Origin of the sequence: Francisella sp. SYW-9 (genome assembly GCF_008711465.1) — a bacterium.
Lineage (GTDB): Bacteria > Pseudomonadota > Gammaproteobacteria > Francisellales > Francisellaceae > Francisella.
Map to the genome: position 1 here is coordinate 115,343 of NZ_VXKQ01000007.1, position 57,671 is coordinate 173,013.

Here is a 57,671-nt window from a genome sequence, read left to right on the forward strand (position 1 = left end):
TTTGAAGGAACTGACGAGATGCACCAGAAAATGAATATGAAAAACCTGCGGGTAAACTGTTATTAGCTAACTTTTCAATATAGGCAATCCCTTGACCCACTGATACTCCAGAACTTAACATTACGTTTACTGTAGCAGAGTTTAGTTGGTTAAAAGTATTTAAATTTAACGGTTGACCAACTGTTTTAAAATTAACTAATGCTGATAAAGGAACCTCCGAATTAAACATATTATCTATTTTGTCTGATTCAATATATATACTTCCTAACTGTTCCTTTGTTAACATTTGATTTCTTGGAAGTTGAGGTATCAACTCAAAGCTATAACCTTGTAAGAAAAAGTGATTTATATATCCTCCTGCATATGAATTTTGTAATGTCTTAGAAATATCAGACATAGTGATACCCAAAGCGCCTGCTTTTGTTCTATCTATAGATAAATTAATGACAGGATTATCAAAAATAAGATCAGTATTCACAAATGAAAATAAGCCACTTTTATTCATTTTTTTGATAAGTTTATCTGTAACTTGTTTAATTGATATATAATCACTAGTACTCTGTATTATTAATGAAATATCTGCACCATGATCCACTCCAGGAAGTGATGGATTTTGATAACTAAATGCAACTATTCCCGGAATTTTATTCAGTTTATTCTGAAGTATTTTTGCTGCGGTTTGTTGAGAAACTTTTCTATCACTGGAAGGTTTCATAACAATCCCTCCAATAATCGAGTTTGTCCCCATTACCCCATCTAAAACAAACGAATACTGTTTACCAGGAATCTTATCTTCAGCTTTGGCCATAGCTTTGCTAAAAACTTTTAGATAATTAAGGTTTGCTGCTGAAGGTGCTGCTGACATCACACCAACATAGTTTTGATCCTCTATTGGTGCTAGTTCAGACTTTATTCCTCGCCCCATTATAAAGCAACTTATTAAAACGACTATTGCAACCATAATAAAAGTAGGCTTAACATCTAACACCATTATCAGTAGTTTCTTATATGTATTAGCCACATTATCAAGAGTATGGTTTATAAATTGTGCAAATTTGGACTCTGATGTATTTCCCTGAAGGATTTTTGAACATAACATTGGAGATAAAGTATATGCCACAAGCCCTGATATTAGAACTGTTCCAGCTAATGAATATGCAAACTCAGTAAATAACTGACCAGTCAGACCATTCATCATACCTATTGGAGCATAAACAATAATTAATGTAAAACACATTAATATAAGAGGAGTTGCAACCTCTCTTGCTCCTTTAATTGTTGCAGTAAAAGGATCTAGACCATCTTCAATATGTCGATGTATATTCTCTAATACAACAATAGCATCATCAACTACTAGACCGATTGACAATATCATTGCCAATAGCGTCAAAAGATTAATAGAAAATCCCATCATTTTCATTAAAAAGAAACTTCCTATTAAGCATAATGGTATTGATATAACAGGGATAAGTACCGCCCTAAATGAACCTAAAAATAAGAAAATAACAAAAGCAACAATAATAACTGATTCAAACAATGTATGAACTACATCTTTAATAGAATCTTTAATATATACCGTACTATTGTATGCTATCGTAAGTTTTAATCCATTTGGTAAGGTTTTCCTAAGTCCTGGAACACTTTTAACTAACCTATCTACCACAGTAAGAATATTAGCATCCGGCGATACAACAGGACCAACTAATACAGTGGGTTTACCCTGGAATTGAACATAAGTCTTATAATCTTCAGGTCCTAGCTGAACTTTAGCAACATCTCTTAATCTTATAACTTGGTCACCAGATTTTTTGATAATTAAATCTTTATATTCTTGAGCATCAGATATACTCGTTTCAGGGTTTAATGTATAATTCAAATATGGCCCTTGAATTTGACCCCCTGCGGAAACTAAACTATTTGCTCCTATAGCGTTGTTTAAGTCACTTGGGGAAATTCCATATTCAGCCATTTTATTTTTATTTGGGAAAACTCGCATTGCATATGGCTCATTACCCCATACTAAAACATTAGATAATCCTCCTTCAGAATGTAGCTTTGGAACTATTGCTGAATTTATATAAGCAGATATTTGAGGTATAGTCATGGAATTACTAGTAAATGCTAATAGCAAAGGAGGAAATGTTGCTGCTGGGTTTAGCTTTATTGTAGGAGAATATGCATCTTTCGGAAGCTTGTTCAAAACAGCATTTACATTTTGTACAACTTCTGATAACACTGTATTTGGATCATTTCCCAACTTAACATATAACGTTATTGTACTTGTTCCTAATGCCGACTGAGAGGTCATATAATCAATCCCTCTAGTAGCTCCTACAGACTCTTCTATAGGTCTTGTAACAAAAGCTTGTATATTCGATGGGCTTGCACCTGGATAAGTAGTGGTTACAGTTATATTTGCACTATTCAAATATGGATACTGTCTTACTTGCAAAGTAAAATATGATCCAACACCGACAACGATTATCATCAAGCTTATAGCTATTGATAGTATCGGTCTATTTATAAAAATATCAATAAATCTCATTATATATCATCGCCTTGAGTATAAATATTATTATCCAACTTAATGGTATTATTTAGCATAACAACCATTCCTTTATGAACCTTATTTTGACCTGAGGTAACAATAAGTATCTTTGGTTTTAGACCTGAAACTAATGCCAAATTATTATAAGTTTCCAAAACCTTAATATTAATTTCTCCTACTTTGTATAAATCTTTATTTGTTTTAACTAGCTTCATTCCATCTGCCCCAGTAGATGTATAAATAGCTTTTTTAGGGTTTCCTGAAGAATCTAATTCTTTAGTAAGAGTTAATACAGATTGGCCATATAAAGAGTAATTTATTGCATTCCTAGGTATTACCACAGCCCCTTTTTCATTTTGTAAGTCAATATGTATATTCAGAAACATCCCAGGTAATATTTTATGCTTAGGATTTTTATAAGTTGCCTGAACAATAATTGATCTATTTGAATTATTGATAAACGAATTAACAGCTGTTATTTTTGCAGCAAATTTTTGTCCTTTATACGAATCAGAATAAAAGCTTATACTCTGACCAACATGAATTAAGCTTAATTTATTTTGCGGTACTGCAAAGTTAATAAATACTGGATTAATTTTTGCTAAAGTTGCCGCATTATCGCCATTATTAAAATATTGCCCTAAACTAATATTTCTAATTCCTATTTTGCCATCAAAAGGAGCTCGCACTTCTTTAAAATCAATCTGTGACTCTATATTCTTTACCTTAGCTAATGCTGAAAGATAATCTGCAGCTGCCTTATCAGCACTTTCCTTAGATGTCGCTCGCTCTTTAGCTAAACTTTTATAGCGTTCATATGTTATCTTTGCAAGTTTCAAGTCTGATAGCTCTTCTTCAAGGTTTGCTTTTAGCTGACTAGTATCAAGCTCAAATAACAGATCACCTTTTTTTACTTCTTGGCCACTTACAAAGTTAATTTTACTAACAATACCTCCAGATTGAGTAGAGATCTGAGTCGTTTGAACAGCTTGAACTTCACCGATTGTATTTATACTTCGCTTCCAATCTGTTTCTCTTACTTTAGTAGAAGTAACACTAGCTGGCTCAGGCCTAAATCTTGCCATTTTATAATTAGTCAATGTCTGCATTAATTCAGCAGATCCAAAAATCAAACCAAATATAAGGAAAGTTATGATGATAATAAATATAGAAAACACTTTTCTATTTCTTAACTTAGGGACCTGCTTTTTAACAATTGGTAATCTTAAGATTAAATATATAATCCCTATAGTTAATCCAATATTACCCAGTATTAACCATACTAGTATTAATATAATAATCACAAAGATACTATATATTTTTCTATTAGTCTGGATTTTCTCATTAAAAATTTTGAGATATTTTTTATAGTCAATCATCTTATTTTTTGCTCTTTTTTAAAATTTAAAATAATAAAAGTTTAATTAAAGTATATATTAAGAAATAAAATAATACATAAGCCTACATCTTAAGGTCTATATGTACTTTTTTGTGTTATTTGATAAGTCATTTAAATATCAATGGCTTATATAATATATTTTTTTCATATAATATCCTTGATAGAAGGTTTAAATAATTAGATTATGGTATTCTAAAAGAAATATTTAACACTTAATATAATTATTTAGACTTTTTATAACGAATTATGGACATCAAGACAGATTGTAATGGAAAGTAACCCTATTATGTTACTTGGGTATAAAATGAGTCTTTTAGCTAAAGAAAATTTATAGATCAGAGAAAATTAAAAGCGACTATACGTTAAATTTCCATAATTCAAACATCCTATTAGCCACAACTTTATTTGCCTTTGCTGTAGGATGACAATAATCCCAACACAAATATTTCTCAGGGTCTCCTAAGATCTCTATATCATACTGAATATTACCTAGTGAGTCAGCACCACCATAACTATCTATACAAGCATCTGTAACATTCTCAAAACCATATTTCATAGGACTATCCATACAGTCATTTAATAATGTAAAGAAGTCAAAAAGCTTAAGATTCACTTCAGGAAAAAGCATTTGTAAATCAGTGACTCTATTTCTTAACAAACCATTTTGTAAATTAATATTTAATTGCAAATATGATTTAAAGAATTTACCTACCCAGTTAGATAAATATTCTTTATATCCAGGAGCTCGTGTCACATCAGGAATATTCCAAACTATTATATTTTTTGCTCCCATTAGAATAGCTTTTCTAAGAATCTTTTTAAGGTCTCTAGCAACCCTAAGCTTAGCCGTTAAATTTATATAAGGTATTTCATTATAAACAGTAAACATAAAGTTATTAGCACCGCCATTTATAATAACCATATCATCACTAGCAAATCTACCCTCTTCATTTTCAAACCTTGCTAATTGTTGAGATACAGGAAATGCGTGGTGTTTAAGCAACGAGGATGGATTGGGACCATGTGTTAATGCTCCGCCTATTGCATAATTCTTATGTTTAACCTCTTTTGATTGTTGCTCTTTAGCTATCAACTCAGCTAAATACTCAGTAGAAACAAAACCATTAGAAAACCTTCCATCAAAATAAGGTTTACCAGGTATATCAAGAGTTTTCATAATATTACCATTATCTAAAAGACTATCACCAAAAACTACAAGTCTATTTATATTCATATTTTTCTATTAATCCTTGTACTCAAAAAAATTGACCATCCAATGAGCTATTATCAAACTATTATCCCTTATTCTCAAACTCTCTAAAGCGTGCTGAAATTCATTTTTAATGTCATCTTGATACTCTTTTATTAAAGCATGGTTATGAACCTTCAGCATCTCCGGATGTGCCTGAATTCCTAAGATATGATTGTTTATACAAAACATTTGTACTTTACAATAATCACTTGTACTTATAAGCTCCGAACCTTTAGGTAACTCTACAACCATATCCTGATGGTAAAATAACAAACTTAGATAGTTATGAAATGGTTCCATCCAACTTTTCTTATTTAGAACCTTAACATTTCTTACACCTACGGCAAAACCTTCCGGCCCACGCTCAACCCTACCACCTAAAGCTTGAGCAAGTATCTGATGACCAAAACAAATTCCTATTATTTTTTTATTTGCATTATATAACTTAACTATTTCAGATTTGAGTCTAGTTATCCATGCTAACTTATCAAACGCTGTAGCCTTACTACCAGTTATTATAAAACCATCATAAGCATCATAGTTTTTAGGATATTCTTGCTCAGTCACATCAAAAATATCCAAATCAACAACCACCGATAATTTAAAAAATAAATTAGCAAACATATCCGGATAATTTCCTCCTGAAACTACCCTTCGATGCTCAGGTATATGATCTGTTTGTAAAATTGCTATTTTCATTTTGTTATTTTTATAACTCTATTTTATTAGTGCTTCGAATAATATCTTCTTAAATTCTTCTGTGATTTCAAAAGTATATGTATGTGCTTTGCCACCTAAACGAGAACCTTTTATTTTCAACAGATTTTTATCTTTAGAAACATCTTTGATATTTATTACATCAGCTGTTGAATCATCTAAGATTTCAGCTCTACGTTTCCAATTATCTCTATATCTTGTGATTGCCGCACGATAAGAGCCAGAGATTTTATTTTCTAAAGCTCTTTTGACAAACTCTTGTGCCCCTTGAGGAATTTCTTCAGCAAACTTTTTTAATTCATAAAGAGTTCTTACATCATCGATAATCCCTTTTTCAGATAACTCGCGAATATTATTATCTGAATCAGAAATTTTAAGACGCATAGAAATCCAGCTATTATCTCTTCCTAAGATTTTAGCAATCTCAGATTTCTTCATTTGCTTATTATCTATTAAATCTTTTAAAGCATCTGCTTCTTCAAATGGTGAGACACTCTCACGCTGATCATTCTCTAAAAGTTGTAAAAGTACAATACTAGCGTCAGATTCTTCTTGTCTGACTATACAAGGAATTGTTGTAAGACCAGCCTCTTTACTTGCTAGATATCTTCTTTCACCAGCTATTATATAATGTAAACCATCTTCTTTCTTAGTTGTAACAATAATTGGTTGGATCACACCACTCTCTTTAATACTTTTAGCTAGTGAATCAATATTTTTGAAAGTCTTACGCGGCTGATTTTTATCTGGCTTAACAATGTTTAAAGGTAACTCAAAAAGCTGACCTACTTTACTTGCTTGTTCATTAAGCTCTTGTAGCTGCATCGCCCTAAGTATATCTTTTTTCTCTTGTCCTACAGTATCATGAACTTTTTGATTAACTTTACGATTCATTAATGATACTTTCTTAGCCATTATTCTCTCCAAAGAATTCTGTTATTTCTCTCGCAAGTTTTTTAACCTGTACGTGAACTTTGCTCTGCTTTGCATAATCACCAATATACAAGCCTTCTGCTTCAGACTCGATAAACTTAACACTTTGAGAAACATAAGCTTCAAAAAAATTACCATCCTCTTCAAAAAAGTCCATCAAACTTTTTGACATATTTGACTGCATTTGTACTCGATTTGCAAAAAACTTGTATGGTTTATCTGCTGTTAAAGCTAGATCTTTCGCCTCAATAAGTCCAGATAGATCCATTCCACTTGGTGAGCATGGAATAACTACTAAATCAGATAATAAAGCCGATTTTAAGGCTGCTGTTTGAAAGTTCGGAGGTGTATCAATAACGATATAGTCCAAACCTGGTTTTAGCTCAGAGACTTTCTCTCTGACACTTTTTTCATCCAAATTATAAACAAACCCTTCCGACTCATCATTTTTTGTCATCCACATATAAGCGTCAGGCTTATCTTTGTCCATATCTATTATAACAACCTTATAACCTAACTCTTTTAATCCACAAGCAATATTTATAGCAGTTGTAGTTTTGCCAGAGCCACCTTTTTGCTGTAGCAACGAAATTACTTTTGCATTTTTTTGATCCATTTTTTTTAAACCTTAAAATGTATAGCTTATTTTATTTATATAAAATACTTATAGAATTATAGTCTATATTTGTCCGCTATAAAACTAACTTTTGTACATTAACTATTGATATGTGAGTTGTTTTCTTATATTTTATTAGTTCACTTATGAGTGTTTCAAATACTCTTATTACAAAAAATTCATTTCAAAGGTTTAAAATGGCAAAAAATTTAGTAATCGTAGAGTCTCCTGCTAAGACAAAGACTATAAAAAAATATTTAGGAAATGACTTTGATATTCTTGCATCTTTTGGTCATGTACGTGAGATACCATCAAAAGACACTTCTATAGATGTAAATGATAATTTCAAAATTAAATTTACAACTAGTGATAGAAGTAAAAAACATTTAGATGCTATAAAAAAAGCTGCAAAAAATGCAGACAGTATTTATCTAGCTACCGATCCAGATAGAGAAGGTGAAGCAATATCTTGGCATGTTAAAGAAGTTTTAAAAAATGCACGCCTACTTAAAGATAAAAACGTCTACAGAGTCAGCTTTAACGAAATCACCAAATCAGCTGTTACAAATGCTATTGAAAATCCCAAAGAACTTTCTATGGATTTAGTAAATGCTCAAAAAGCACGCCAAGCTTTAGATTTTTTAGTGGGCTTTAATTTATCTCCACTACTATGGCGTAAAATCACAAGCGGATTATCTGCCGGAAGAGTTCAAAGTCCTGCACTAAGAATGATTGTTGAACGTGAAATAGAGCGTGAAAGCTTTGTCAAAAAAGATTACTGGAGTCTAACTGCAGATACTTTTAAAAAGAAAAAGATTCTCGCTAATTTAATAGAGTTTGACAATACAAAAGTTGAGCAATTTACTTTTACAAAAGATAAAGATGCAGAAACTGCAAAATCTACTATCTTAAAAGATGCTAACGGCTTTTTAATTGTAGATGGAATTACTGAGAAGAAAACCAGAAGAAATCCTTACCCTCCATTTATAACTTCAACTTTGCAACAAGAAGCTTCTAAAAAACTTGGCTTTACGGCAAAAAGAACTATGTCTACAGCACAAAAGCTATATGAAGGTATAGATCTAGGAAATGGTGAATCTGTTGGTCTTATTTCATATATGAGAACGGACTCAACTAACCTTTCTAATGACGCTTTAAATGATATTAGAAGCTTTATTGAATCAAAATTTGATAAAGATATGTTACCAGCTAAGCCTAGAGTTTTTGGTAAAAAATCACAAAACGCTCAAGAAGCTCACGAAGCTATTCGTGTAACTGCTGCAAATAGAACTCCTGAGTCAATAAAGCAACGTTTAACTGCTGATGAATTTAAACTTTATAGCTTGATCTATAACAGAACTATCGCATCTCAAATGAAGCATGCTACTTTAAATAGCACATCTGTTGACTTAGTTACAGAAAACAATAAACATAAGTTTAGAGTTACAGGAACTGTTATCGTTGATGCTGGGTTCTTAAAAATCTATAACGTTGAAAAAGATGAGGACGATAAAGATTCTGATGATGAAATAACTTTACCTAAATTTGAAAAAGGCGAAAAGATAAAACTTAATGATGTAATTGTTAAAGCCCACTCAACAGAACCTCCTCCTCGTTATACAGAAGCATCTTTAGTCAAAGCTTTAGAAAAATATGGTATTGGAAGACCATCAACATATGCAACAATTATCTCTACACTACAACAAAGAGAATATGTTGAAGTTGAAAAACGTCGCTTTATCCCTACAGATAAAGGCCGTATTGTAAATAAATTCTTAACAGAATATTTTAAGAAATACGTTGAGTATTCATATACTGCTGGTCTAGAAAAAGAGCTTGATGAAATTGCTCACCATAAAAATGACTATTTAAGTGTTTTAAATAGCTTCTGGCATCCTTTTATTGAGAAGATAAACAAAATCTCCGAAGATGTTTCACGTAAAGATGTAGTCACAGAAGAGCTTGATGAAGATTGTCCTGAGTGTGGTAGTAAACTATCTTCTCGTCTAGGTAAGAATGGTAGATTTATTGGTTGTACTAACTATCCAACTTGTAAATATACTCGCCGAGTTGACAGCGATGGTAAAGAAATCGAAAAAGAAGAACCTACTGTTGTTGAAGGTAGAAAATGTCCAGAATGCGAATCAGATTTACATATTAAGCAAGGCCGCTATGGTAAGTTTATAGGCTGTTCTAACTACCCAAAATGTAAGCATATGGAGCCTTTGGAAAAACCTAAAGATACTGGTGTTGTTTGTCCTAAATGTAATAAAAACCATATTGTTGAAAAGAAATCTCGTAAAGGCAAAGTCTTTTATGCTTGTTCAGGATTCCCTAAATGTAAGAATGCTTACTGGTACCCACCAATAAAAGAGCCTTGCCCTAAGTGTAACTCTCCAATTCTTTTACATAAAACAACTAAGAAAGATGGTGAACAAAAAGCATGTCCTAACACAGAATGTGATTATGCGGTGCCTTTTGAAGATAATAAAAACACTTAAATCATAATTAAAATCTATTTTATAATCCTTTAAACACATTCCTAAAACTTTAATCTTATACTGAATACAATACTGTTTAAATGAGTTTAAGATGACTGAGTATAATAAATTTTTGATGCTATAGTATAATATTCGAATTAAATCCACATCGGTGGGAAAATGATAGGTAAAATAACTATACAGAATAAACTAGCAATTATAGCTAGACTAATTATTAAATAGCTAATCTTTGATATACTTACGTTATCTACAACTTGTATTTTATTAGCAAATACCGATAAACAAAACCCAAATACAAAGACACAGCCAAACAAGCCTAATGATGTCTTAAACATTGCATTTAACATACCATCTATCATGCCTGCTGTTAGCATCATTATAAATATAAGATGATAAGGGTTTGAGCATATTTCCACTCTATTTTTAAATAAGTTCTTAACACTTGTAATAATCACTGTAGCTGCTGCTATAAATGCTGGGATACCCCATTGTGACCATATCTCGAGTAATAAGTTGTGTGGATAAGCATCAGGTCGCTTAGTAACGGCTATATAATTCCATTGACCTATTCCTGTTAATGGATGCTCAACGCCAACCCAAAAAGCTTCTTTCCACAAAAGAATTCTACCACTCATACCACTTCTTAAAAGATCAGCTGTTGAATATATCCCAGAATGGACATTTGCCATAATAAAATTAGTATAAAATATATCAAGCAAAAAACCACAAATTAATGCAGATATCATTAGCACAGAAGTTAACCTAAAGTATTGGCGTGCAAAAATAAAAACCAATGGTAATATAACTATATATTCAGCAAATATTGTTCTAAATGCATGATTAATTAGTATAAACCAAGAAAGAGTCAGAGCTATAAATGCGCCAATCTTGTATATCGGTCTTAAATCAACAAACCAAGGTAAAAGCAAAAGTGGTAAAAACCAGCTAAAATAATTATCTAGGAAACGAGGGTTTAAACAGTTGTACATATATAACAAAACTTTCTGTATATTTCCTGCTATAGCCGGACCATATATAGAATAGTTGGCTAAGGATAACTGAAGAAATAAAGCACCTCCAAAAAATATTAATGATAACAATATGATTGTGAAAAAAATCTGTACTCCCTTATTATTACCTTTAATATATGTCGCTATAAATAAAACACAGAAAAATTGTAGAAATGTTACTGCAACTCCTTTAAATGCTATTGAAGGTGATATAGCAAAAGCAGATGAAATAATTCCTAAGCTAAAAAATATAACTATCGCATATCTAACTATCTTTGAAAAACTTTTAAATAACTCTATTACTTTTGATAACAACTGCTTATTAAGCAAGATCGCAGCACTGGCTATACATAGACTATAATAAAATATATAGTACCTATCTATAAATAGATAAATATTCATTGAACGTAGATCATTAAAATACTTACCTTTAACATCTGTTACGGGTATTATGTTTAATGTTGTAAAATGCATAAATGGCATTAAAAACACAACAAATATAGCTAATGTTAAAAAGTAAAAAACACAATTACTATATGTGATTTTTTGCAAAAATTGCTTCATTATTATTTTCCCAAATTACAAAATTAATTACTTTTATAGTTTAGCAAAAATATATATTTTATTCTTTGGAAAGATTAGAAATTTTAATTATTTGATAGAGACAGAACCTTTGGCTAATATAGAATTATCTGATTTATTAACAACTGTTGCTGTCCATTTTCCTTGACAGATCTTATCATCACTAAGAACACTTTGACTATCACTTGTAATATCTTGAGTATCTTTAAACTTAGTAATAGGGAAAGAAGTACTATAACAATTAGTATCTTTAGGTGCTGACCATGTTAAGTAAATTGTACCCTGTGGTGCTCCATTCCAATTTGTAATAATCTTAGCATCTATTTCATGAGTTTTAGCTTTATAATCTAAATTTAAAGTCGCTGTCGGCTTATCAACAGATAAATCCTCTCCTTCTTGATCTGGATTATCTAACTGATCATCTGGATTAACTTTCACAGAATCATCAGAATTATAAAGTCCACTAATAAAAGAACTATAAGACTTACTAAAAGAGTGATAAGTATCACTACAGCCTGCCAACCCTAAAACCATTATACAAAGTGCTATTTTTTTCATTAATTCTCACCTATTTACTTTCTATTTTACTGAGATTGATTTTGCTGTTAAATATCAATTTCTTTTTTACTTATTTGGTTACTGATCAAAAGCTAAAAAATGAATTTATTAATATTCCTTCATAAAAATTTAATCAGTTTCTAATACAAGCTATATTTTAACATTTGAACAAGACAAGTAAAGAAGATAATATTACCAGACTATATTTAATTATTTACTACTAGTCTTTAATTGATTAATTTGCTGGGATATTTTAGAAGCCTCGTTCGCTTGAGTCTGAGATGTTACCTTTAACTCATTTATTCTGGTTTGGTATTCATTAGCCTGGGCTCTATATTTATTTATTTTTTCATCTAATTTTACTTTATCTAAAGTTTTCTGTATAAGCTCTTTATTCACAGCAATAGCACTACTATTATTTGGATCTTTAAATTGTGAATATGCTGCTTTTAAATCGTTGATATCAGAAGTTAAAGCATCTGAATGTTTTTGTAGAGCATCAGCTTCTTTTCTATAAGCAACTATTTTAGCGCTATACTCCTCTATTCTAGCTAAATTTTGTGAAGCTTGGTACGTTAATTTCTTTTGAGTTTGTTGTAGCTGCTGCATTTGTTTATGCGCACTTGAAGCACAAGATGTTAATATAGCTGCTACGGCAAATATTATTGATATTGATACAATTTTTTTCATAATGCTATAGTCCAATAAAATAACAATGTAGTTACATCATAGCAAAATATAAAGTAAAAATATATAAGTACAAAATGTCTTGAAATTTGTAAGAAAATTAAAGAAATTTGTTGAAAAATATTAAACTGTTATTGAATCTGTAGCAATTACATTCTTATCAAACAGAACATTTGCCGTCCATGTACCATGACAGTATGTCTTACCTTGTTTGATTTCAACAGATGCCCAAGTCTTATCTTTCTTATCGCTATACTTAGTAATTGGGAAACTAGTATCATAACACTTAGTATCTTTAGGAGCTTCCCATTGTAATTTAACACTGCCTTGAGGATTATTGTTATATGTAGTATATATTGTAGCAATAATTTGATCTTGGCTATTTTTCTTAAGACTAACTGAAGCTGTCGGTGCAGTTGTACCAGACGCAGTAGTTGTTGCTTCTTGTGTTTTAGCTTGTTGACCTTGAGAGTCTTTTGCATCTTTACTATCAAAGCCTAAAGTCGAACAACTTGCTAGCCCTATAACAGCTAAAGAAATTGCACTTAATTTAACTATATTTTTCATAATCCACGCTCCTGAAAAGTAATTTTATATCATTTAACATTCACTTTGATTATATCAATAATTTTTTAAAAAACACAAATTATTTACTAAATAATTATACAGCTAACATTACGATTTTCATTTACTAACAAATTATATGTTTTACATGCTACATCACTTGCCATGAAATCAACACTCTTACCATTTTTGGCTAGCTCACTTATTATTTCAACTGGAGGGATAATTTGTGTTTTACCGGTTCCAATAATCACAATCTCTGGATCATTTTTAAGAATAAGTTGTAAGTGACTTTTTTGTATATCTTTAACATCAGTTATCTTTTCTTTATAATCAAGAACTTCTATGGCAGATAAAATAAGAGGATAATCATATTCACCAATATTTAACCTGAACTTACCATCGATATATTCTTTAAAAAATACTGGTGCAGTTATTTTTTCTTCTTGTAAACTCATCATAGCAAAAAAACCTTGATTATAATAATATAGTTATCATATATAAAATTATAACTTATCAATATTATATCTAAACAATATTTTAAGGTGATTATGAATTCAATAACTCAAAATACCAATTTACCTAATCTTTCACAATTTAAAGTAGATGAAGTAAAACCTGCGATAGACTCTTTATTAGAAATAGCAGATAAAAACTTAAAACAAGCTTTAGAGACTAAGAATCCAAGCTGGAACACATTATTAAATTTAGAAGAAAATGATGAAAAAATTACTCAAGCGTTTTCTTCTATTTCGCACATGAATGCTGTTTGTAATACTAAAGAGCTTCGTGAAGGTTATGAATATGCCATAGCTAAGCTTACAGAATTTTATACAAAAGTAGGTCAGAATAAGGAGTTATACAACTTATACAAACAAGTTCAAAAACATGACCTTAATAAAGAACAAGCTCAAGCAGTGCGTAAAGCTATAGTTAGTTTTGAGCAATCAGGTGTAAATCTTGATGAGTCTAAAAGAAAACGTCTACAAGAAATATCTCAAGAGTTAGCACAACTAAGTTCAAAGTTTGAAAATAATGTTTTAGATGCAACAATGGATTGGATATATTCTACAAGTGATGAAAAAGAGCTTAAAGGTTTATCCAACAACACTATTGAAGCTGCAAAAGCTAAAGCAAAACAAAAAGATTTATCAGATGAGTTTGCTCTTGGTATTGATATCCCAACATATCTTGCCGTTTTACAACAAGCAGATAACAGATCTCTAAGAGAAAAATTCTATAAAGCATATTGTACAAGGGCATCAAAAGAAGCAGACAATAAGGACTTTGACAATGATGAGATAATAGAGCAAATACTCAAACTACGCATTGAAAAATCTGAAATATTAGGCTTTAAAAACTATGCTGAGAACTCTCTTTTCACAAAAATGGCAGAGACTCCAGAGCAAGTATTAGAGCTTCTAAATAATCTTTTAGAAAAATCTACTCCTCAAGCAAAAAAAGATCTTAACGAACTACGTAGATTTGCTGAAGATGCTGGCTTAGTTGATGGGCTACAACCTTGGGATACAGCTTATTATTCTGAAAAACTGAAAAAAGCTAAGTTTGATTTTACAGAGGAGGAGCTAAGAGAATATTTTCCTCTAGAAAAAGTTCAACAAGGTTTATTTACTATACTTAATAAAATATATGGTTTAAAAATACGCGAAAATACAGAATATGCAAAATATATAGATGAGCAACAAACTTTTGATTTTTATAAAAATGATGAATATATTGGCAGTATAATTTGTGATCTTTTTGCTAGAGATAATAAGCGTGGCGGTGCATGGATGGATGGATCACGTACTGCATTTATCAACTCAGCCAACCAAGAGCAAAAGCCTGTTGCTTATGTTAACTGTAATTTTCTTGCTCCATCAAAAGATGGTGCTAACTTAACTCATAACGATGTTGTTACACTTTTTCACGAATTTGGTCATGCTTTACACCATATATTATCCCAAGTTAGCATACCATCTATCTCTGGTACAAATGGTGTTGAATGGGATACTATCGAACTACCAAGTCAATTTATGGAGAATTTCTGCTGGAGTGAAGAAGGTCTAGAGTTAATGTCTGGCTCTCGTGATGGTAAAGAGTTAACTAAAAAGCAAATATATAAGCTTGTTGGCACAAGAGAATTTCATGCAGCTTTAATGATGATTAGACAGCTTGAATTTGCAATCTTTGATATGAATATTCACTATAAAAAACTAACAACAGTAGCAGATATCCAAAGCGAGTTAGATAGTGTAAGAGAAAAAATAAACCTAATAAAAACTCCTAGCTATAATAAATTCCAAAATGGTTTTTCACATATTTTTGCTGGAGGCTATGCAGCAGGATACTATAGCTATAAATGGGCAGAGATATTATCTTCAGATGTTTTCTCTCGTTTTGAGCAAGAAGGAGTTCTTAGTGATAAAGTCGGCCAAGATTTACTTCAAAACATTATTTCAAAAGGATCTTCACGTGATGCTATGGATAATTTTGTAGCATTTAGGGGTCGTAAGCCTAGTGAAGAGGCACTACTTAGACATAGTGGAATTAGATAAATTATAATTTTTTGTCATCCTGAACTCGTTTTAGGATTTCAATTATTACTTTCATAATAAAACAAATATGCAAACAACAAAAATAGGCAACAAAGCAGAATTACAGGCTTGTAAATTCTTAAACTCTCAAGGGTTAAAAATTATAGATCAAAACTTCAAAGCCCTACCATATGGTGAAATAGATATTATTGCTCTAGATAAAGATATTTTGATTTTTGTTGAGGTTAAATACCGTAGTAAAACTAAATTTGCCAAAGCTGAAGAGATGCTTACCTATAGTAAACAACAAAAACTTATAAATGCAGCAAATATCTTCTTACAGCAAAATCCTAATTATGAAAACCATGAATGTCGCTTAGACTTAATTGCCATAAATGAAAATGATATTAACTGGATTAAAAATGCTTTTGGAGTAATGTAAAGCTTACAAACCACTACAAAGATCTGTAAAGCTACCTGTTACAAAAGAGGCCTTTTCACTTAACAGCCATAAAATAGCTTCAGCAACCTCTTCAGGTTTACCTCCTCGATTCATCGGTAAAGTTTTAGCAATCCTATTAACTCTATCAGGTTCACCACCATCCGCATGAATATCTGTATAGATAAATCCTGGTCTGACACAATTCACACGTATACCATCTGCAGCAACTTCTTTAGCAAGTCCAGTTGTTAGAGTATCAATAGCACCCTTAGAAGCTGCGTAATCAACATATTCAAATGGAGCGCCTTTTCTAGAGGCTCCAGATGAGATATTTACTATTGCACCACCTTTAGCCTTAGACATCCTAACTATCGCTTCCTTACAACAGTAAAAATGACTCATAATATTTGTATTAATAACTGTTTTAATACGCTCTCCACTCATCTGCATTAATGACATTTTAGTTTTTAAAATACCAACATTATTTACTAAATGAGTAATAGTTCCCATTTCACTATCAATTATTTTAAATAGTTTTGAAACTTCTTTCTCATTAGAAACATCAGCTTGTATAGCAATACATTTAGCACCGATTTTTAAAATTTCATCTCTAACTTTAAAAGCTGAAGCCTCATCATTTAAGTAATTAACACATACAGAATATCCTTCTCTTGCAGCTTGAATTGCTGTAGCAGCCCCCAATACCTCTACTTGAGCCAGTAATTAGTAAAACTTTATTGTTCATACTATTAATGAATTTTTCTATGATTAATAAAAGAATATACATTCAATTAGGTTTTTGAAATACATTAATACGAAATAGGTTTTAAATATAGCACTATAACTATATAGTTTATTAAAAGTAACTTTTGATTAAAGTTCTTCAGAAAGAGCTATTAACTTCTTAGCCTGTAAAAGCTGATACTCATCAGTTTCATCATTAAGATTAAGGTTTAAATGCCCTACTTTACGCCCTTTTCTAGGCTCTTTATTATAATTATGGATTTTAACTCTATCTAATGAAGATAAATCTTTTGTCGATGGCATACCACCTATACAATTTAGCATCACCGTTTTTCTACTTGTAGTGTCACCTAGAATTAATCCAGTTATAGCTCTAATATGGTTTTCAAATTGTGATGTAACTGCACCATCTATACTCCAGTGGCCACTATTATGCACTCTAGGAGCTATTTCATTGACAATCAACTCATCACCTTTGACAAAGAACTCTATTGCAAGCGTACCAACATAGCCAAATTCTTTAACTAATGTTTTTGCAACTTGCTGAGCTTTAGCTTGTAAAACATCATTTTCAAAAGGTGCTTCTGACTCAATTATTATTCCTTGCTTATGAATATTTTTAGCTAATGGATAAAATGCAACATTACCCTTAATATCAGCTGTACATATTTGAGAAACTTCATAATCAAAATTAACAAAGGCCTCATATATAAGACCATCTGGTGCATCTTTTAAAGCATTCCAAGCTTTGGCAATATCATCTTGTGATTTAATTACAAACTGACCTTTACCATCATAACCAAATCTACGTGTTTTGACTATTGCTGGTAACCCATGTTCTTTAACAGCACTTTCAAGCTTCTCTAAACTATCAATATTAACAAACTTTGCCGTCTCAATACCATGATCACGCATAAATGATTTTTCAAACAAACGATCTTGTGAAATTGCTATAGCTTTAGCAGATGGGTAAACATTTACCTCATGATTAACTGCTTTTATAAGCTCATGAGATATATTTTCATTTTCAAAAGTTATTACATCAAATTGTTTAGCCCAATTTACAACATCATTAACTTTATTTAAGTCTATATCTGTAACACTTTTTACAACTTCTTCGGCACAATCACCTAGCTTACCTAAACAATGAAACTCTAGTCCAAGAGGTGTACCGGCAATAATTAACATTCTAGCAAGCTGGCCTGCTCCAATAATACCTAATTTCATATTTACTGCTCTCTAGGATCTGGATTTTCTAAAACAGCTTTAGTTTGATCTGCTCTAAACTTCTCAAGTGCTTGTCCTATCTTAAGATTTGTATGTTGTAAAATACTCGCTGCAAAAAGTGCTGCATTTTTACTACCTGCCACACCTATTGCAAAAGTAGCAACTGGAATACCAGCTGGCATTTGCACTATAGATAACAAACTATCTTTACCACTTAATGTACTAGATTTAACAGGAACTCCTAATACTGGTAGATCAGTTTTTGCAGCAACCATACCTGGCAAATGAGCAGCTCCTCCAGCTCCCGCTATTATAACCTTAAGTCCTCTTTGTTTAGCAGTTTCAGCATAGCTAAACATTTTATCCGGAGTTCTATGTGCAGATACCACTTCACATTCATAGCTTATGCCCAAGCTATCTAAGATATCACAGCACTCTTTCATTGTACTCCAATCAGATTTAGAGCCCATTATCACACCAACATCTATACTCATTGATTATATCTCCACCTTATAGTCACCTACTTGATAGTGACATACTATTTTATTTTTTCCAGTTTTTAATAACCTCAACCCAAGCTTTACTCTCTAAATCCTGTACCTTAACTTTTAAACTTTCAGCAGTTTCATCATCACTAACATCACACTTAAGCTGTAAAATAGTATCTCCCGCATCAACTTCTTCTGTGACTTGATGGATTGTACAACCTGAAACATTATCGCCAGCATTAATCACAGATTGATGCACATCAAGATCCATTAATCCTGCATGTTTTGGTAAAAGTGAAGGATGAATGTTTAAAATTTTATTTTTAAAACTATTTATAAAAACAGTACTTAAAATACGCATGAAACCAATCAATAAAATCAAATCTGGATTATATTTTTCAACTTCTCTGACAAGTGTCTTATCGTACTCTTCTCGGTCTAATCCATTAGCACTTATAAATTTATTTGGAATATTATAATTTTCAGCTCTTTCTAATATGTATGCGGATTTCCTGTTTGAAATAACAGCATCTATACTAGCATCTACTTCTTTTGCTGATATGGCTTCAATTATAGCCTGCATATTAGTGCCCCGCGTCGAACCTAATATTACAAGTTTTAGTTTAGCCACAACTTATAGCTCCTGATACTTATCGCCACGTAATAAATTCATATGACTTATGCGTTTATTAATAAGCTCTTTTGTGCCGATATCTGGACGATGATACATTTTCCCATAAATATTCTTTACTGCATTTTCAGCTTTTTGCTCAGCTTCTACGATAGTATCTCCTAAACCAAGTACTGCTATTGCCCTTGACCCTGTACCAATCAACTTACCATCTTTATAATCAACCGCTCCAAGAAAAAGCTCAACATCATCTGGACACTGTGAAATATCAATCTCAAAGTTTTTAACAGATTGATTCGGATATCCCAGTGGCACTAAATACTTACACACACTCGCTTGTTTTTTAAAGCTCGAATTTACTTTATCAAGAGTTCCTTTTGTTATTGCTTCTGCAATCTCAACAAAGTCAGTCTCAAGTAAAGTTAATAAGTTCATTGCTTCAGGATCACCAAAACGAGCATTATACTCAATAACTTTAGTATCATCCTTAGTAGCCATAAAACCACCATATAAAATACCTTGATATGGTTCACCAAACTTCTCTTCTAACGCATGCACAACTTTTTCATTAATTTCTTTAGCTCTTTGAATATCTTTATCTGATAAAAATGGTAGACTATGGTTTGCATCAGAATACGTTCCCATACCACCTGTATTTGGACCTTTATCTCCCTCATGAGCTCTTTTATGATCTTGCACAGCTGGCATATGAATAAAATTTTTACCATCAGTAAATGATATTAAAGAAAACTCTTGTCCAACTAGCTTCTCTTCTATGACAAACTCTTGTCCTGCATCTACTAATGATTGACAATGTTTGATAGCCTCAGACATGCTGTGTAAATGATCGCCCCATACAAGTACACCTTTACCACCACAAAGACCATCTGCCTTAATTACAAATTGTTTAGCATATTTCTTTAATGTTTCCTCAACGCCATCCATTGAGTTAAACTTCTTAAAGAATGGATTAGCATCAATTTTATAATCACGGATTAAATCTCTAGTAAAACCTTTAGATGTCTCTAATTGAGCTAATTTTTTTGTTGGTCCAACTACACCTATACCTTCTGCTTTTAGAGTGTCGGCAAGACCAACTTCTAAAGGAGCTTCTGGACCAATTATTACTATATTTATATTTTGTGCTTTTGCATACTCTAAAACGGCATTACAATCACAAATATTAGCAACCTTATAGCCTTGTGCTATTTTATCAATACCAGGATTCACCGCACCACTAACACAATAAAGTTTATTTTCAATAGAGCTCTTCTTAACAGCTTCAGCAATAGCATGCTCTCTACTACCTGAACCAACTAGAAGAATATTCATTTGTTTCTCCGTATTTAAATAATTTGTAACATTCTCAGCTATACGCTGATTTATATTTTCTAATTCTCTTGGTAACTCAAACTCCTGTCCAGTTATCATCTCAAAAAGCGTTATATACTTTTGTGATAGCTCAACAACTAGATCTTCAGGTGCTTCAGGCAAAACCTCATCATTATATGGATCACAATTTTTGGCAAACCAAAGTCTAAAGAACTCTTTATCAATATTCTCAGGCTCTAAACCTTTCTCGACTCTATCAATATAACTGCTTTCTAACCAGAATCTTGAACTATCAGGAGTATGTATTTCATCAATTAAAATAATTTCACCAGTCTTCTCATCAATACCGAACTCATATTTAGTATCAGCTAATATTAATCCATGCTCTAATGCTTTTTGTTGCCCAAATTCAAAAAGTTCTAATGCCTTTTGTGAAGCAAAATCCCATTGTTCCTGGGTTAACCAACCTTCTTTGACAATATCTTGTGCTGAAATTGGGCGATCATGATCTTGCTCTTTGGTAGTTGGAGTTAAGATATTTTGTGGCAGTTTTTGGTTTTTGACTAAACCTTCAGGCAAAATATTGCCACAATAATCACGACTACCATCTTTATAATGAGTCCATAAAGAAGTAGATGTTGAACCTGTTATATAACCTCTAACTACAAATTCAATAGGTAATACCTTTGCTTTTCTAGCAATAACAACATTTGGATCTGGTGATTCTATAAAATGGCTTTTGACAATATGAGCAGTTTCTTTAAACCACCATACTGATGATTGCGCAAGTATCTGCCCTTTAAAAGGAATAAACCCTAAAGATCTATCAAATGCAGACTGTCTATCTGTAGATATCAAGATACTTTTATCATCAGTAAAGTACATATCTCTGACTTTACCAGTGTATTTATCTTTGATATCAAGGTCTGTTGATTTTAAAACATTTTTTATATTATTTGTGATAATTTGTTTATCAATCATTAGATGATTTCCACCTTACCTGAATTTGTAATTTTACCTATTTGATATAACTTAGTATTAGTATGTTTTTCAGCAAGCTGTTGCATTTTTTCGTATTGATCATTGCTAGCAATGATAGTCATACCTATACCCATATTAAATGATCTATACATTTCAAACTCACTAATCTCACCTATTCTCTGCATTACCTTAAAAACTGCAGGAGTCATGAAGCTATCTTTAGAAATCTGTGCGCCTAAACCTTCTGGTAACACACGTGGAATATTCTCAATAAAACCACCACCTGTAATATGTGCCATACCTTTAATCTCAACACCATTATCTAAAAAGTCATGGACAATATTTGTATAGTTAATATGAGGCTCAAGTAAAACATCACCTATTGTTTTACCTTCAAACTCAAGATATGTATCTGTATGCTTATTACCAGCCACATCAAAAAATAATTTACGTGCAAAAGAATAGCCATTTGTATGAAGGCCTGATGAGCTTAGTCCAAGTACGACATCTCCTTCTTTAATATTTTCACCATTAATAACCCTATCTTTATCAACCACTCCAGTAATAACACCCACCATATCAATTTCACCAGCTTGGTATACCCCAGGCATTTCTGCAGTCTCTCCTCCTACTAAAGACACGCCACACTCTGCACAAGCTTTTGACATCCCTTTAACAAGCTCTTCCATGATTTCAGGGTCTAATTTATCATGAGCTACATAATCTAGAAAAGTAATCGGCTTAGCTCCCATGACAACTATATCATTAGTAGCTGCTGAGAAAAGATCATAGCCAAGATTCTCAAATTTACCACACATCACAGCGACTTTAGTCTTTGTACCAACTCCATCAATAGATTGAACTAGAACAGGATCTTCATAGTTATTAATTATATTTTTTAATGAATATAGTGAGCCAAAACTTCCCAAGCCAGTTAAAACATCCTTTGTAAATGTCTTTTTGACATGATTTTTCATTCTTTCTACAGCTTGATTTCCTGCTTCAATATTTACTCCAGCATCTTCATATTTTAGGCTTGCCATTTTATAATTCCTTTTCCATATACTTTTGTCTAGCAATAACAGCAGTCAGACCACCTTTAAAAAGTAGATCAACTAATAATTACTTGGTGAAATTAACCCTCGTTCTGCTCCTTACAACACTGAAATGTATTATATAGAAGCTCTGTAATTGTCATAGGTCCAACACCTCCTGGTACAGGAGTAATAGCGGAAACCTTATCTTTGACATTATCAAAGTCAACATCCCCACGTATTTTACCATCAACATGGTTTATACCAACATCAATCACCACAGCTCCTGGCTTAATCATATCCGCTGTAATAAAGTTATGTTTACCAACTGCAACGATTAGTATATCCGCTTTAGTTGTATGAGATTTAAGGTCTTGTGTAAATCTATGACATGTTGTTACTGTTGCCTTAGCATTTAATAACAGTTGCGAGACTGGCTTACCAACAATGTTACTTGCTCCAACTACTACAGCATAAGCACCTTCAGTTTTTATACCATACTCTCTTAGCATCGTCATAATACCTTTAGGAGTACATGACTCAAGACACTTTTTATCTCTTAACTGGAGCCTACCTACATTTGTAGGATGAAAACCATCTACATCTTTTTCAGGCTTGATGTTATATATAATCTTTTGTTTATCAATATGAGCAGGCAATGGCAGTTGTACAAGAATCCCATTAACACTATCATCATTATTCAACTCATGAATTAGACTTAATAGCTCTTCTTCTGAAGTTGTTCCTGGAAGTGTAATTACATCAGAATCAATACCAACTTTTGCACAAGCCTTTTCTTTAGAGCCAACATACGTCTTACTCGCAGGATCATCACCAACTATAATAGCTACAAGCTTTGGTGTTACCCCCGTTTTATCTTTATATTCTTTTACCTGTTGAGACAGTCTTTGTTTTAGACTTAATGAAAGGGCTTTACCGTCGATTAAAATCATAGTTAATTTTCTAAGATACAAATTAAGATTTATGCCTATATAATAACAAATTTATATGGTCTTTTGATATTTTTTTAAAACTATTTTACGAACTAAAGATACAATAAATTTAGATTTAATTTTACAACATTTTTCTATTTTTCATCCAGTAATATATATAAGTTGTGCTATATAACCCTATAGCTACACCAAATATAACATCACTTGGATAATGAGCAGCGATTATCACTCTACTACCAGCAAATATTACAATCAACACGTACCACATGTATTTCAATCTTGGAAGCATATACATAAATGCTAAAAACATCGCGGCAACAGTTATTGAATGTCCTGATGGCATACTTGCAAAATTATATCCAGGGGCATGAAAGTGCTCAAAATAATGAGAGCCATACTGCAAAAAGAACTTAGGACGAGCCCTACCTATTATCATCTTCAATATCTGTCCAACAATACCACTAATTGCAACTGTAGCAATCATAAATCCTGCATAGACTGATAATTTATTAAACAAAGTCTCAAATCTTTCAGTAACTCTTTTAGGATCACAAACCAGTCTTACAAGAATAATAACTATACAGATTATTAAAATATATTCAGCTTTACCTACATTTGTAATATCTCTAAAAATAGTATCTATAATATGAGGCATAGAATGTTTAATATAGTCCTCAACCGGAGTATCAATATTATAAAAGACAAACACTACAACTAACATTATCGGTATAAAAGTATATTTTAGTTGTAAATATTTGGGAATTTTCTCATCTAAAACTTTCGGTTTTTTGAAAAAACTCTTTAACTGATCAAAATTGTTTTTAATTATTTTTTTCATTATTCTTTATACATAAATTCTGCTGTAAAACAAGTATAACAAAGATTTCTGCCACAAATTACAAAAAATTTCCTTTAAGTTTATTAAATTAATTTAATTATTTTTTTCAAAAATCGCTTGAATGAGTCTTTTTTATCTCTATAATTGAAGTTACCTGATGGTAATGGTGACTTTTCTCCAAACCTTCAGCGAGATGAAAATAAACTATAAGGAAAATATCATGAAAAATTTAAAAGCAAAAACTCAAAAAGGTTTCTCACTGGTTGAGTTAATGGTAGTAATCGCTATTATTGCTATCTTAGCAGCAGTAGCTATCCCTATGTATTCTAACTATACAACTCGTGCTCAATTAGGTTCAAACCTAGCAGCTTTAGGTGGAGCTAAAGCTACTGTAGCTGAGGAAATAGCTAATGATAATGGTGTATTAACTAATGTTAATATGAATGCTGGTACAAATGATCTACCAAGTGGTGCTTCTGTTGCTGCTGGTGTTATTAGCTATCCTTCACCTGATGTTAGTGGTGCGACTATTACTCTTAGCCCAACTGTTGGTTCTGGTGCTATGACTTGGGCTTGTAATATTGCTGGTGTTTCTACTGGTCAAGCTCCTTCTAACTGTACTGTATCGTAGTAGTTATATTAATTAAATATTGAACATATCATTTTAGGTCACATTTAGTGACCTTTTTTATATCTCCTATTTTTTCCAAATATTAATTAAACTTGAATAGACCTTTTTTCATATCTATAATGAATATACCTAGAAAGTCTTCTTTAAACTAATTTCAAGACCTTTCTAAGTTTATGAACAAAGTGTATAAAGGACTATCATATGATGAAAATTAAAGCTAACCAAGGTTTCTCTCTAGTTGAGCTGATGGTAGTGATCGCTATTATTGCTATTTTAGCAGCAATAGCAATCCCCATTTACTCAAACTATAGAGAACGAGCTGCTATCATAGATTCAATATCGATGATAGGAGATATAAAAACACAAATTAGTGAACACTTAAATACTGGAGACAATATTTCTGATATAACATTTACAGACTTACCTACAGGAATCTCCATAATAAATGGTTCAACTTCTGGTGCAACTATTGAGATAAACCTAAGTGAAACTTCTCCTAATATTTTTGATAACGTAAACGATGCTATTCGACTCGTTGGCTCCACAAATAATAATACTATAATACAATGGAGCTGCTCATATAATAATAACGCTTCTGATTTAACAACCACTAATGTACCAAGTAGCTGTGCCAATACATTTAGTAGCTAGTTTAAATATAGGTTATTCTGAACTTAGTTAAACGTAATGATAAAATGCTTCTAGAAAATTTTTATATTTAATGTAATTATATGTATTAATCAAACTTCTACCATAAATAATAGATATCAAGAATTATAAAAACATTATGCTATACTTACAGTTACTCTTTTTATAAATAAAGCCTAGATATGGAAAGCTACAAATCTTATGGGTTCTCACTACTTGAGCTAATAATAGTCATCGCGATATTAGCGATATTAGCTTCTATTGTTATTCCAATATATGGCAATTATAAAACTCGTGCTCTGATTATCTCCAATATCTATGCTAATACAGGACAACTACGTACAGCTATTGCTGATGACCTTAATGCAAAACTAGATATTTCGCAACAGACCTATATATTATCTGAAGGTTATTCTATAATAAATGCAAATACATCAGGAGCAGTAATCCAACTTAACTTAGGAGAGCTTTATCCTGAAACTCAATTTGATAACTCAGACTTAATAAGACTAACAGGACAAATACAAGATAACATTATTACTTGGCAATGCTCTTATAGTGCCGATAGTTCTAATTTAGAAAGTGGTATAATGCCTGACTCATGTATTCAAGAAGCATACTAAATTTTATAACTTTAAAAGCTCTCTAGCATGCTTAAGAGTATTTTCTGAGATATCTACACCTCCCACTATTTTTGCTATCTCAGATACACGCTGATTATAACTAAGTTCTATAATCTCTGATTCTGTTGTATCTTTGAGATATTTTTTATTCACATGTAGATGAGTTTGGCCCTGAGCAGCAACTTGAGGTTGATGTGTAATACATAGGACTTGTAACTTCTCAGAGAGTTTCTTTAAAAGTCGACCGACTATCTCTGCTGTTGCTCCAGATATACCAACATCGACCTCATCAAAAACTAAAGTAGGATATGAACGTTTCTCAGCCGAAACAGCTTGAATCGATAGCCCTATTCTACTTAGCTCACCACCTGATGCTACTTTTTTGACAGGCGCAAGTTCTTCGCCAAGATTAAAATTGATCATAAACTGGCACTCATCAAATCCTTTTGAAGTATTTGTGCTACTTTTTATCACTTTTGCAATAAAGCTACCTTTAGGAATATTCAATGAACGAATATTTTTCTCAACTTGTTTTGAAAACTCTTTTGCTGCTTTATTACGAGCATTACTAAGCTTGGTTGCATACTCAGTATACTTTTGCTCTAAGACCTGTTTTTGTTCTTCCAATTCTCTTAATCTAGAATTTTCATTAGCAAAACTCTCAAGTTCAATTTGTAGTTCCTCAATATACTGGTATAAATAACTTGGCTCTACCTTATGCTTACGTGCAAAATCGTATATTTCACTCATTCTTTGCTCTATTTTTGCAAGCTCTTCAGGGTCTTGCTCTAATGCTTCTAATTTATTTTGAGCCTCTTGGTAAGTTTCTTGAGCATATACTTTTGTTTGAGATATTAGCTCTTGTAGATTGCTGAAAATTGCTCCTTCTAACTTTAAGGACTCTTTTTCAAGTTCACTAAGCATCGCTGTTATATTTGTCTCATCATCATACATTAAATTAGATATAAGATTTAAACTATAACTAACATCATCAACACTGGATAAACTCTTTTGCTTTTGAGATAATTCTTCAAATTCATTTTCACCCAATTCTAAAGAAATAAGCTCTTCTAGTTTATACTCAAGCAATTCTCGCTGACTATTTTGGCTCTCAACTAACTCTTGTAGATCTTTTATTTGATTATTTACTTTTTGTAGCTGATAAAAAGATTCTGAAACAGAAGTTAACAATTGATCATTATTTGCAAAGCTATCTAGCAAACTTAACTGTGATTTCGGATCTAACAAATCTTGATGTGAATTCTGACTATAGATGTTTATTAGTTTGTCTGACACTTTTTTAACATCTGCTGCTTTAACTACACTACCATTTATAAATAAGCGACTTTGTTTTGATTTATTAACAACACGTCTAAAAGTACATTCACTATTCTCATAGTCAATAAAAAGCTCATCTAGAAGCTTCTTAGCTTTTTGATTATCTTTTATACAAAAAGTAGCTGATACTTCTGTGATTTGCTCATCGTGTAAAAACGTCTTTTCAAGTCTTGCTCCAAGTACAAAACTTAAAGCATCAAGTAATATAGACTTCCCAGCACCGGTCTCTCCAGTTAAAACTGTCATACCACTTTTAAAATCAATATCTGTAGATTTTATAATTGCGAAGTTTTTTATAGATAGATGTAACAACATAAGTGATCAGTTATTTTTTATTGAACATAACTAATATATATTCTAGTTTGATTTTATACAAGTTTTGTCAACAAATATAATTTATTAGCCTTTCTTTAATAGATAAAAATATATTATAATTCAATATGTAAAACCCAACAAAATATAGGATCAAGAAAATGCAATTATCAAAAAGAGTACAGGCAATGCAAGCCTCTCCAGTTCGTAAGTTAGTGCCATATTCAATCCAAGCTGAAAAAGAAGGTAAAAAAGTTTATCATCTAAATATTGGTCAACCAGATATTAAAACTCCTCGTGAGTTTATGGATGCTATTAGAGCTTATGATAAAGAAACTATTGCTTACTCAGTAGCAAATGGCGAACCTAGTTTAATAAAAGCGATATCAAAATACTACAAAAGATTTGGTATGGATTTTGCAGAAAATGAAATCTTAATCACAAATGGTGGTTCAGAAGCTCTTATATTTGCAGCAATTGCAACTTGTAATGCAGGTGAAGAAATACTTGTACCAGAACCTTTCTATACAAACTACAATGGTTTTACCACAGCTGTTGATGTAGCTATCAAACCAATCACAACAAAAGCTGAAAATGGTTTCCATCTACCATCAAAAGAAGAAATTCTAGCATGCATTACAGATAAAACTCGTGCAATTATGATTTCTAACCCAGGAAATCCAACTGGGGTTGTTTACACTAAAGAAGAGCTTGAGCTTTTAGCTGAAGTTGCTAAAGAGAAAGATTTATTTATCATTAGTGATGAAGTTTACCGTGAATTTACTTATGATGGACTTACTTGTACTTCTTTTGGTAACATCAAAGGCGTTGAAGATAGAGTAATAATAGTCGATTCAGTTTCTAAGCGTTATAGTGCTTGTGGCGCAAGAATTGGTTCGCTTTGTTCTAAAAATAAGGAGTTCATCACTCAAGTAACAAAACTTTGCCAAACTAGACTATGTGCACCAACTCTTGAGCAAATAGGCTCAGCAGCTCTTTATGAGGTTTCTGAAGAATACCTAAAAGAAGTAAATAAAGAGTACCAAAAAAGAAGAGATGTAACTTTTGAAGCTCTTTCTAAAATGGAAAATGTAATTTGTGAAAAACCAACAGGTGCTTTTTATGTAGTTGCTAAGCTTCCAATTGATGATGCTGAAAAATTTGCTCTATGGCTACTAACTGACTTTGAAGATAACAAAGAAACAGTAATGGTATCGCCAGCAGCTGATTTCTATGCCACAAAAGGACTTGGTAAAGATGAAGTCCGAATTGCATACATCTTAGAAGAAAAATCGCTTAAAAGAGCTCTAGAGCTTCTTGAAAAGGCTATTAAAGCTTATAATAATAAATAATTTATTTTCTAGATTCTACGACCAAATCGTAGAATGACATCATAATATCATGATTTACTTAAATTTCCTGAAACTCTAAATTAAATATAAAAATAATTGTAAAATTTTTAATAAGCAGGTCTAAAAAGTAACAACTGTTCTAATATTATTGTGCATATTTTCAAAGCCTTTATTAATATCTTCAATTTTAATATTTGAAGTAATAAGATTATCAATATCTATACGACCATCCATATACCAATCAACAATCATTGGCACATCAGTTCTACCACGCATACCACCAAAGGCTGAGCCCTTCCAAGTACGCCCTGTCACAAGCTGAAATGGTCTTGTGCTAATTTCTTGACCAGCTCCAGCAACACCTATTATTACACTTTGCCCCCAACCTTTATGAGCACATTCTAAGGCCTGACGCATAACTTTAGTATTTCCAATACACTCAAAGCTATAGTCTGCTCCCCCACCAGTTAGACGAATAAGATGTTGTACCAGATCTTCATCAATCTCATTTGGATTCACAAAATCTGTCATACCATACTTTTCTGCTAACTCTTTTTTATCATTATTAAGATCAACACCTACTATTTGTCCAGCTCCGACAAGTTTAGCTCCTTGGATTACATTTAGGCCAATTCCACCTAAACCAAATACAACAACACTGGATCCAGGCTCAACATTTGCAGTTTTAACAACAGCTCCGACACCAGTGGTTACTCCACAACCGATATAACAAACCTTATCCAAAGGAGCATCTTTACGGATCTTAGCCACAGCTATTTCTGGCAATACAGTATAGTTTGAGAATGTCGAGCAACCCATATAGTGAAATATTTCTTGACCATCTTGTGTAGTGAATCTAGAACTTCCATCTGGCATTAAACCTTTTCCTTGAGTCTCTCGAATTGCCTGACATAAATTAGTTTTTGGATTTAAACAATATTCACACTCCCTACATTCCGGAGTATAGAGAGCAATTACATGATCACCTGGTTTAACAGATGTAACATTTTTACCAACCTCTACGACAACACCAGCCCCTTCATGCCCTAATATTGCTGGGAATAAGCCTTCGGGATCTGCACCAGATAAAGTAAAGACATCTGTATGACAAATACCAGTTGCTTTAATTTCAACCAAAACCTCATTATCTTTAGGTAAAGAAACATTAACCATCTCAATAGTTAATGGCTGGTCTGCTTTGTATGCAACAGCTGCTTTTGATTTTATAGCCATAGAAATACTCCTATTATTAAAATGTAAATATAATAACTATTGTAAATGAAGGAATATAGAATAAATATTTTTTTGGTATTTTTTTAGAAGTTATACCAATCCCAACACAAATTGGTATTAGTCACGCTTGTAGATATCTTCTAAACGCACAATATCATCTTCTCCAAGATAATCACCTACTTGAACTTCAATAATCTGAATATCACTATCTGTAAAGTTCTCTAATCTATGTACAGACTCTTTAGGAATAAATATATGCTCACCAACGCTATACTCTTTAACACTATCATCAACTGTTATAGTTGGCTTACCTGTTACAACAACCCAATGTTCAGCCCTTTTAAAATGCTTTTGTAAAGAAAGCTGTCCTTTAGGCTTTACTGTGATGATTTTAGTTTGGCTTTTTTCTGTAAAATTAATAGTTTGATAAGTCCCCCAAGGACGCTCATAAACTTTACCAACTTGATTGATCTCAGACATTTTAATTCCTATATTTAATTGAATTTTAAATTACAAAATATTATTGAGTAAAATTAAAATAAATTCAAGCATAATAACGCTGTAATTTTTTATTGACAAAGTGAAATCCAGGTCTATAATTCGCTCACCTCATACATGAAGTACATGAGAATACAGAGAAACCATATCAAAGTATTTTTGTATGAGTTTAGTACTAGATTGCAAACGATAATTAGTCGTAAGTAAAGCTAAAAGTACTAAAACACCCAATGATTAAAAAAATAGAAATCTGTATTTTCAGGTACTTTATGTATAACAATTTTGGAGGTAGTGATATGGCATTAGCTAAAACTCTAAAACCTCGCCATATTGAGCTAATAGCTCTAGGCGGTATTATTGGATCTTGTTTCTTTTTAGGAACAGGATATGTTCTTTCAGAAGTCGGTCCTGCAGCTATTTTAGCTTACATTCTAGGTGGTATTATAGTTTACATTGTCACACTATGCTTAGCTGAGTTAACTGCAAACTCTCCAAACCCTGGATCTTTTATTTATTATACATCTAAATATATATCTCCATCTATAGCATGTGGCATGGGTTGGTCCTATTGGCTTAACTGGGTGGTTTATATTCCATCAGAATGTATTGCTGGTGGTATAATTATGCACACCCTCTTACCAGCTACCCCTACCTTTATGTGGGCAACCCTATTTGGTTTATTTATAACTATTATAAACCTTACTAAAGTAAAAGTCTTTGGTGAAATTGAGTTCTGGTTAGCTCTTATAAAAATTATAGCTCTTGGATTATTTAGCTTCGTTGCGATATTAATATTTCTAAATATTATACACAATAATGCAAATACTATTTTAGGAAGCACTTATATAGATGGCAAAGAAGGTTTTTTTCCTAAAGGGAAACTTATACTAATAACAACTATGGTAATATTGCTAGTCAATTTCCAAGGTTCAGAAATTATAGGTCTAGCTACAAGTGAGTCAAATAATGCTGAAAAACAAATGCCTAGAATAGCAAAACATGTAGCCATAAGAATTGTAGGTTTATATGTAATACCTGTTTTTCTACTGACAACAATTTTTCCTTGGCAAAAAATGAATCTAAATAACTCTATTTTTTCATTAGCTCTCGAACATTATCACTTAAATAAATTTGCTTCTCTATTTACATTTGTTGTTTTGATAGCAGCTTTTTCGTGTGCTAACAGCGGTTTTTATGCTGCTGTCCGTTCACTATATAGTTTATCTAAATCAAGGATGGCTCCAAGTATATTTAGAAAATTGAATTCTGCTTCAATACCACATTACTCCGTTTATGTAAGTATAATAGCTATATGGATATTTCTAATATTATCTTTCAAACTATCGGCATCAGCTGCTTTTACTAACTTACTAGCAATGTCAGGTTTTACTTCCACAATTTGCTGGATCTGTATATGCTGGTCACAATATAATTTTAGAAAACAACTAATAAAACAAAAAGTAACTAACAATATGTTGTTTAAGATCCCATTATTCCCGTATATTTCATTATTTGGCATATGGATCCAGGTATTATGTCTAGTTTTAACATTATTCAACAATCAGTTAAGAGGCGCTTTTTATTTTGGAATACCTGCAATGATTGTACCTTGTCTCGTACATTTTTATTTATCAAAAAGGAAAAATACTAGACTAATAACACCTAGTTCTTTAAAAAAGGTATTTTAAGCATATTTTTTAGGTTTTGAGTAATATTAGAGTCTTTATACTGATCTAAACCAATATCCATAGATTTGTAATTTTTTTTAGGTTGTTTTTTATATGTACCTAGAAGCTTATCCCAAAAAACTAAATTAAAACCAAAGTTTGAGTTAGTTTCAGAAAGTATTGTTGAGTGATGCACCATATGAACATTAGGGGTAACTATGAAAAATCTTAAAAAATTATCTAACTTTCTAAAAAGTCTAATATTACCATGATTAAACAAAGCAAGTCCATTTAAAGTAATTTCAAAAATAATTACAGCTAATACTGGGGCTCCAATAAAACATATTACTGTAAACTTTATCAACATAGATAAGATTATTTCAACAGGATGAAAGCGTAACCCCGTAGTAACATCATAATCTAGATCAACGTGATGAACTTTATGAAACCTCCATAATAAAGGTAAATAATGAAATAACACATGTTGAGTATATATTGCAAAATCTAAAACTAAAAAAGCTATAATAATTTTAGACCATAAAGGCATATCTAATATATTGAGTAAGCCAAGACCATAATCATTACAAAGTAAAGCAACTCCAACAGCTGTAGTCGGGAAAATAATTCTAAGTACTAAAGTATTTAAAACTACTAATACTAAATTATTAAACCAACGTTTTTTCTTTGAAATTTTCAACTTCCTCATAGGTGCAATAAGCTCCCATAAAGATACTACTAAGAATATTCCAATAAAAAAACTCAAACGAATCCATGAATCATGATACATATGGCTAATCCGAAATAACCCCGCACCACATTCTATCACCTCCATCCCCAAGAGGCTTAGGGCTATCTGAATAATTATCCGAACCCTCGTGAATCATTAAACTATGCCCTTCTAATTCTTCTAATGAATTTAATCTCGGTGCTAAAATAGGCTTAGTTGCTGTACCATTAGGATTAACCACAAGAACAGGTAAATCTCCTTTATGACCATTTTCATCATATGGACCTAAATGTTTACCACTATTTTGTGGATCCCAATGCCCTCCTGCAGACTTACCATTATTAGCACAACTTGGATTAACATGGATATGCATACCATGAGTACTAGACTTGGGCAAGTTATATAAATGTGGAGTTATTAACATACCTTCTTGCTTACCGTCTTGAATATATGGAGATATTGTAACTGTACCAACTTCTTTATTTGTTTGAGTATCTTTCATATGTACAATCAACTCTCCATCCTGGCTGCGATCATATTGCTTCTCTTTAAAAAGAGAAAATCCTGTTAAAACGACTAAAACCAAACCTATTCCTAATATCTTATAAGATGTATTTATAACCATGTAAGCCTCCAAAATATAAGTAACTACATTAATCATAATACAAATATTTATGGATATAAATCTATGTTGAAGGTTTCCAGTGTAAAAAATTCTTAATACTATAATTCTCAGCAAGTATCTTAGTTATGCTAAAATCAAAACATGAGACCATTATAAAACTTACTTTTTTTTATGAAAAAACTTTTAATTTTATTAATATTTACAATTCCAATACTTGGTTTATCTGAGACACCAAAATGGCAAAACTATAATAAATCTGAGGCTATAAGTAAGCTTAGTAAACTACAGTACTATGTGACTCAAAAGGCAGGTACTGAAAGAGCATTTAATAATAAGTACTGGAACAATCATAAACAAGGGATATATGTCGATGTAGTTTCAGGAGAGCCTCTATTTAGCTCAACAGATAAATATGACTCAGGAACGGGTTGGCCCAGCTTTACAAAACCAATAGATCAATCTTTTATTATTACAAAAAGTGATAATAGCTGGTTTATGAATAGAACGGAAGTTTTATCTAAATATGGTAAGTCTCATTTAGGACACGTATTTGATGATGGTCCTAAACCTTCTGGTAAAAGATACTGTATGAATTCAGCTGCTCTAAAGTTTATACCTAAAGAAAATATGAAAAAAGATGGCTATGGTGCATACCTATACCTTTTTAACAAAAAATTAAAATAAAGATAATATATTTAATAAAAAACTTATATAATGTTAATAAACCACTTACTTAGATTGAGGTTATTATTATCACTAAGGAACTTGTTGGAACAATAATTCTAAACACTGGTTTTTTTGCATACTCAATACAGTATGTCCCCCAAATCATACATAATATGAGACATAGGGAAAGATTATCTAATATAAGTATCTTATCTCAGTTTGCGATTTTTGTTTCTGTTCTATGTGATATTGTAATAACTATAGGATGTGGGTATCAATGGCAATATGCCGTTGTAGCTGTAGTTTACCTATTAGGTGTATGTATTCAGCAAATACAAATTACTTTCTTTTCAAGAAATGTCCCTGAGCAGGCTAATTTTCTTTTTATATTATGCTTTGCAATCGCAATGCTTGCGATGGGTTCAAATTCAGCGATTGTGTATAAAGTTACACAATATATCGGATTTACTATAAGTATCTTTTTTTGGTTTCCTCAAATATATAAAAACTATCAACAAAAAAGAGCTGATGGATATAGCCTAACCTTTATAATTATAGCTTTGATTGGTACTTGCCTATATCTATCAAGCTGTATATTTTTCTCTTGGGATCAGGTATATAAAATTAATGCCGGTTCAATTCTACCAGTAATAATAGTATTACTAATTCAAAAAATATATTATAAAAACCATCGAAAAATTAGTCAGGCCTAAGCAAATATTCATTTTAAGTAAAGAAGGTGATTACTTTGTTATATTTTAGTATTATTTGTTTTTTCTTATCATTATTTTTATTAATTCTATGCTCTAAAATAAGCATACGCATAAAATCACTTGCAACACCTATAACCCTACAAACTTATGCAATTGGAATTATTATCTTATTCGCCTCATCATGGATATTACTATCAAGCATATTCGCCTATGTAATCCTAGGTGCTCTTGGGCTTCCTATCTTCTCAGGTAATACTAAAGGAATAAGGGTTTTATTTGGTCCAACTGGAGGGTATATTATTGGCTTTCTTGTTGTTGCAGTCTGTTTTTACTTTTTAAATATAACCTCAGGCTTCTCGACTGAAAATGTATGGATTATGTTTAGCTGGATGATGATTGTTCATCTTATAATAATTACTTGTGGATTTTGCCGGCTGACTTTTCTAATAGGATATAAAAAAGCTTTTCATAATGGCTTTTTAGTATTAATAATTCCTGCAATAATTAAATCATTGATGATAATTTTAACTTTGATTATATTAAAATATATTCAAATATTTTAATCATATATCTAAACTTATAAAATCAGACCTAGATAGCCATAAAATAAAAATAGTATTTGTGGTATTATAATGCTCATAAACTATTTATTATTATCAAGCATGTCAGGAAATACCTTTGGTAAAATTTTTACAGTAACAACATGTGGAGAGAGTCATGGAGATTCTCTTGCTGCTATTATTGATGGTTGCCCAAGTAATATCCCCTTAAGCGAGGAAGATATTCAAATAGAGCTAGATAGACGTAAGCCAGGACAATCAAAATTTACAACACAACGTAAAGAACCAGATGAAGTCAAAATAATTTCAGGAATTTTTGAAGGAAAAACTACAGGAACCCCTATTGGCTTAATTATAAAAAACCAAGACCAAAAGTCAAAAGATTATGGTGAAATAAAAGACAAATTTCGCCCTGGTCACGCTGATTATACATATTTTAAGAAATATGGAATCCGTGATTATAGAGGTGGTGGTAGATCTTCTGCTAGAGAAACAGCAATGCGAGTTGCCGCAGGAGCTATAGCTAAGAAAATATTAAAACATCATAATATTGAGATTTATGGATATTGCTCACAAATAGGTGATCTAAAAATAGACTTTAAAGAAAAAGATTTTATAAATCAGAATCCTTTTTTTATTGCTGATAAAAGTGCCATCCAAAACTGTGAAGAACTAATTCATAAAATTCGTAAAGAAGGTGATTCAATAGGTGCTGAAGTAACTGTTGTTGCAACTGGATTAGATGCAGGATTAGGAAGGCCTGTTTTTGATAGACTTGATGCAAATATTGCTCATGCTCTAATGAGTATAAATGCTGTTAAAGCAGTAAGTATTGGGGATGGGTTTGATTGTGTTGCTCAAAGAGGTAGTCAACACCGTGATGAAATAACTCAGGAACAAGGCTTTTTAACAAATCATGCTGGTGGTATCCTTGGAGGAATTTCTACAGGACAAGATATAACCGCAAAACTAGCTTTCAAACCTACATCAAGTATCTTACAGCCCGGTAAAAGTATAAATACTGATGGCAATGATACAACAGTCATAACAAAAGGAAGACACGACCCTTGTGTCGGAATACGAGGTGTCCCAATAGCTGAGGCAATGTTAGCACTAGTTATATTAGATGAGTTACTAATTACAAAAGCTTATAAGAAATAATCATGAGTGAACAAGAGTTTTGGGGACTTTTACTTCACTGGGGATACCTCGCTGTAGGTTTAGCGGTTTTTGTGGAAGGAGAAATCTTTCTTATCATGGTTGGTATTGCTACTGCAGCTACACTATTTAGCTATCCTCTAGTAATTTTAGCTGCGACTCTTGGAGCTATTGCTCATGATAATACTATATTTATATTATCTAAATTTATTGGTAAAAAACTCATCCAAAGAAAAGCTTCTTGGAGTTATAAAGCTAAAAAATCCTCTAAATTTCTGGAAAAATATGAGTCTTTAGCTATTTTTAGCATTAGATTTTTATATGGTTTGAGAACTGTTACTATCTTAATAGTTGGTCTAAGTAATATTAGTAAATTGAAATTTATTAGTTTAGATGCCCTAGGTAGTTTCGTATGGGCTTTTTTATATATAACTCTAGGCTATTTATTTGGTCATGCTATATTAAAATTTGTTAATCATGTAGACATATCTAATTGGATTTCCAATAATAAATATTTATCTATATTTATACTTATTTTACTTTCAAGTATCATATACTTTAGTTATAAGATATTTAGATCAATATCAAAGAGGCGTATAAAATGAGTAGTAGATTGGATCTTCTTAAAAAAAGTTCTGATAGTAGTAAAAAAGAGGAAACTAAAAAGAAAAGTTCCCGATCTGATATGTTTAGTGAGAAAATTCAAAAAACTCAACAAGATAAACATAGTGAACTTATAGATAGTCATGACTCAGACGATGAATTTGAAAATGAAGCTGATCATCCAGATACCTCCAAATATGATATTGATATTGATGATGAAGATAATGATAACTCAGATGAGAATGTTAACGTCATTGAAATTAACTTAGATGAAAGTCAAGACCTAGATCCATCACTACTCGGCGATGACTTTGAGCAAGAAAAAGAACAAAAAAAAGAAGCAGATACATCTTCCCTAGAAAATGAAAAAATTGAAACACATGATTCTAGCTTTGAAAATGAGATAGTCGAAGGTAGAGTAACTGTTGATTATAGTGAAAAAGATATCAAGCAAGAGCTAGAGTATACTTTTGATCACCGTGAGCAGATTTTTTATATTCACTTCAAAATAATTAAAGATGGTGGTATGGAAATAAATTCAGAAAAAGTCTTCCAACTTGGAGATATTATTAGAGTATCTATTACCCTAACAGAGCTTAAAGAACAGGTCGGCTGTGAAGCAAGAGTTATTTCTGTATACCCAAAAAGTATTCGCTCATCTAATCAAGAAAATACTAATCAATATCGCTATATGGTACAGTTTATAGGGCCAAATGCTTCAGAAACAGAAAGAGTTATCAACAAATACCTACTAGGTTATAAAGTAAAGTAATTTCTTATGCCAAAACAAAAAACTATTTTTATCTGTCAAGAATGTGGTGCCACTTCACCTCGTTGGCAAGGTCAATGCTATAGCTGTAACCAATGGAATACATTAGTTGAAGAGATTCAAGTAGATACTAAAAAAACTCCAAAATCTCGAGCTGGATTTTCAGGAAGCATCTCAAAAGCTACTGCTCTTTCTGATATAAAAGGTAAAGAATACTCCCGTACATCGACAGGCATCACCGAGTTTGATCGAGTACTTGGTGGAGGAATAGTTAAAGGCTCAGTAACCTTAGTTGGTGGTGATCCTGGCATTGGTAAATCATCTATTTTACTCCAAATAATGGCTTTTTTATCCCTAAGCAAAAAAGTTCTGTATGTAAGTGGAGAAGAGTCTTTAGAACAAATTGCATTAAGAGCAGAAAGGCTTAACCTACCTAAAGATGAACTACTGGTAATGTGTGAAACAAATATTGAGCAAATTTCTAATTACATTATCAAGCATAAGCCAGAAGTTATTGTTATCGACTCAATTCAGACCATGTATAACCCTGAGCTTCAATCAATGGTAGGAGGAGTGTCACAAGTACGTGAATCTACAGCATATATCACACAAGTTGCCAAACAACATGAGATAGCTATTTTTCTTGTAGGACATGTTACAAAATCAGGCGATGTAGCGGGCCCTAGAGTTTTAGAGCATATTGTTGATGCTGTAATCTTCATCGAGTCCCAAGATAATGGCAGGTACCGTATGATGCGCGCACTTAAGAATAGATTCGGTGCTGTCAATGAAATCGGAATATTTGCTATGACTGACAAAGGCATGAAAGAAGTTAAAAATCCATCTGCAATATTCTTAAATAATGGTCGTACAAATCTTGTGGGTAGTGTCATAGTTTCTGTATGGGAGGGAACTAGACCTCTGTTGGTTGAATTACAATCATTAGTTGTTGATAAAAATATTAATCAACCTCCTAGAAGATTATGTGTTGGTATTGATAGTAATCGTTTAGCAATGATTTTAGCTGTTATACAACGTTATATGCATATTGATTTATATGACAAAGATGTTTTTTTGAATGTTGTTGGAGGTATTAAGATAAATGAAACAAGTATAGACTTAGCTCTTATTTTAATAATATACTCAAGTATCAAAGAAATAGAGATACCTCATGATATGTTGATAATGGGAGAAGTTGGTTTATCTGGAGAAATTCGCCCTATCCCATACGGCATAGAAAGGATAAATGAAGCAAGAAAACACGGTTTTAAAAAAATTGTCGTTCCTCAAGCAAATATATCAAAATCATTATCACAAAAAGATATTGAAATTATTGGAATAACTAATCTAAATCAGATAAAGGATATAATAACAGGATAAATAAACATGAACTTTTTAGATATTTTAATAATAATAGTCGTTCTAATATTAAGCCTTTTTGCTTCAGTAAAAGGACTATTTAAAAACATAGTATTATTAGTTTTAATGATCTTCTCAGTTGTTCTTGCTGGAATTTTAGCGCAAAAGATACAAATAGCGTATATAAACTCTTTGATAGAAGATCCTAATATTGCGTATATTGTATCTTTTATACTAGTACTGCTTGGTGCTTATCTAATAATCTTTGGTATTATGAAAGTATTTTTGCGCAATAATAAAGAAAAGGAAAGCCTTACAAATACTATATTTGCTTTTTTTATTGCCTTAGTGCGTTTCAGCTTTGTATTTGCAATAGTTTGCTCAACTCTTAACTCTTTTGATAAAGTTAAGGAAAATAGCTTATGGGAAAACTCAACCATTGTAAAACCACTTGTTAAGTTTGGTGATTATGCATTTAATACAAGAGTTAGAATGCAACAAACAAATTTCAAAGACTATGTACCAAAAAAAGTTGCTGGTGGTTAAATATTAGTTCTCATTTTTTAATTGGCGAGTCATTAATTCTTTAACAATATCCTTAGGCTCAACAAGCTCATATAAAACTTTATATGCAGCAAAGACTAAAGGCATATCAACATCATATTTTTTAGCAAGTTTATAAACTGCTTTTGCTGTTGAGTAACCCTCGACAACATTATTTACTTTCTCTAATGACTCCTCAATAGTCATTCCTTGCCCTAGATAAAGCCCAAATCTACGATTACGTGATTGATTATCTGAACAAGTTAAAAGTAAGTCTCCTAAGCAACTAAGTCCAATAAATGTTTCAGAGTTTGCACCAAGCTTAAGTCCAAGTTTTTTGATCTCAGCAAGGCCTCGTGTAATCAAAGCAGCGTGAGCATTTACTCCAAACTCCATACCATCAGCTGCACCTGCTACTATTGCAAGGACATTCTTAACTGCCCCACCGACTTGAGCTCCAATAATATCTGTAGTTGTATAGCATCTAAAATTCTCGTTACTAAATAACTGTTGAGCATACTTTGCATAATCCATATCTTTTGATGCAACTACCACAGCTGTTGGTAGTTTATTTGCAACTTCTTTTGCAAAGCTAGGGCCTGTCAATAATGCAAATTTCACATCTGGTAAGATACTTTCAACAATTTCACTCAATAACGCATAAGTATCGTGACAAAAACCTTTTGTTGCACTAATAATATTTTGATGTGGTTGTATAACTTCTTTAAGCTCTAAAATAATATTTTTAAAACCTGAGCTAGGTGTTGCTACTAATATATCATCAAAATCTTTAATATGAGCTTTCCATTCTTGAACAGCTTTTAATGTATCTGGAAACTTCTCTATACTTGGAAGATATTTTAAATTATTACTATCTTCTAACATTTGTTGATTATGCTCTTTTCTCCAAGAACTAATTTTGACATTATGTCCCTTATAAGCAAGCTGTAAAGCTAATGCTGTACCCCAAGCGCCTGCGCCTAAGACGAGTATATTTTTTTGCATAACTAAAAATCATCTAACTACTTTATTTCCTACTATATTCTATAGTTACTAAAGTGTAAACACTTCTTACTCATACTTTTATTTTCCTAAGGGTATTTTAGAGTATAAGCTAAAAGATAATTAAACCGTTTTTTTTAGAACTATTAAGAAGAGTTCTAAAATAGGAACTATTCTTTTAGATCGACTAACCGTATACTGTATTATTAAATAGGTAATAAATATAAATCTAATGAAGCAGTTAATAACTGATTTTAAAAGCTCTTTTCGTGAGAATTATTCTGTAATAAAAATAGCTGCCACTTATACATTATTAATATATGCTTACTTTATATTTTCTTGGACTCTTTCTATAGACACTGAGCTAGCAACATATGACTTAGGAAATAGCCAATACTTATATCACTTAGATGTCCAGTTTTTAAGACTGGGTAGACCCATCTTAGGTTTATTGACATATTTAACCGGTTCAGTACCTTTACCATATTTCAACTCAATACTAGCTCTAAGTCTTATTTTTTGTTCTTATTTAATATGGATAACTATATTAAATAAAATCTATAGTAGTAAAAACCTAATAACAATTTTTGGATTATTTTACCTAATATCTCCAATTTATATTTTTCAATTAAACTTTGTTAATCAAAGTATTATTGTTGGATTAGGCTTTTTATTATCTGCACTATCAATATATTTTGTATCTCTATATTTTAGTAAAGAAAAGAATCTCTTAAGTTTTATTTTAAGTACTTTTTTATTATTCCTTTCAGTTGGAATTTATCAATCATTCTTAATATATTTCTTAGGGGGTGCTGCAATAATATTGATTCTTAACTGTCTAAAGTTAAATCTAAAATTTAAAGATGTTTTAGCTTATAGTTTTTATTTACTTTCAATAATTCTTATAAGTCTATTTTTTTACTTTATAACAACCAATATAGTATATTTATTTGTTGGGAAATCTCACTATCTTTTAAACTTCTTTGATGGCTGGTCAAAAGATCACTCAATAATTAAAAGCGTTCAAATACTTATAAAGTATATTTTTGATATTATTAAATCCCCTATTACATTTATTTATGCCCTATGCTACATGACTTTACTATTATTAATTTTTAGAATAAAAAAGCTATATAGTTTAATAATATTTTTAGGTCTAGTAACACCTTTATTACTACCTATTATATTTCTATCGCCAATGCCTTTAAGGATATTATTCTCAATACCTTTAAGCATCGCTATGATCGCTATTCTTTGCTATAAAGTCTTTAATAAAAAACGTCTTATATTAGTTTTAGCTATAGTAGTTGCTCTTTTTAACTTTAAACAAATATGCCTTCTAACATATAGTAAAAACATGGCCGAGAAATATAATGAGAAAATACTTAACACTCTTTATCAAAAAGCATATCAAATGATTGGAAAAGATATATACCATACTCCTATAGTCTTTGTGAGCTCCGGAAAAATTAGTAATAGCTTTTTTATTAAAGAAACTAAAAAGCAACCTTTCTACTTTAATAGTAATTTTGATTTATTTAGTAGTATATTTCCTGGTCCTTCTTGGCAAGAAAGTAACTTAAATCATAGAGCATATTTTTTCTCACATTGGTTAAATAACTACTATAAAATGCCTTCACGTAAACAAATAGAGTTTGGTGAAAAAATTGCGAAAGATATGCCAATATACCCAGATGAAGGCTCTATACTAATCAAGGATAATATTTTAATAATCAAATTATCAAATTAAAAATTTAATAAAAATTGCTATATCCATTGAAAACCATTTTTTTTACAAGTATTATTTCGTTATTTAGCGAAATATAGGTATTAAAAAATGAAACTTGCTGATATTGTTGATTTTCAAAAAGCCTTAAGTGATGAAACAAGGATAAGAATTTTAATGGTAATATACCAACATGAATTATGCCTTTGTCATTTAGCACATATTTTTAAGCTTGCCAATTCAACTATTTCTAAGCATTTAGATATTCTTAGGCGTAATGGCTTTATCCATAAGCGGAAGCAAGGACGATTTCATTACTTTTATTTTAACTCTATTTATAAAGAACAATTAAATTGGCTCTTTAAGATACTTGAAGATGATAATACCATCCAAAATGATCAAAAAATAATCAAGCAAATGATAAAAGAAAAGCTTGAACACCTACCTGAAATACATGCAAAGGAGAACTTACTATGAATGGTAATAACCAATATCTAGAGTTCAAGGTATACGGTCTAGACTGTATCGAAGAAGTAAATATTATAAAAAAAGCTTTGGGAAAAAAAGTATCAGAAGATAATATGCAATTTGACCTACTTAACGGTAAGCTTTTAATAAATCAACAAGATATTTCTGAAAAAGAAATTATTTCTTCAATCAAGAAATCAGGTCTAAATGCCACAACTTGGGATAAACATCTTGCAGATAATCAAAACCCTAGTTTTATTAGTAAAAACTTGCGTTTAATCACAACATCTATTAGTGGTATTTTAATAATCTTTGCATATTTATTTCATGCTCTTGATCATGGCTTTGTAAATGCCTTTATAGATAATGATAATGGTTCAGGTACAACACTTGCTCTAATATCACAATTTAGCTATATTTTGGCAATAATATTTGGTAGCTGGTTTGTTTTCCCAAAAGCTATCTCATCACTAAAGCGGCTAAATGCTGATATGAACCTACTTATGGTAATCGCAATACTCTGTGCTGCAGCAATTGGACAACTTTTTGAAGCTGCAGTTGTAAGCTTCTTATTCTCTTTATCTCTTGTTTTAGAAGCATGGAGTGTTGGCAATGCTCGTTCAGCAATAACCAAGCTTATGGATCTAACGCCAGATACAGCCTTAGTATATTGCTGTCATGATAAAGAGTTTGAAGAAAAGCCTTTAGCAGAAATCAATGTAGGCAAAAGGCTACTTATCAAACCCGGTCAAAAGATTGCTCTTGATGGTATTATTATAAAAGGCGATAGTTTTATAAACCAAGCTCCTATCACAGGTGAATCAATTCCTGTAGAAAAACAAGTTGGTGATGAAGTTTTTGCTGGTAGTATAAATGGCAACTCTACGATTGAAATTAAGACTACAAAAACAGCAAGTAACTCATCTATAGCAAAAATTATACAAGCCGTAGAGCATGCACAATCTAAACGCTCGTCATCAGAAAAATGGGTTGATAAATTTGCCAGAGTTTATACTCCTTGTATGATAGTACTAGCTATATTAATAGCTGTTTTTCCTCCACTACTTCTAGCTCAGCCATGGATTAAATGGATATATCAAGCTTTAGTTATTCTTGTAATAGCATGTCCTTGCGCACTAGTTATATCAACTCCAATATCGATAGTTTCTAGCCTTGCAAGAGCTGCACGAAATGGTATTTTAATAAAAGGTGGAAACCTCATTGAGATCCCTACAAAACTTAAAGCTATTGCTTTTGATAAAACAGGAACCTTAACTAAAGGTCTACCAATAGTAAAACAAACTATTGTTAGTGATAACTTCTCTAAAGAGCAATTAATAGCTATAGCTGCTAGCTTAGAAAAAGCAGTTGATCACCCTATTTCTAAAGCAATTATTGATTATGCTAACCAAAATAATATACAAATCAAAGAAGCTCTAAGTACAAAAGTCGTTGGCGGCAAAGGTATAACTGGACAAATTAAAGACTCATCTTATTGGTTAGGAAGCCATGCTTTTGCTCATGAGAAGCAACTTTGTAATAATAAAACTCTACATGAGCAAACAAGTAAACTTGGAGAGAATGGTTTTACATTAATATTTGTTGGAAATGATAAGCAGATAATTGGAGCTATAGCAATACAAGACAGTATAAAAGATAACATTAGCGAAGCGCTAAAACAGCTAAAAGAATCTGGAATTAATAAAAATGTAATGCTTACTGGAGATAATTTAGGTACAGCAAAAACTATTGCCAAGCAAGCTGGTATAGATGAATACTATGCAGAGCTTCTACCGGAAGATAAGGTCACTAAAGTAGAAGAGCTTGTAGATAAATATACTAATGTTGCAATGGTTGGTGATGGTATCAACGATGCGCCAGCTCTTGCTAGATCAAATCTAGGTATTGCTATGGGAGCTATTGGCAATGATATCGCTATAGAAACTGCTGATATTGCTCTAATGTCTGATGATATTGGTAAGCTACCATGGCTGATTAAGCATTCTAAAAGAACACTGAATATAATAAAACAGAATGTAACTTTTGCGATAGCTGTAAAAGCTATATTTATATCATTAGCTATGGCAGACTTAGCAACTTTATGGATGGCAATTGCCGCAGATATAGGAACAACACTTATTGTAATAATAAATGCGTTAAGATTATTAAAATAGTTTAGATATCATATCTAGTCCATAAAGGTAACATTCTTTTTATGTCTCTCATAAATTTAAATAAACCAACATTTAATTCAACATTACCATTAGGATCTGTTACTTTCTGAGGGAATCCAATACCAACACCAAAAAGTCCTGGTGCTATAATTCCTGTAGTAGGATCATAACATCTTACATCAACACCCTCTGCACTTGGAACTCTTTGTTGGAATCCTGTAGCATAAATAACTTTATTATACTTATTTAAATGGTTATTCACATGCTCTTGTGTAGATGAATATCTTTTAACTCTATTATCTAAATTTTGAGAGATATTCTTTCTAACCCACTTAGCTGTCTCACCTTTTAAACCAGAGTTATCATAAAGAGTATAGTCTCCCATATTAACAGCATATTTAAGTGGCTCTAGATAGAAGTTAGCAACATCATTAACACCTGCTTCTAATAAATTTCTAATAATTATCATAGCTGAATGTGATGAACCAAAAACTGCCACTTTATCATCAGATTTAAGCTCTTGTTTTAATTTACTAGGAGTTAAAGCCGTTGATAAATCAATCTCTTCAGTTACTTCAAAATTATGGATATTTAATGATTTTGGTATAGCTCCTGTAGCAAGAACTACTTTCTTAGCAGCATAATGGCCATTTTCACCACAAATATCCCAAACACCATCAGATACTTTTAAATCTGTAATCATATCTTTACTGTGGTTAACTCTATTTAGAAGATCATTTGTAACCCATTGTAATGGCGTAGTAACTTCTTTTAATAAAGTAAATCCATCTCTATCAAGGTTATCTAAAGGAAATTTTTGATCATTTTTTTCATAATTGAATGATTTTATATCTTCTATAAATCTAAAGAAAAGCTCTACAGATGTATTACTGCTTACTTCACCCCACTTTTCTCCAAAATCTCCAACCTCAAAAAGTGGATCAATCCATAACACATCACTTGCTTTAACACCATTATCTAATAAAAGGCCTAATGCAGCCATACCTGCAGGACCTGCGCCTATTATAGCCCATTCATATTTTTTAGAATTTTGCATTTGTTTATCTCCAATTTTCTATTAAGTTTAACAATATATTAATTTTATATTATATAGAAGCTCTCGCTACGATCCTAATTAGTAATTCTGATATTGCATATCAGAAAACCTTATAATACAATCTTAATATATAAGCATAACTAAAGTTGATATGAAAATCACGTTAAAACAGCTTCAAGTTTTTGTTAATACTGCCAAAGCTGAATCAATTAGTGTTGGTGCAGAAAAATGTTTTATCTCTCAGGCTGCAGCAAGTATGTCATTATCTCAACTTGAAAATATGCTTGATACAACTTTGTTTGATCGTGTTGGCAAACGCATGAAACTAAATGCCAATGGTAAAAATCTTCTAACAAAGGCCATTAAAATATTAGATGAAGTCGAAGAGTTTGAAACTTTTAGTGATAGTGATCCAAACTTATCTGGCAAAATAATTGTAGGTGCTAGTACAACAATAGCAAACTATATACTTCCTAAATATGTAGCTACATTTAGAGAAGCCTATCCAGATGTAAGCTTTGAAATAATATCCGGTAATACTCAAAAAATCATTAACAGTGTTGAAACGCTAAGCTGTGATGTAGCTTTTATAGAAGGTGAATGCAATAGTCAAAGCATTGAAACTAATCTATGGAGAAAAGACGACTTAAAAATTATTTGTCGAGCAAATCATCCTTTATGTGAGAAGGAAAATATAAAAATAAAAGATCTTTTAAAATACGAATGGGTCACTAGAGAACTAGGCTCAGGAACATTTGATATTTTTTTTAACGCTCTTGAAGATAATATGTCAAATATTAAAAAAGCAATTACCCTAAGTGGTTCAGAAGCTATAAAACAATATATTTCTCATAGTGATTGTCTAGCATGCTTATCAGGAATAATAACTAATTACTCAGAAGACACTAGTAAATATAAAATACTTAAAGTACAAGATCTCGACCTTAGACGTAATCTATATAGATTACTACACAAGAAAAAATATCATACAGCTCTAACAAAAACTTTCTGTGACTTCATAGAAGAAAATTTAAAATAGACTTGAAAAAATAATCATTTCATACCATCTTTATACTTAGATAACTCACTTGAAGGAGAGAAAAAATGACATTTGGAATAATTCTACTAATTATCATTGCAATAATTGTAATATATATAGTAATGACATATAACAAACTAATATCTGAAATAGAAACTGTTAAAAACTCAGAAAAACAAATTGATGTTCAACTAGATCGTAGAGCTAAGGTCTTTGACTCTCTAGTTAATGTTGTTAAAAAATATATGGACTATGAACAAACAACTCTTAAACAAGTAGTTGCACTAAGAAGTAAAGCAAATACTGCAAAAGAACAAGGAGATACTCAAGCAAGAATCGCAGCTGAAAACAAAATCTCTGATTTAGCAAAAGGTATCAATATCCAGTTTGAAAATTACCCGGAACTAAAAGCTAATCAAAATGTAATCCAACTACAAGAAGAAATTACATCTACTGAGAATAAGCTAGCTTTTGCAAAACAAGCACTAAACGACTCTATTGAAAGATATAATGCACACAGAAAATCATTTTTTGCGGGTATTGTGGTTAATTTCTTCAAAAAACTAAATGAAGATTTTATTTACTGGAATATCTCTGAAGAGAAGAAACAACAGCTAGAAGACTCTAGAGTGGAACTATAAAATGTCAAACACTGATAACCTTCAATACGGCTCAGTAAATTGGCGCGATGTTGTTCGTAAAAACACTCGTCGTACATATTTTGTAATAGCAACATTCTTGATTGTATTCTTTTTACTAGGAATTTTTGTTGATACTTTTTGGCGCTATAGTGAACTTGCAAATTATTACTATACACATACAGGTAAACAGTTACCTATTAGCCAAGTATTTATGTGGCTTGCAACATTTCAGATACCTCCATATGCAACAATGATAATATCAATAATTGCTATAATATGGATTTTTATAACCTTTAGTATGTACGACAAAATTATGCTCTCAGGCACGCAATACCATGAAGTATCTGCTGATAGCCAAGACCCTCTAGCAAAAAGAGTCTACAATGTCGTTGAGGAAATGAAAGTTGCTGCTGGAATGCGTTATATGCCCAAGGTATTTTTAATTGATGCAAACTATATGAATGCTTTTGCATCAGGATACTCTGAGAAATCTGCAATGGTTGCTATTACAACAAAACTTGCAAATGCTCTAAATCGTGATGAACTTCAAGCGGTAATGGCACATGAGCTAACACATATCCGTAATCAAGATATTAAGTTAAATCTGTTTACAATGGTTTTATCTAACATGATGTTAATCATTATGGATTTCTTGTTCTACTCGGCTCTTTTCTCAGGTAATAACCGTGATAGTAACAATCGTAATAATAATGCTGCGGCTTTTTTCATCATAATTATGATTTTAAGATATGTTTTACAAATCTTTACAATATTTATGATGCTCTTCTTAAGTCGAACGCGTGAGTATATGGCTGATGCAGGAGCCGTTGAACTTATGCGGACAAATATGCCGATGGCAAATGCTCTTATAAAGATTGCAAATGATAGTCATACACAAGAAGCTCAATATAGTTATAAACACAATAAAAATGAAAATCTTCGTCGTGCATCATATATATTTGATCCTTTAAGTGCAGGATTTAACGGTGGTGATATGTCAGATCTTTTCTCTACTCACCCTTCTATAGAAAAAAGGCTGGCATCAATTGGAGTTAAATCAAAATAGTCATAGATACCAAAAAAACTACATCTTTTAACATTACAACCCGTTAAATCTACATTTTTTTTGATAAATATATTATAATGACTGAGAAATTTTATTCATAACTATAATTCTAAAAACAAAAATTAACGCAAAATAAGTGAAATACATGTCAGATCAACAACCACGTAAGAAACTTTCATTAGGTAGAAAAAAATTATCTACGACTAGAACATCATCTATTAGCTCTAACCTTAAAACTAAACTACAAGCTAAAAAAGAAGATAATATTCAAACTTTCTTTCAAAATACTAATAAAGAGCTTCGAGAGCTATATCAACAAAGAAAAACTCTAGAAGAACAAATTAAACAAATAGAACAACGACTACTCTTTGCAAAAAGCGAACCGTTACAAGACTTTTTATTTGAATTAAAATCAAAAGATTTTGATTTAATGGTACAGATAAATTCCTTTGTAAAAAGTATCTAAATAATCAACTTAAAATATTGATTCAAATATCTCTTTAATACCTTTTTTAGCTAGACCTAACATTTTTGCAAACTCCTCTTCCGAGAAGTCTTTGCCTTCTGCTGTTCCTTGAATTTCAATCATACCACCATTTGAATTTATTACGACATTCATATCTGTTTCAGCATTCGAGTCTTCATCATAATCAAGGTCTAATACTGGCTCATTATTATAAATTCCTACAGAAATAGCTGCTACTTGTGATAAAAGAGGATCAACATCAGCCTTTATCATACCTTTTTCTTTCATATATTTAATAGCATCTTTAATAGCTAGTGACGCTCCAGTTATAGAAGCTGTACGAGTTCCACCATCTGCTTGGATTACATCACAGTCCACTTTAATAGTATTCTCACCTATTTTAGTTAAATCAACACTTGCTCGTAATGCTCTGCCTATTAGTCGTTGGATTTCCTGAGTTCTACCTGATTGCTTACCTCGAGCAGCTTCTCTATCCATTCTGGTATGTGTTGAGCGTGGAAGCATACCATATTCAGCTGTTAACCACCCTTCTCCAGAGTCTTTTTTAAATCTTGGTACTCCAGCCATCACTGAAGCTGTACAAAGAACTTTTGTATCACCAAACTCTATAAGAACTGAACCTTCAGCATGTTTTGTAAAATTATGTGTAACTTTTACATTACGCAACTGATCATTATTTCTACCACTTGGACGCATTTTGGAATCCTTTTATTAATTTAATAGCTTTATAAGTGTATAATTATACAAATCGAAAATAAAATAAGAAACCTTAACCTCAAGGTATTTCGAAGATATGAGTATAATAGACAAAGATCGCTTAGATAAAGCTAAAAGATATTGGCTTAATGATGCTAAAAACTTAGTTACTAGTTTATCTAAATTTCACGGCGATATAAAACTAGATATAATTTCACAAGATTTTACAAAGCTAACTCATTTAGAAGCAAAACTACTAGACACTAAAGAAGCTCTTGTTAGACAGATTACTCTATCTAATAACAATGAAACTTTTGTTTTTGCTAGAACAATCGTACCCCAAAATACCTATAATTTTTTTACTCAAGAGCTAGATGGCTTAGGCACAAAGCCAATAGGTGATAATCTACTTTTTGATAAATCAAAATTTTATCGAGATGAGTTTATAATTCGTCAACTCTCAACTCAAGATTTTCACCAAGAAACTGGTAGAAACCAACAGCATGAAATATTCTCGCGCAGTTCTATTTTTGAGTATAAAAATGACAAAAAACTTAAATTTCTAATTACAGAATATTTTCTAATTTTACCGGGACAATATGATGTTTAGTAAAGAAAAGTTAAATGCATACTTTATGCTAATGAGGCTACACCGCCCTATCCCAATTCTTTTGATACTATGGCCTACTCTTACAGCTTTAGTTTTAGCAGATCATGGAGTACCAAATATTAAATATTGGATTATCTTTACTCTTGGGGTTGTAATTATGCGTACAGTTGGCTGTATTGTTAATGATATTGCAGATATTGATTTTGACAAGCATGTTGCCCGTACTAGCACTCGACCCTTAACTAGTGGCAAACTTAGTGTGAAGAATGCATTATACTTATGTCTCGTTCTTACTCTAGTAGCTTTCACCTGTGTATTATTTTTAAACTTATACACAATTTTACTATCATTTGTTGCACTATTTTTAGCAGTACTATACCCATTTTGTAAAAGATTCTTTGCTGTACCTCAACTAGTGTTAGGGTTGGCTTTTAACTTTGGTATTTTTATGGCTTTCTCAGCTATACAAAACAAAATACCCCTAGAGGCTTTAATTTTTTATTTATCAACAATCTGTTGGACTATAGCTTATGACACGGTATATGCACTAGCAGATAGGGATTTTGATCTAGAAATAGGTATAAAATCATCAGCTGTTTTATTTGGTGATAAAGTATTTAAATATATATTTTTATTTAACTTTATCTCTCTAGTGTTACTTTTAATTTTGGGGATATATTGCCACTTTAATATAATCTTCTATTTAGGAGTGATCGTATCTGCATTATTTTTTATCAAAAATTATTTTATCTACAAAAAACTAGGCATCACAAATTGTATAAAAGCCTTTTCTGATAATCATTGGGTAGGATTAATAATTTTCGTTATTGTATTGCTTCAATTTTATTAAGATAAAATTATGATAAAAGTTTTTTATGATGGTAAATGTGGCATTTGCTCTAAAGAAATAAATTACTATAAAAATATAGCTGCTAAAGATATTTTTTCTTGGATTAATATAACAGAAATTGATGATTCTATTTTGAATGATGAAAATTTAGATAAAATTGAATGCCTAAAAATACTACATGTAAAAGATGTTAATAATAACTTATATAAAGGTATTGATGCTTTTATCTTAATATGGAAACAATTACCAAAATGGAAAGTCTTAGCTAGACTTGTCAATTTACCAGTCATATATAGCATATTCAAAATTCTATATAATTTATTTGCAAAATACCGATTTAAGCAAATAAAATACTGTAACACAGATAAGCAATAAAGGAGAAAAAAATGAATTTAGCAATAGGTGCTATTCTAGGTTTTATTTCAGTAGCTTTTGGAGCATATGCTGAACATGGCCTCAAAACGCAAATTTCAACTGAACATTTTGATTTTATAATGATAGCTTTACGTTACAATCAAATATACGCAATTATGATTAGTGGGATTGGTATAGTTCTTTTAAGTAGTAAGCAACTTGGTCAAAGCGTATTACTTCAACTAAGTAGCTTATTTTTTATAATTGGTACTATATTATTTAGCTTTAGCATTTATATTTCTGTAACTTATAATATACCTAGTATTTTAAAATTAGCTCCAATCGGTGGCACTAGTCTAATGATAGGATGGCTAGCTTTAAGCTTAACTGGTATTTTTTACAAGAAAGGTTTAAAAAGAGATTTAAAAAACTAAAAAAGACTCGATAAACTTAGCATAATGCACAAGATCACAAGAAATATTACAAATAAAGGCAAAATAAATCTTAACCAACTTAAATAATTAACTCGGGCAGTAGCTAAATATGCTAAAAGCATTCCCGATGTTGGTGTAACTATATTTGACAACCCATTTCCAAATAAGAATGCTGAAACAGTACTTTGAGCCGATACATGTAACTGATGCCCAACAGGAACTAATATTGGTAATGTTACAGCTGCTTGTCCTGAAGTTGAAGGAATTAAAACATCTAAAATCATCTGGATAAACATCATGATATTAGTAGAAACAACACCATCCCCAAACTGCAATAGATGACTTAATTCATAAATTATAGTATCTAAAATCATAGATTTTTTTAATAAAATATCAACAGCTCCAGCCATTCCAATTAAAACTGCTGCTAAAACCATTCTACGCATCCCAGATATAAATGCTTCAGCCGCAGCACTTGGATTTAGACGAGCAACTATTGAAATTAATAAAGAAAATATAATATAAAAAGTACTCAATTGATTAGTATTCCATGCCCAATGATGTTGAGCATAAATTAAGAAAACTATCGCTATAACTATTAAAACTAGTAATGAAGAACTTGTCTTATCAAGCTTTTGTGTTTTATCATGATTTATAGCTACGGGTGTAACAGCTAGCTTCTTAATATAAAAAAACATATATGCACAACCAGCAACCAATAATAATATGTAAGTACAAAAACGAAATGGTATACCACTTAATACTGGAATACCTGCGATTGGTTGGGCAACAGATAGTGCAAAAGGATTAGTTACAGATGCTATATAACCTAGTTTAGCTGAAATAGCAACAACAGCAAGACCCACTAAATTAGATAGTCCAAAACGTGCCATCAAAGCTACTATAATAGGAATAATAATTAGATATTCAGATATCAATCCTACAAAAGTACTGCCTAAACTTAAGATAATCATTAAAGCAAAAGTAAGCAAATATAGGTTTGCCTTAGTTAATACTAATAAACGATCTATACCTTTTTCTATCAATCCTGTTTCTTGCAATACACCAAACATTCCACCAATAATTAATACCATCATTATTAAAGTAGAGTAATTTTTAAATCCATCAGGTATCGCTAAAAATATATCTAAAATCCCTAAACCAGAAGAGGTTTGCTTAGAGTGAACTATAAATAGATTTGCTAAACTAAAGTGGGTATTATTAATCGCTGTATAACTATTTGGAATAACATTTTTACCACTATAAGAAAAAGTACCCGATGGAATTAAATAACTTAAAACCAAGCATAGAAAAAGAACTATTAACATCAACAATACAGGATGCAATAGCTTCTTTGATTTATTACTTTTATTATCCATAACTTTTCCTAATTATTAGCTAGTTTAGTTTTAACATAATCAGAAAGCTTTCGGCTTAAAATACCAAGATTAATCTGTAAATCAATAAACCCTTCTTTTTTTACATAACGAGTTTCGTCCAAATACAAAGCTCGATTAATTTCTATTTGCACACTATGAATATTCACATCAGGGTTGCCACAACTACGAACTATATCTCCTCCTTTATATGGATTATTATAGCTAACGCTATATCCTTGAGACTCCAGAGTATCAATGCATAATTTTACAAACTCTTTTTCGCTTGTTGTTCCTTCGGCATCACTTATTACAAAATCAGGTCTAGGTGCTCCAGCATCAATATTCATCTTATTACCTTTTGATTTCATTGAGTGACAATCAACATGATAAACTCGACCAAATTTAGCTTTCTTCTCTTGAAGTAAATCTGCTAATGTATTGCGATAAGGAAGATAATATTTATCAATTCTACCTGCAACTTCATCAACAGATAACTTACATATATACATTGGCTGATTTGGTAATGCATATCTACGAATAAGTCCCATTCCTCTTTTTGAATAATCGGTAATATTAATTTCTCTAGTCCATTCCCCATCAATCAAATCTAAATCAATATCTGTTACCGCTCTATTTGGATCAATAAATGCTCGAGGAAAAGATGCCGCTAGAATAGTAGCCCCATATTTCAATGACTCTTGCCAGAGTAGATCAACATACCAGTCACAGCCACTCTTTAAGGCATCAATGCTTGCACATGTTTTAAACTCTAAAGGAAAAATAAAACCACTATGTGGAGAGTCAAATAATAAAGGAATTTCTTCGCAAAAAGGCTTATGAATAGTATATGACATAAATTTTAATTATAAATTTTTTATTCACATTTTACTTTTAATCTGCAAATATTAAAAGAAAGTATTCAACACTTACTTTAGTTATTTAGTTTATAGGATCAACTTTTTGATAAAACATCTTTGAAATATGGCGGAGAGGAAGAGATTCGAACTCTCGATAGTCGTTAAACTATACACGCTTTCCAGGCGTGCTCCTTCAACCACTCGGACACCTCTCCAAAGAAATATAAAGTATACAGTAAAAGCTTATATTTTCAACTTTTTAGATCACCATAATAATACCTGAAACAAACATCAATATTATGAATAGCGACTTAAGTAATCTTGGAGATATAACACCTAAGTAGTTTACAGCCATAAGACTTCCTAATAAAGCAAATGGTATTGAAGATAAAAGCAAAGGTATACTTAAATAACCAAGTGTTGATGGAACATTTACAGACACCCCACAAGTAAGCATAAGTGTACCAATACCTGCTGTAATAAATACACATACACTAGTAGTTGCTATTGCTTTTTTTATATCGGTACCAATTTTAACAAAAAACATCGTTGCAAATGTTGATGAGCTAGCTAATACACTCAATATTCCACAAAGACCAAATATACTATATCTAGAAGTTCTTGGAAGCTTTATAACTTTATTATCATTATGAGATATCATCCAAATTCCACTACCAAATAGTAAAAATGCAAATATTACCTTTAACAAATCAGTATTTATATATTTAGCTATTAAGCCTCCTAAAATAGACCCTATCGCTAAATATAGTAGATAATACCTAAGCTCTCCTAGATGAATATTGCCTCTTTTATAATGCTTGTATGTAGCCATTAAACTAAGAAATACCGACATCCCAAAACAAGTTGTTAAGGCTATTTGCATTGCAAAAGCTGGTCCATAAACATGGACTATAATATAATAAAATGCTGGCACTGCTATCAAACCAGCACCACCACCAAGTAAAGTAGATATAAAGCTAGCTGTAAAACCAACTATAGCTCCTAAGATAATTAACATATTTTTTTCCTTTTAAAATTATTTGAGGTAGTTATAAACAGTAGCTCGACTAACACCTAATGCTCTAGCTATGTATTGACTTGCGTTTTTACCATCTAATGCACCTTGATTTTTGAGCTCCAAGATTAAGTCTTTTTTCTGAGAACGAGTCATATTATCTATTGATAAGCTTTTTTCAATACAATACTTTTGCACAAATTTGTTTATTTTCTCATATAATGTATCTTTGAATAGACTCTGATTTTGCTCAGACATTTTATCGTCGTTATTACTTAAAAATGCATTTATTAATCCTTGATACTTATCAAAGATAGAAATATCTAAATTTACACAAAGTGTCCCAATAACATTGCCTTTATCATTCTCAATTACAGTAATAATACTTTTGATCTTACGACCATCATAATTAAGCTTTTCATAAGGTCCTATTACTTTAGGGAGCTCGTCATAAACATCTAAGCCAATATGATCCATATATGAAGAATCTCCCACTTCTCTTTTAGATATAGGATTAAAAATAGCTTTTATTTGCTTTTTTTTAAGATCATGAATTACTACTTCAGCAAAAGGGTATAGCAACTTACTTATAGCCTCGGCTATATTAGAATATTCTTCAAATTTAGATTTCATTAGAGTCTTACTTAGATATTTTTAGATATTATATTCCAAGTTAGACTAAAGTGTCAATAAATTATCTAGTAAAAGATCTATTTAGTATTAATATTTCGGCGTATATTAATAAGATTGACAATAATTGGACCAACTATATTTTGCCAAATTGCATAAAAAGTTGCTGCTATGGCAGCCTGATTACCAAAAAACACCAAAGCTATCACAATTCCTAGCCCAACATCTAAGATACTAAACTCAAAAAGCAATGCTAACCTACTATCAATATCCAAACCTAAAATCTTTCCGATTAAATACCCAACTATATTGGCAAATAAACTAAGAACTATGACACTTATAATGATATCTACAGGTACAAGTATTATAGTACCTTTATTTAATGCCGTTACTACCATCACTATTAAGATAATCAAAAGAATTGGAATATTAGATATTTTATTTAAACTCGACTTGCTCAATTTACTAAACTTACTGATTAAGACTCCTAAAACTATTGGAACAATAACTATTATTGCCATAGTTTCAAACATACCAAACCAATCTAACTTAATACTCTTTGAGAAAAATATATAAATAATTAATGG

Annotated in this window: 58 protein-coding genes, 1 tRNA gene and 1 pseudogene (2 of these 60 running past the window's edge); 27 read left to right on the plus strand and 33 right to left on the minus strand. The window is 31.4% G+C overall.

Annotation, left to right across the window (positions count from 1 at the left end; genetic code table 11):
* From F3D62_RS02490 to F3D62_RS02515, 6 genes are all read right to left on the minus strand, one after another.
* Positions 1-2,545: the 5' portion of an efflux RND transporter permease subunit gene (locus tag F3D62_RS02490; RefSeq protein WP_150466677.1), read on the minus strand. The gene continues 581 nt to the left of window position 1, outside the view; 2,545 of the gene's 3,126 nt are visible here — the first part of the coding sequence; the start codon lies at positions 2,543-2,545; its stop codon lies off the left edge, out of view.
* Entirely contained in the window at positions 2,545-3,924 is a 1,380-nt protein-coding gene (locus tag F3D62_RS02495; RefSeq protein WP_411961311.1) for an efflux RND transporter periplasmic adaptor subunit, read from the minus strand. Before F3D62_RS02495 ends, F3D62_RS02490 begins: the two co-directional genes overlap by 1 nt.
* A 378-nt stretch (positions 3,925-4,302) precedes the next feature.
* Complete coding sequence (locus tag F3D62_RS02500; RefSeq protein WP_150466679.1) at positions 4,303-5,181, minus strand: SGNH/GDSL hydrolase family protein; 879 nt, start codon at positions 5,179-5,181, stop codon at positions 4,303-4,305.
* Positions 5,182-5,190: 9 nt separating this feature from the next.
* The gene (locus tag F3D62_RS02505; protein WP_150466680.1) at positions 5,191-5,898 is read right to left on the minus strand and encodes a type 1 glutamine amidotransferase; all 708 of its coding nucleotides are present in this window, start codon (positions 5,896-5,898) and stop codon (positions 5,191-5,193) included.
* An 18-nt stretch (positions 5,899-5,916) separates the two neighbouring features.
* Positions 5,917-6,831 (minus strand): ParB/RepB/Spo0J family partition protein, encoded by a 915-nt coding sequence (locus F3D62_RS02510; protein WP_150466681.1) that lies wholly within the window; start codon positions 6,829-6,831, stop codon positions 5,917-5,919.
* Positions 6,824-7,465 carry a ParA family protein gene (locus F3D62_RS02515; protein WP_150466682.1) on the minus strand — a complete coding sequence of 214 codons (642 nt, stop codon included), beginning with the start codon at positions 7,463-7,465 and terminating at the stop codon, positions 6,824-6,826. The genes F3D62_RS02510 and F3D62_RS02515 overlap by 8 nt, the downstream gene beginning before the upstream one ends.
* A 197-nt stretch (positions 7,466-7,662) precedes the next feature.
* On the opposite strand from F3D62_RS02515, the gene topA reads away from it, so the two are divergent.
* A complete protein-coding gene (gene topA / locus F3D62_RS02520; protein WP_150466683.1) occupies positions 7,663-9,966 on the plus strand; it encodes a type I DNA topoisomerase in 2,304 nt (767 codons plus the stop codon).
* Between the two features lie 137 nt (positions 9,967-10,103).
* Here topA and F3D62_RS02525 read toward each other — a convergent pair whose 3' ends face one another.
* The 5 genes from F3D62_RS02525 to F3D62_RS02545 all read right to left on the minus strand — a co-directional run bounded on the left by F3D62_RS02525 (position 10,104) and on the right by F3D62_RS02545 (position 13,828).
* Positions 10,104-11,540, minus strand: a complete 1,437-nt coding sequence (locus F3D62_RS02525; RefSeq protein ID WP_224732621.1) for an O-antigen ligase family protein — start codon at positions 11,538-11,540, stop codon at positions 10,104-10,106.
* Between the two features lie 87 nt (positions 11,541-11,627).
* Positions 11,628-12,116 carry a TUL4 family lipoprotein gene (locus F3D62_RS02530; RefSeq protein WP_150466684.1) on the minus strand — a complete coding sequence of 163 codons (489 nt, stop codon included), beginning with the start codon at positions 12,114-12,116 and terminating at the stop codon, positions 11,628-11,630.
* Between the two features lie 210 nt (positions 12,117-12,326).
* Positions 12,327-12,806 carry a hypothetical protein gene (locus F3D62_RS02535; protein ID WP_150466685.1) on the minus strand — a complete coding sequence of 160 codons (480 nt, stop codon included), beginning with the start codon at positions 12,804-12,806 and terminating at the stop codon, positions 12,327-12,329.
* Positions 12,807-12,926: 120 nt separating this feature from the next.
* Entirely contained in the window at positions 12,927-13,370 is a 444-nt protein-coding gene (locus F3D62_RS02540; protein WP_150466686.1) for a TUL4 family lipoprotein, read from the minus strand.
* Positions 13,371-13,456: 86 nt separating this feature from the next.
* The gene (locus tag F3D62_RS02545; protein ID WP_150466687.1) at positions 13,457-13,828 is read right to left on the minus strand and encodes an Mth938-like domain-containing protein; all 372 of its coding nucleotides are present in this window, start codon (positions 13,826-13,828) and stop codon (positions 13,457-13,459) included.
* Positions 13,829-13,918: 90 nt separating this feature from the next.
* Here F3D62_RS02545 and F3D62_RS02550 point away from each other — a divergent pair, with 90 nt between their 5' ends.
* Both F3D62_RS02550 and F3D62_RS02555 read left to right on the plus strand, forming a co-directional pair.
* A complete protein-coding gene (locus F3D62_RS02550) occupies positions 13,919-15,925 on the plus strand; it encodes a M3 family metallopeptidase (protein ID WP_150466688.1) in 2,007 nt (668 codons plus the stop codon).
* A 67-nt stretch (positions 15,926-15,992) separates the two neighbouring features.
* Positions 15,993-16,346 (plus strand): YraN family protein, encoded by a 354-nt coding sequence (locus F3D62_RS02555; RefSeq protein WP_150466689.1) that lies wholly within the window; start codon positions 15,993-15,995, stop codon positions 16,344-16,346.
* A gap of 3 nt (positions 16,347-16,349) precedes the next feature.
* Here the strand turns inward: F3D62_RS02555 and F3D62_RS02560 are convergent.
* From F3D62_RS02560 to lpxE, 8 genes and pseudogenes are all read right to left on the minus strand, one after another.
* Positions 16,350-17,091 (minus strand): annotated as a pseudogene (locus tag F3D62_RS02560) (SDR family oxidoreductase).
* 128 nt (positions 17,092-17,219) lie between these two features.
* Positions 17,220-18,317, minus strand: a complete 1,098-nt coding sequence (locus F3D62_RS02565) for a 5-(carboxyamino)imidazole ribonucleotide synthase (RefSeq protein ID WP_150466691.1) — start codon at positions 18,315-18,317, stop codon at positions 17,220-17,222.
* 2 nt (positions 18,318-18,319) lie between these two features.
* Positions 18,320-18,811: a 5-(carboxyamino)imidazole ribonucleotide mutase gene (gene purE, locus F3D62_RS02570; protein WP_150466692.1), complete on the minus strand. Its 492-nt coding sequence runs from the start codon at positions 18,809-18,811 to the stop codon at positions 18,320-18,322.
* Between the two features lie 49 nt (positions 18,812-18,860).
* Positions 18,861-19,436, minus strand: a complete 576-nt coding sequence (purN, locus tag F3D62_RS02575; RefSeq protein ID WP_150466693.1) for a phosphoribosylglycinamide formyltransferase — start codon at positions 19,434-19,436, stop codon at positions 18,861-18,863.
* 3 nt (positions 19,437-19,439) lie between these two features.
* Entirely contained in the window at positions 19,440-21,749 is a 2,310-nt protein-coding gene (gene purD / locus F3D62_RS02580) for a phosphoribosylamine--glycine ligase (protein WP_150466694.1), read from the minus strand.
* Positions 21,749-22,792: a phosphoribosylformylglycinamidine cyclo-ligase gene (gene purM / locus F3D62_RS02585; RefSeq protein WP_150466695.1), complete on the minus strand. Its 1,044-nt coding sequence runs from the start codon at positions 22,790-22,792 to the stop codon at positions 21,749-21,751. The genes purD and purM overlap by 1 nt, the downstream gene beginning before the upstream one ends.
* A 92-nt stretch (positions 22,793-22,884) precedes the next feature.
* Positions 22,885-23,736 (minus strand): bifunctional methylenetetrahydrofolate dehydrogenase/methenyltetrahydrofolate cyclohydrolase FolD, encoded by an 852-nt coding sequence (gene folD, locus F3D62_RS02590; RefSeq protein WP_150466696.1) that lies wholly within the window; start codon positions 23,734-23,736, stop codon positions 22,885-22,887.
* A 121-nt stretch (positions 23,737-23,857) separates the two neighbouring features.
* A complete protein-coding gene (gene lpxE, locus F3D62_RS02595) occupies positions 23,858-24,577 on the minus strand; it encodes a lipid A 1-phosphatase LpxE (protein WP_150466697.1) in 720 nt (239 codons plus the stop codon).
* A 217-nt stretch (positions 24,578-24,794) separates the two neighbouring features.
* Here lpxE and F3D62_RS02600 point away from each other — a divergent pair, with 217 nt between their 5' ends.
* The 3 genes from F3D62_RS02600 to F3D62_RS02610 all read left to right on the plus strand — a co-directional run bounded on the left by F3D62_RS02600 (position 24,795) and on the right by F3D62_RS02610 (position 26,476).
* Positions 24,795-25,205, plus strand: coding sequence for a pilin (locus F3D62_RS02600; protein ID WP_150466698.1), 411 nt, complete (start codon positions 24,795-24,797; stop codon positions 25,203-25,205).
* Between the two features lie 204 nt (positions 25,206-25,409).
* The gene (locus F3D62_RS02605; protein ID WP_150466890.1) at positions 25,410-25,856 is read left to right on the plus strand and encodes a prepilin-type N-terminal cleavage/methylation domain-containing protein; all 447 of its coding nucleotides are present in this window, start codon (positions 25,410-25,412) and stop codon (positions 25,854-25,856) included.
* A gap of 179 nt (positions 25,857-26,035) precedes the next feature.
* Complete coding sequence (locus F3D62_RS02610; protein ID WP_150466699.1) at positions 26,036-26,476, plus strand: prepilin-type N-terminal cleavage/methylation domain-containing protein; 441 nt, start codon at positions 26,036-26,038, stop codon at positions 26,474-26,476.
* Positions 26,477-26,479: 3 nt separating this feature from the next.
* Here the strand turns inward: F3D62_RS02610 and recN are convergent, their stop codons facing one another.
* Entirely contained in the window at positions 26,480-28,129 is a 1,650-nt protein-coding gene (gene recN, locus F3D62_RS02615) for a DNA repair protein RecN (RefSeq protein ID WP_150466700.1), read from the minus strand.
* Between the two features lie 158 nt (positions 28,130-28,287).
* Between recN and F3D62_RS02620 the strand changes: the two genes are divergently transcribed.
* Positions 28,288-29,478, plus strand: a complete 1,191-nt coding sequence (locus F3D62_RS02620) for a pyridoxal phosphate-dependent aminotransferase (RefSeq protein ID WP_150466701.1) — start codon at positions 28,288-28,290, stop codon at positions 29,476-29,478.
* Between the two features lie 120 nt (positions 29,479-29,598).
* Here the strand turns inward: F3D62_RS02620 and F3D62_RS02625 are convergent, their stop codons facing one another.
* Both F3D62_RS02625 and F3D62_RS02630 read right to left on the minus strand, forming a co-directional pair.
* On the minus strand, positions 29,599-30,711 hold the full coding sequence (locus tag F3D62_RS02625) for an S-(hydroxymethyl)glutathione dehydrogenase/class III alcohol dehydrogenase (protein ID WP_150466702.1): 1,113 nt from the start codon (positions 30,709-30,711) through the stop codon (positions 29,599-29,601).
* A 117-nt stretch (positions 30,712-30,828) separates the two neighbouring features.
* Entirely contained in the window at positions 30,829-31,191 is a 363-nt protein-coding gene (locus F3D62_RS02630; protein ID WP_150466703.1) for a phosphomannose isomerase type II C-terminal cupin domain, read from the minus strand.
* A 314-nt stretch (positions 31,192-31,505) separates the two neighbouring features.
* Between F3D62_RS02630 and F3D62_RS02635 the strand changes: the two genes are divergently transcribed.
* Positions 31,506-32,897, plus strand: a complete 1,392-nt coding sequence (locus F3D62_RS02635) for an amino acid permease (RefSeq protein ID WP_150466891.1) — start codon at positions 31,506-31,508, stop codon at positions 32,895-32,897.
* On the opposite strand, the gene F3D62_RS02640 is transcribed toward F3D62_RS02635, so the two are convergent.
* Together F3D62_RS02640 and F3D62_RS02645 are read right to left on the minus strand one after the other, a co-directional pair.
* Entirely contained in the window at positions 32,872-33,663 is a 792-nt protein-coding gene (locus F3D62_RS02640) for a sterol desaturase family protein (protein WP_150466704.1), read from the minus strand. The genes F3D62_RS02635 and F3D62_RS02640 overlap by 26 nt on opposite strands.
* Before the next feature lie 4 nt (positions 33,664-33,667).
* Positions 33,668-34,228, minus strand: a complete 561-nt coding sequence (locus F3D62_RS02645; protein WP_150466705.1) for a superoxide dismutase family protein — start codon at positions 34,226-34,228, stop codon at positions 33,668-33,670.
* A gap of 171 nt (positions 34,229-34,399) precedes the next feature.
* Between F3D62_RS02645 and msrB the strand changes: the two genes are divergently transcribed.
* The 8 genes from msrB to F3D62_RS02685 all read left to right on the plus strand — a co-directional run bounded on the left by msrB (position 34,400) and on the right by F3D62_RS02685 (position 40,602).
* Positions 34,400-34,912 (plus strand): peptide-methionine (R)-S-oxide reductase MsrB, encoded by a 513-nt coding sequence (gene msrB / locus F3D62_RS02650; protein ID WP_150466706.1) that lies wholly within the window; start codon positions 34,400-34,402, stop codon positions 34,910-34,912.
* A gap of 125 nt (positions 34,913-35,037) precedes the next feature.
* Positions 35,038-35,607, plus strand: coding sequence for a PQ-loop repeat-containing protein (locus F3D62_RS02655; protein ID WP_411961312.1), 570 nt, complete (start codon positions 35,038-35,040; stop codon positions 35,605-35,607).
* A 35-nt stretch (positions 35,608-35,642) separates the two neighbouring features.
* On the plus strand, positions 35,643-36,170 hold the full coding sequence (locus F3D62_RS02660) for a biotin transporter BioY (RefSeq protein ID WP_191092516.1): 528 nt from the start codon (positions 35,643-35,645) through the stop codon (positions 36,168-36,170).
* Positions 36,171-36,269: 99 nt separating this feature from the next.
* Positions 36,270-37,328: a chorismate synthase gene (gene aroC, locus F3D62_RS02665; protein WP_150466892.1), complete on the plus strand. Its 1,059-nt coding sequence runs from the start codon at positions 36,270-36,272 to the stop codon at positions 37,326-37,328.
* Between the two features lie 2 nt (positions 37,329-37,330).
* Positions 37,331-37,930, plus strand: coding sequence for a DedA family protein (locus F3D62_RS02670; RefSeq protein ID WP_150466708.1), 600 nt, complete (start codon positions 37,331-37,333; stop codon positions 37,928-37,930).
* Positions 37,927-38,700, plus strand: a complete 774-nt coding sequence (locus F3D62_RS02675; RefSeq protein WP_150466709.1) for a PilZ domain-containing protein — start codon at positions 37,927-37,929, stop codon at positions 38,698-38,700. Before F3D62_RS02670 ends, F3D62_RS02675 begins: the two co-directional genes overlap by 4 nt.
* Before the next feature lie 6 nt (positions 38,701-38,706).
* On the plus strand, positions 38,707-40,077 hold the full coding sequence (gene radA, locus F3D62_RS02680; RefSeq protein WP_150466710.1) for a DNA repair protein RadA: 1,371 nt from the start codon (positions 38,707-38,709) through the stop codon (positions 40,075-40,077).
* A 6-nt stretch (positions 40,078-40,083) separates the two neighbouring features.
* Entirely contained in the window at positions 40,084-40,602 is a 519-nt protein-coding gene (locus F3D62_RS02685; RefSeq protein ID WP_150466711.1) for a CvpA family protein, read from the plus strand.
* Between the two features lie 3 nt (positions 40,603-40,605).
* Here the strand turns inward: F3D62_RS02685 and F3D62_RS02690 are convergent, their stop codons facing one another.
* Positions 40,606-41,604, minus strand: a complete 999-nt coding sequence (locus F3D62_RS02690; RefSeq protein ID WP_150466712.1) for an NAD(P)H-dependent glycerol-3-phosphate dehydrogenase — start codon at positions 41,602-41,604, stop codon at positions 40,606-40,608.
* A gap of 229 nt (positions 41,605-41,833) precedes the next feature.
* Between F3D62_RS02690 and F3D62_RS02695 the strand changes: the two genes are divergently transcribed.
* From F3D62_RS02695 to F3D62_RS02705, 3 genes are all read left to right on the plus strand, one after another.
* Positions 41,834-43,351 carry a glucosyltransferase domain-containing protein gene (locus F3D62_RS02695; protein WP_150466713.1) on the plus strand — a complete coding sequence of 506 codons (1,518 nt, stop codon included), beginning with the start codon at positions 41,834-41,836 and terminating at the stop codon, positions 43,349-43,351.
* Positions 43,352-43,438: 87 nt separating this feature from the next.
* A complete protein-coding gene (locus tag F3D62_RS02700) occupies positions 43,439-43,804 on the plus strand; it encodes an ArsR/SmtB family transcription factor (protein ID WP_150466714.1) in 366 nt (121 codons plus the stop codon).
* Positions 43,801-45,969, plus strand: coding sequence for a heavy metal translocating P-type ATPase (locus F3D62_RS02705; protein WP_150466715.1), 2,169 nt, complete (start codon positions 43,801-43,803; stop codon positions 45,967-45,969). Before F3D62_RS02700 ends, F3D62_RS02705 begins: the two co-directional genes overlap by 4 nt.
* A gap of 1 nt (position 45,970) precedes the next feature.
* Here the strand turns inward: F3D62_RS02705 and F3D62_RS02710 are convergent, their stop codons facing one another.
* Positions 45,971-47,026 (minus strand): FAD-dependent oxidoreductase, encoded by a 1,056-nt coding sequence (locus tag F3D62_RS02710; protein WP_150466716.1) that lies wholly within the window; start codon positions 47,024-47,026, stop codon positions 45,971-45,973.
* Between the two features lie 151 nt (positions 47,027-47,177).
* On the opposite strand from F3D62_RS02710, the gene F3D62_RS02715 reads away from it, so the two are divergent.
* The 4 genes from F3D62_RS02715 (at position 47,178) to F3D62_RS02730 (ending at position 50,238) form a co-directional block, all read left to right on the plus strand.
* The gene (locus tag F3D62_RS02715) at positions 47,178-48,065 is read left to right on the plus strand and encodes a LysR substrate-binding domain-containing protein (RefSeq protein ID WP_150466717.1); all 888 of its coding nucleotides are present in this window, start codon (positions 47,178-47,180) and stop codon (positions 48,063-48,065) included.
* A gap of 65 nt (positions 48,066-48,130) precedes the next feature.
* Positions 48,131-48,706, plus strand: coding sequence for a LemA family protein (locus F3D62_RS02720; protein ID WP_150466718.1), 576 nt, complete (start codon positions 48,131-48,133; stop codon positions 48,704-48,706).
* 1 nt (position 48,707) lies between these two features.
* Positions 48,708-49,772, plus strand: a complete 1,065-nt coding sequence (gene htpX, locus F3D62_RS02725; protein WP_150466719.1) for a zinc metalloprotease HtpX — start codon at positions 48,708-48,710, stop codon at positions 49,770-49,772.
* A 145-nt stretch (positions 49,773-49,917) separates the two neighbouring features.
* Complete coding sequence (locus tag F3D62_RS02730; protein ID WP_150466720.1) at positions 49,918-50,238, plus strand: hypothetical protein; 321 nt, start codon at positions 49,918-49,920, stop codon at positions 50,236-50,238.
* Between the two features lie 9 nt (positions 50,239-50,247).
* Here the strand turns inward: F3D62_RS02730 and rph are convergent, their stop codons facing one another.
* Positions 50,248-50,955 carry a ribonuclease PH gene (gene rph / locus F3D62_RS02735; protein ID WP_150466721.1) on the minus strand — a complete coding sequence of 236 codons (708 nt, stop codon included), beginning with the start codon at positions 50,953-50,955 and terminating at the stop codon, positions 50,248-50,250.
* Between the two features lie 97 nt (positions 50,956-51,052).
* Here rph and F3D62_RS02740 point away from each other — a divergent pair, with 97 nt between their 5' ends.
* From F3D62_RS02740 to F3D62_RS02755, 4 genes are read left to right on the plus strand one after another with little or no spacing between them, the layout of a single operon-like run.
* A complete protein-coding gene (locus tag F3D62_RS02740; RefSeq protein ID WP_150466722.1) occupies positions 51,053-51,565 on the plus strand; it encodes a chorismate--pyruvate lyase family protein in 513 nt (170 codons plus the stop codon).
* On the plus strand, positions 51,558-52,415 hold the full coding sequence (gene ubiA / locus F3D62_RS02745) for a 4-hydroxybenzoate octaprenyltransferase (protein ID WP_150466723.1): 858 nt from the start codon (positions 51,558-51,560) through the stop codon (positions 52,413-52,415). Before F3D62_RS02740 ends, ubiA begins: the two co-directional genes overlap by 8 nt.
* A 9-nt stretch (positions 52,416-52,424) precedes the next feature.
* A complete protein-coding gene (locus F3D62_RS02750; RefSeq protein WP_150466724.1) occupies positions 52,425-52,790 on the plus strand; it encodes a thiol-disulfide oxidoreductase DCC family protein in 366 nt (121 codons plus the stop codon).
* Between the two features lie 11 nt (positions 52,791-52,801).
* The gene (locus tag F3D62_RS02755) at positions 52,802-53,203 is read left to right on the plus strand and encodes a DUF423 domain-containing protein (RefSeq protein WP_150466725.1); all 402 of its coding nucleotides are present in this window, start codon (positions 52,802-52,804) and stop codon (positions 53,201-53,203) included.
* On the opposite strand, the gene F3D62_RS02760 is transcribed toward F3D62_RS02755, so the two are convergent.
* From F3D62_RS02760 to F3D62_RS02785, 6 genes are all read right to left on the minus strand, one after another.
* Complete coding sequence (locus F3D62_RS02760; RefSeq protein ID WP_150466726.1) at positions 53,200-54,582, minus strand: YfcC family protein; 1,383 nt, start codon at positions 54,580-54,582, stop codon at positions 53,200-53,202. The genes F3D62_RS02755 and F3D62_RS02760 overlap by 4 nt on opposite strands.
* 8 nt (positions 54,583-54,590) lie before the next feature.
* Positions 54,591-55,436, minus strand: a complete 846-nt coding sequence (locus F3D62_RS02765) for an N-formylglutamate amidohydrolase (protein ID WP_150466727.1) — start codon at positions 55,434-55,436, stop codon at positions 54,591-54,593.
* A gap of 128 nt (positions 55,437-55,564) precedes the next feature.
* A tRNA-Ser gene (locus tag F3D62_RS02770) sits at positions 55,565-55,654 on the minus strand.
* Between the two features lie 44 nt (positions 55,655-55,698).
* Positions 55,699-56,457: a sulfite exporter TauE/SafE family protein gene (locus tag F3D62_RS02775; RefSeq protein WP_150466728.1), complete on the minus strand. Its 759-nt coding sequence runs from the start codon at positions 56,455-56,457 to the stop codon at positions 55,699-55,701.
* Between the two features lie 18 nt (positions 56,458-56,475).
* Positions 56,476-57,087, minus strand: coding sequence for a transcriptional regulator (locus F3D62_RS02780; RefSeq protein WP_150466729.1), 612 nt, complete (start codon positions 57,085-57,087; stop codon positions 56,476-56,478).
* Positions 57,088-57,164: 77 nt separating this feature from the next.
* Positions 57,165-57,671, minus strand: partial view of a bile acid:sodium symporter family protein gene (locus F3D62_RS02785; RefSeq protein WP_150466730.1) — the 3' portion only. 408 nt of this gene lie beyond the right edge of the window; 507 of the gene's 915 nt are visible here — the last part of the coding sequence; its start codon lies beyond the right edge, outside the window; its stop codon occupies positions 57,165-57,167.

What these genes read in the sequence shown, in the direction of transcription:
- htpX (WP_150466719.1), top strand. Translation starts at nt 48,708, where the DNA reads ATGTCAAACACTGATAACCTTCAATACGGCTCAGTAAATTGGCGCGAT.
- F3D62_RS02740 (WP_150466722.1), top strand. Translation starts at nt 51,053, where the DNA reads ATGAGTATAATAGACAAAGATCGCTTAGATAAAGCTAAAAGATATTGG.
- F3D62_RS02550 (WP_150466688.1), top strand. Translation starts at nt 13,919, where the DNA reads ATGAATTCAATAACTCAAAATACCAATTTACCTAATCTTTCACAATTT.
- F3D62_RS02535 (WP_150466685.1), bottom strand. Translation starts at nt 12,806, where the DNA reads ATGAAAAAAATTGTATCAATATCAATAATATTTGCCGTAGCAGCTATA.
- recN (WP_150466700.1), bottom strand. Translation starts at nt 28,129, where the DNA reads ATGTTGTTACATCTATCTATAAAAAACTTCGCAATTATAAAATCTACA.
- F3D62_RS02565 (WP_150466691.1), bottom strand. Translation starts at nt 18,317, where the DNA reads ATGAAATTAGGTATTATTGGAGCAGGCCAGCTTGCTAGAATGTTAATT.
- F3D62_RS02625 (WP_150466702.1), bottom strand. Translation starts at nt 30,711, where the DNA reads ATGGCTATAAAATCAAAAGCAGCTGTTGCATACAAAGCAGACCAGCCA.
- F3D62_RS02690 (WP_150466712.1), bottom strand. Translation starts at nt 41,604, where the DNA reads ATGCAAAAAAATATACTCGTCTTAGGCGCAGGCGCTTGGGGTACAGCA.
- F3D62_RS02705 (WP_150466715.1), top strand. Translation starts at nt 43,801, where the DNA reads ATGAATGGTAATAACCAATATCTAGAGTTCAAGGTATACGGTCTAGAC.
- folD (WP_150466696.1), bottom strand. Translation starts at nt 23,736, where the DNA reads ATGATTTTAATCGACGGTAAAGCCCTTTCATTAAGTCTAAAACAAAGA.
- F3D62_RS02780 (WP_150466729.1), bottom strand. Translation starts at nt 57,087, where the DNA reads ATGAAATCTAAATTTGAAGAATATTCTAATATAGCCGAGGCTATAAGT.
- F3D62_RS02510 (WP_150466681.1), bottom strand. Translation starts at nt 6,831, where the DNA reads ATGGCTAAGAAAGTATCATTAATGAATCGTAAAGTTAATCAAAAAGTT.
- F3D62_RS02695 (WP_150466713.1), top strand. Translation starts at nt 41,834, where the DNA reads ATGAAGCAGTTAATAACTGATTTTAAAAGCTCTTTTCGTGAGAATTAT.
- F3D62_RS02635 (WP_150466891.1), top strand. Translation starts at nt 31,506, where the DNA reads ATGGCATTAGCTAAAACTCTAAAACCTCGCCATATTGAGCTAATAGCT.
- F3D62_RS02500 (WP_150466679.1), bottom strand. Translation starts at nt 5,181, where the DNA reads ATGAATATAAATAGACTTGTAGTTTTTGGTGATAGTCTTTTAGATAAT.
- F3D62_RS02645 (WP_150466705.1), bottom strand. Translation starts at nt 34,228, where the DNA reads ATGGTTATAAATACATCTTATAAGATATTAGGAATAGGTTTGGTTTTA.
- msrB (WP_150466706.1), top strand. Translation starts at nt 34,400, where the DNA reads ATGAAAAAACTTTTAATTTTATTAATATTTACAATTCCAATACTTGGT.
- F3D62_RS02620 (WP_150466701.1), top strand. Translation starts at nt 28,288, where the DNA reads ATGCAATTATCAAAAAGAGTACAGGCAATGCAAGCCTCTCCAGTTCGT.
- aroC (WP_150466892.1), top strand. Translation starts at nt 36,270, where the DNA reads ATGTCAGGAAATACCTTTGGTAAAATTTTTACAGTAACAACATGTGGA.
- F3D62_RS02700 (WP_150466714.1), top strand. Translation starts at nt 43,439, where the DNA reads ATGAAACTTGCTGATATTGTTGATTTTCAAAAAGCCTTAAGTGATGAA.
- F3D62_RS02555 (WP_150466689.1), top strand. Translation starts at nt 15,993, where the DNA reads ATGCAAACAACAAAAATAGGCAACAAAGCAGAATTACAGGCTTGTAAA.
- F3D62_RS02685 (WP_150466711.1), top strand. Translation starts at nt 40,084, where the DNA reads ATGAACTTTTTAGATATTTTAATAATAATAGTCGTTCTAATATTAAGC.
- F3D62_RS02670 (WP_150466708.1), top strand. Translation starts at nt 37,331, where the DNA reads ATGAGTGAACAAGAGTTTTGGGGACTTTTACTTCACTGGGGATACCTC.
- F3D62_RS02775 (WP_150466728.1), bottom strand. Translation starts at nt 56,457, where the DNA reads ATGTTAATTATCTTAGGAGCTATAGTTGGTTTTACAGCTAGCTTTATA.
- topA (WP_150466683.1), top strand. Translation starts at nt 7,663, where the DNA reads ATGGCAAAAAATTTAGTAATCGTAGAGTCTCCTGCTAAGACAAAGACT.
- F3D62_RS02640 (WP_150466704.1), bottom strand. Translation starts at nt 33,663, where the DNA reads ATGTATCATGATTCATGGATTCGTTTGAGTTTTTTTATTGGAATATTC.
- purE (WP_150466692.1), bottom strand. Translation starts at nt 18,811, where the DNA reads ATGAGTATAGATGTTGGTGTGATAATGGGCTCTAAATCTGATTGGAGT.
- F3D62_RS02605 (WP_150466890.1), top strand. Translation starts at nt 25,410, where the DNA reads ATGAAAATTAAAGCTAACCAAGGTTTCTCTCTAGTTGAGCTGATGGTA.
- F3D62_RS02610 (WP_150466699.1), top strand. Translation starts at nt 26,036, where the DNA reads ATGGAAAGCTACAAATCTTATGGGTTCTCACTACTTGAGCTAATAATA.
- radA (WP_150466710.1), top strand. Translation starts at nt 38,707, where the DNA reads ATGCCAAAACAAAAAACTATTTTTATCTGTCAAGAATGTGGTGCCACT.
- F3D62_RS02675 (WP_150466709.1), top strand. Translation starts at nt 37,927, where the DNA reads ATGAGTAGTAGATTGGATCTTCTTAAAAAAAGTTCTGATAGTAGTAAA.
- F3D62_RS02525 (WP_224732621.1), bottom strand. Translation starts at nt 11,540, where the DNA reads ATGAAGCAATTTTTGCAAAAAATCACATATAGTAATTGTGTTTTTTAC.
- rph (WP_150466721.1), bottom strand. Translation starts at nt 50,955, where the DNA reads ATGCGTCCAAGTGGTAGAAATAATGATCAGTTGCGTAATGTAAAAGTT.
- F3D62_RS02765 (WP_150466727.1), bottom strand. Translation starts at nt 55,436, where the DNA reads ATGTCATATACTATTCATAAGCCTTTTTGCGAAGAAATTCCTTTATTA.
- F3D62_RS02750 (WP_150466724.1), top strand. Translation starts at nt 52,425, where the DNA reads ATGATAAAAGTTTTTTATGATGGTAAATGTGGCATTTGCTCTAAAGAA.
- F3D62_RS02715 (WP_150466717.1), top strand. Translation starts at nt 47,178, where the DNA reads ATGAAAATCACGTTAAAACAGCTTCAAGTTTTTGTTAATACTGCCAAA.
- F3D62_RS02515 (WP_150466682.1), bottom strand. Translation starts at nt 7,465, where the DNA reads ATGGATCAAAAAAATGCAAAAGTAATTTCGTTGCTACAGCAAAAAGGT.
- F3D62_RS02730 (WP_150466720.1), top strand. Translation starts at nt 49,918, where the DNA reads ATGTCAGATCAACAACCACGTAAGAAACTTTCATTAGGTAGAAAAAAA.
- F3D62_RS02755 (WP_150466725.1), top strand. Translation starts at nt 52,802, where the DNA reads ATGAATTTAGCAATAGGTGCTATTCTAGGTTTTATTTCAGTAGCTTTT.
- purD (WP_150466694.1), bottom strand. Translation starts at nt 21,749, where the DNA reads ATGATTGATAAACAAATTATCACAAATAATATAAAAAATGTTTTAAAA.
- F3D62_RS02760 (WP_150466726.1), bottom strand. Translation starts at nt 54,582, where the DNA reads ATGGATAATAAAAGTAATAAATCAAAGAAGCTATTGCATCCTGTATTG.
- F3D62_RS02540 (WP_150466686.1), bottom strand. Translation starts at nt 13,370, where the DNA reads ATGAAAAATATAGTTAAATTAAGTGCAATTTCTTTAGCTGTTATAGGG.
- F3D62_RS02710 (WP_150466716.1), bottom strand. Translation starts at nt 47,026, where the DNA reads ATGCAAAATTCTAAAAAATATGAATGGGCTATAATAGGCGCAGGTCCT.
- F3D62_RS02600 (WP_150466698.1), top strand. Translation starts at nt 24,795, where the DNA reads ATGAAAAATTTAAAAGCAAAAACTCAAAAAGGTTTCTCACTGGTTGAG.
- F3D62_RS02505 (WP_150466680.1), bottom strand. Translation starts at nt 5,898, where the DNA reads ATGAAAATAGCAATTTTACAAACAGATCATATACCTGAGCATCGAAGG.
- F3D62_RS02720 (WP_150466718.1), top strand. Translation starts at nt 48,131, where the DNA reads ATGACATTTGGAATAATTCTACTAATTATCATTGCAATAATTGTAATA.
- F3D62_RS02530 (WP_150466684.1), bottom strand. Translation starts at nt 12,116, where the DNA reads ATGAAAAAAATAGCACTTTGTATAATGGTTTTAGGGTTGGCAGGCTGT.
- F3D62_RS02630 (WP_150466703.1), bottom strand. Translation starts at nt 31,191, where the DNA reads ATGTCTGAGATCAATCAAGTTGGTAAAGTTTATGAGCGTCCTTGGGGG.
- purM (WP_150466695.1), bottom strand. Translation starts at nt 22,792, where the DNA reads ATGGCAAGCCTAAAATATGAAGATGCTGGAGTAAATATTGAAGCAGGA.
- F3D62_RS02545 (WP_150466687.1), bottom strand. Translation starts at nt 13,828, where the DNA reads ATGATGAGTTTACAAGAAGAAAAAATAACTGCACCAGTATTTTTTAAA.
- ubiA (WP_150466723.1), top strand. Translation starts at nt 51,558, where the DNA reads ATGTTTAGTAAAGAAAAGTTAAATGCATACTTTATGCTAATGAGGCTA.